The sequence below is a fragment of the Microbulbifer sp. SE14 genome (genome assembly GCF_059834885.1).
Genome location: NZ_JCBAJA010000003.1, coordinates 1 through 57407 on the forward strand (window position 1 = coordinate 1; position 57407 = coordinate 57407).

Annotated in this window: 47 protein-coding genes (1 of these 47 running past the window's edge); 13 read left to right on the forward strand and 34 right to left on the reverse strand. The window is 65.2% G+C overall.

Going from position 1 to position 57407, the window contains the following annotated elements; genetic code table 11:
- Window positions 1–463 precede the first annotated feature (463 nt).
- Window positions 464–730, reverse strand: coding sequence for a hypothetical protein (locus tag AC6R19_RS03085; RefSeq protein WP_500578031.1), 267 nt, complete (start codon window positions 728–730; stop codon window positions 464–466).
- Window positions 731–1079: 349 nt separating this feature from the next.
- Window positions 1080–2480 (reverse strand): rhomboid family intramembrane serine protease, encoded by a 1401-nt coding sequence (locus tag AC6R19_RS03090; RefSeq protein WP_500578032.1) that lies wholly within the window; start codon window positions 2478–2480, stop codon window positions 1080–1082.
- Window positions 2481–2753: 273 nt separating this feature from the next.
- Between AC6R19_RS03090 and AC6R19_RS03095 the strand changes: the two genes are divergently transcribed.
- Window positions 2754–4172, forward strand: coding sequence for a S8 family peptidase (locus AC6R19_RS03095; RefSeq protein ID WP_500578034.1), 1419 nt, complete (start codon window positions 2754–2756; stop codon window positions 4170–4172).
- Window positions 4173–4226: 54 nt separating this feature from the next.
- Here the strand turns inward: AC6R19_RS03095 and AC6R19_RS03100 are convergent, their stop codons facing one another.
- From AC6R19_RS03100 to AC6R19_RS03135, 8 genes are all read right to left on the reverse strand, one after another.
- On the reverse strand, window positions 4227–6428 hold the full coding sequence (locus AC6R19_RS03100) for a mechanosensitive ion channel family protein (protein ID WP_500578036.1): 2202 nt from the start codon (window positions 6426–6428) through the stop codon (window positions 4227–4229).
- Window positions 6429–6492: 64 nt separating this feature from the next.
- Window positions 6493–8382, reverse strand: coding sequence for a hypothetical protein (locus tag AC6R19_RS03105; protein ID WP_500578037.1), 1890 nt, complete (start codon window positions 8380–8382; stop codon window positions 6493–6495).
- Window positions 8383–8567: 185 nt separating this feature from the next.
- A complete protein-coding gene (locus AC6R19_RS03110; protein ID WP_500578038.1) occupies window positions 8568–9248 on the reverse strand; it encodes a DUF6515 family protein in 681 nt (226 codons plus the stop codon).
- A 74-nt stretch (window positions 9249–9322) separates the two neighbouring features.
- Complete coding sequence (locus tag AC6R19_RS03115) at window positions 9323–10519, reverse strand: efflux RND transporter periplasmic adaptor subunit (RefSeq protein ID WP_500578039.1); 1197 nt, start codon at window positions 10517–10519, stop codon at window positions 9323–9325.
- On the reverse strand, window positions 10516–13611 hold the full coding sequence (locus AC6R19_RS03120) for an efflux RND transporter permease subunit (protein ID WP_500578040.1): 3096 nt from the start codon (window positions 13609–13611) through the stop codon (window positions 10516–10518). The genes AC6R19_RS03115 and AC6R19_RS03120 overlap by 4 nt, the downstream gene beginning before the upstream one ends.
- A 192-nt stretch (window positions 13612–13803) precedes the next feature.
- Entirely contained in the window at window positions 13804–14187 is a 384-nt protein-coding gene (locus AC6R19_RS03125) for a hypothetical protein (protein ID WP_500578042.1), read from the reverse strand.
- A gap of 92 nt (window positions 14188–14279) precedes the next feature.
- Window positions 14280–15110, reverse strand: coding sequence for a LytR/AlgR family response regulator transcription factor (locus AC6R19_RS03130; protein WP_500578044.1), 831 nt, complete (start codon window positions 15108–15110; stop codon window positions 14280–14282).
- 4 nt (window positions 15111–15114) lie between these two features.
- Window positions 15115–16215 (reverse strand): sensor histidine kinase, encoded by a 1101-nt coding sequence (locus tag AC6R19_RS03135; protein WP_500578046.1) that lies wholly within the window; start codon window positions 16213–16215, stop codon window positions 15115–15117.
- 144 nt (window positions 16216–16359) lie between these two features.
- Between AC6R19_RS03135 and AC6R19_RS03140 the strand changes: the two genes are divergently transcribed.
- Window positions 16360–16821 (forward strand): EVE domain-containing protein, encoded by a 462-nt coding sequence (locus tag AC6R19_RS03140; protein WP_500578048.1) that lies wholly within the window; start codon window positions 16360–16362, stop codon window positions 16819–16821.
- Window positions 16822–16850: 29 nt separating this feature from the next.
- Here the strand turns inward: AC6R19_RS03140 and AC6R19_RS03145 are convergent, their stop codons facing one another.
- The 4 genes from AC6R19_RS03145 to bioD form a co-directional block, all read right to left on the reverse strand.
- The gene (locus tag AC6R19_RS03145; RefSeq protein ID WP_500578050.1) at window positions 16851–17513 is read right to left on the reverse strand and encodes a nitroreductase family protein; all 663 of its coding nucleotides are present in this window, start codon (window positions 17511–17513) and stop codon (window positions 16851–16853) included.
- A gap of 15 nt (window positions 17514–17528) precedes the next feature.
- Window positions 17529–17732 (reverse strand): DUF3094 family protein, encoded by a 204-nt coding sequence (locus AC6R19_RS03150; protein WP_500578051.1) that lies wholly within the window; start codon window positions 17730–17732, stop codon window positions 17529–17531.
- Window positions 17733–17865: 133 nt separating this feature from the next.
- Window positions 17866–19647, reverse strand: a complete 1782-nt coding sequence (locus AC6R19_RS03155) for an acyl-CoA dehydrogenase C-terminal domain-containing protein (protein ID WP_500578053.1) — start codon at window positions 19645–19647, stop codon at window positions 17866–17868.
- 173 nt (window positions 19648–19820) lie between these two features.
- Window positions 19821–20507 carry a dethiobiotin synthase gene (bioD, locus tag AC6R19_RS03160; RefSeq protein ID WP_500578054.1) on the reverse strand — a complete coding sequence of 229 codons (687 nt, stop codon included), beginning with the start codon at window positions 20505–20507 and terminating at the stop codon, window positions 19821–19823.
- A 277-nt stretch (window positions 20508–20784) separates the two neighbouring features.
- Here bioD and AC6R19_RS03165 point away from each other — a divergent pair, with 277 nt between their 5' ends.
- Window positions 20785–21270 carry a L,D-transpeptidase family protein gene (locus tag AC6R19_RS03165; RefSeq protein WP_500578055.1) on the forward strand — a complete coding sequence of 162 codons (486 nt, stop codon included), beginning with the start codon at window positions 20785–20787 and terminating at the stop codon, window positions 21268–21270.
- Window positions 21271–21359: 89 nt separating this feature from the next.
- On the opposite strand, the gene bioC is transcribed toward AC6R19_RS03165, so the two are convergent.
- From bioC to bioB, 3 genes are read right to left on the reverse strand one after another with little or no spacing between them, the layout of a single operon-like run.
- Window positions 21360–22988, reverse strand: a complete 1629-nt coding sequence (gene bioC / locus AC6R19_RS03170; protein ID WP_500578056.1) for a malonyl-ACP O-methyltransferase BioC — start codon at window positions 22986–22988, stop codon at window positions 21360–21362.
- Window positions 22985–24199, reverse strand: a complete 1215-nt coding sequence (bioF, locus tag AC6R19_RS03175) for an 8-amino-7-oxononanoate synthase (protein ID WP_500578058.1) — start codon at window positions 24197–24199, stop codon at window positions 22985–22987. Before bioF ends, bioC begins: the two co-directional genes overlap by 4 nt.
- Window positions 24196–25245, reverse strand: a complete 1050-nt coding sequence (gene bioB, locus AC6R19_RS03180) for a biotin synthase BioB (RefSeq protein WP_500578339.1) — start codon at window positions 25243–25245, stop codon at window positions 24196–24198. The genes bioF and bioB overlap by 4 nt, the downstream gene beginning before the upstream one ends.
- 122 nt (window positions 25246–25367) lie before the next feature.
- Between bioB and AC6R19_RS03185 the strand changes: the two genes are divergently transcribed.
- Both AC6R19_RS03185 and AC6R19_RS03190 read left to right on the forward strand, forming a co-directional pair.
- Window positions 25368–26066: a ComFC family protein gene (locus AC6R19_RS03185; protein ID WP_500578060.1), complete on the forward strand. Its 699-nt coding sequence runs from the start codon at window positions 25368–25370 to the stop codon at window positions 26064–26066.
- 214 nt (window positions 26067–26280) lie between these two features.
- Complete coding sequence (locus AC6R19_RS03190; RefSeq protein WP_500578061.1) at window positions 26281–27426, forward strand: beta-ketoacyl-ACP synthase III; 1146 nt, start codon at window positions 26281–26283, stop codon at window positions 27424–27426.
- A gap of 63 nt (window positions 27427–27489) precedes the next feature.
- Here AC6R19_RS03190 and AC6R19_RS03195 read toward each other — a convergent pair whose 3' ends face one another.
- Both AC6R19_RS03195 and AC6R19_RS03200 read right to left on the reverse strand, forming a co-directional pair.
- Window positions 27490–27948, reverse strand: coding sequence for a DUF1203 domain-containing protein (locus AC6R19_RS03195; protein WP_500578062.1), 459 nt, complete (start codon window positions 27946–27948; stop codon window positions 27490–27492).
- Window positions 27949–28093: 145 nt separating this feature from the next.
- Window positions 28094–28639 carry a PadR family transcriptional regulator gene (locus AC6R19_RS03200; protein WP_500578064.1) on the reverse strand — a complete coding sequence of 182 codons (546 nt, stop codon included), beginning with the start codon at window positions 28637–28639 and terminating at the stop codon, window positions 28094–28096.
- A gap of 247 nt (window positions 28640–28886) precedes the next feature.
- Between AC6R19_RS03200 and alaE the strand changes: the two genes are divergently transcribed.
- From alaE to AC6R19_RS03220, 4 genes are all read left to right on the forward strand, one after another.
- On the forward strand, window positions 28887–29393 hold the full coding sequence (gene alaE / locus AC6R19_RS03205; RefSeq protein ID WP_500578065.1) for an L-alanine exporter AlaE: 507 nt from the start codon (window positions 28887–28889) through the stop codon (window positions 29391–29393).
- Window positions 29394–29419: 26 nt separating this feature from the next.
- Window positions 29420–30112, forward strand: a complete 693-nt coding sequence (locus AC6R19_RS03210) for an aspartate/glutamate racemase family protein (RefSeq protein WP_500578066.1) — start codon at window positions 29420–29422, stop codon at window positions 30110–30112.
- Window positions 30113–30293: 181 nt separating this feature from the next.
- Complete coding sequence (locus tag AC6R19_RS03215; protein ID WP_500578067.1) at window positions 30294–31676, forward strand: response regulator; 1383 nt, start codon at window positions 30294–30296, stop codon at window positions 31674–31676.
- A gap of 84 nt (window positions 31677–31760) precedes the next feature.
- Window positions 31761–32114: a DUF4870 family protein gene (locus AC6R19_RS03220; protein ID WP_500578068.1), complete on the forward strand. Its 354-nt coding sequence runs from the start codon at window positions 31761–31763 to the stop codon at window positions 32112–32114.
- Between the two features lie 72 nt (window positions 32115–32186).
- Here the strand turns inward: AC6R19_RS03220 and AC6R19_RS03225 are convergent, their stop codons facing one another.
- From AC6R19_RS03225 to AC6R19_RS03260, 8 genes are all read right to left on the reverse strand, one after another.
- Window positions 32187–33431: a DUF945 family protein gene (locus AC6R19_RS03225; RefSeq protein ID WP_500578069.1), complete on the reverse strand. Its 1245-nt coding sequence runs from the start codon at window positions 33429–33431 to the stop codon at window positions 32187–32189.
- Between the two features lie 160 nt (window positions 33432–33591).
- A complete protein-coding gene (locus tag AC6R19_RS03230; RefSeq protein ID WP_500578070.1) occupies window positions 33592–34488 on the reverse strand; it encodes a hydroxymethylglutaryl-CoA lyase in 897 nt (298 codons plus the stop codon).
- A 115-nt stretch (window positions 34489–34603) separates the two neighbouring features.
- Window positions 34604–36601 carry an acetyl/propionyl/methylcrotonyl-CoA carboxylase subunit alpha gene (locus AC6R19_RS03235; RefSeq protein WP_500578071.1) on the reverse strand — a complete coding sequence of 666 codons (1998 nt, stop codon included), beginning with the start codon at window positions 36599–36601 and terminating at the stop codon, window positions 34604–34606.
- 32 nt (window positions 36602–36633) lie between these two features.
- Window positions 36634–37431 (reverse strand): enoyl-CoA hydratase/isomerase family protein, encoded by a 798-nt coding sequence (locus AC6R19_RS03240; RefSeq protein ID WP_500578072.1) that lies wholly within the window; start codon window positions 37429–37431, stop codon window positions 36634–36636.
- Between the two features lie 176 nt (window positions 37432–37607).
- Window positions 37608–39215: a carboxyl transferase domain-containing protein gene (locus tag AC6R19_RS03245; protein WP_500578074.1), complete on the reverse strand. Its 1608-nt coding sequence runs from the start codon at window positions 39213–39215 to the stop codon at window positions 37608–37610.
- Between the two features lie 152 nt (window positions 39216–39367).
- Entirely contained in the window at window positions 39368–40537 is a 1170-nt protein-coding gene (locus AC6R19_RS03250) for an isovaleryl-CoA dehydrogenase (protein WP_500578075.1), read from the reverse strand.
- Between the two features lie 42 nt (window positions 40538–40579).
- Complete coding sequence (locus AC6R19_RS03255) at window positions 40580–40984, reverse strand: MerR family transcriptional regulator (protein ID WP_500578077.1); 405 nt, start codon at window positions 40982–40984, stop codon at window positions 40580–40582.
- A 128-nt stretch (window positions 40985–41112) separates the two neighbouring features.
- Window positions 41113–42225, reverse strand: a complete 1113-nt coding sequence (locus AC6R19_RS03260; protein ID WP_500578078.1) for a hypothetical protein — start codon at window positions 42223–42225, stop codon at window positions 41113–41115.
- 111 nt (window positions 42226–42336) lie between these two features.
- Between AC6R19_RS03260 and serB the strand changes: the two genes are divergently transcribed.
- Window positions 42337–43458 (forward strand): phosphoserine phosphatase SerB, encoded by a 1122-nt coding sequence (gene serB, locus AC6R19_RS03265; RefSeq protein WP_500578079.1) that lies wholly within the window; start codon window positions 42337–42339, stop codon window positions 43456–43458.
- Between the two features lie 401 nt (window positions 43459–43859).
- Complete coding sequence (locus AC6R19_RS03270; RefSeq protein WP_500578080.1) at window positions 43860–45158, forward strand: erythromycin esterase family protein; 1299 nt, start codon at window positions 43860–43862, stop codon at window positions 45156–45158.
- 266 nt (window positions 45159–45424) lie between these two features.
- Here the strand turns inward: AC6R19_RS03270 and AC6R19_RS03275 are convergent, their stop codons facing one another.
- The 5 genes from AC6R19_RS03275 to epmB form a co-directional block, all read right to left on the reverse strand.
- Window positions 45425–47371 (reverse strand): M1 family metallopeptidase, encoded by a 1947-nt coding sequence (locus tag AC6R19_RS03275; protein WP_500578081.1) that lies wholly within the window; start codon window positions 47369–47371, stop codon window positions 45425–45427.
- Window positions 47372–47534: 163 nt separating this feature from the next.
- Complete coding sequence (locus AC6R19_RS03280; RefSeq protein ID WP_500578082.1) at window positions 47535–50315, reverse strand: thrombospondin type 3 repeat-containing protein; 2781 nt, start codon at window positions 50313–50315, stop codon at window positions 47535–47537.
- A gap of 261 nt (window positions 50316–50576) precedes the next feature.
- Window positions 50577–52664: an EAL domain-containing protein gene (locus AC6R19_RS03285; protein WP_500578083.1), complete on the reverse strand. Its 2088-nt coding sequence runs from the start codon at window positions 52662–52664 to the stop codon at window positions 50577–50579.
- A 111-nt stretch (window positions 52665–52775) separates the two neighbouring features.
- A complete protein-coding gene (locus AC6R19_RS03290) occupies window positions 52776–52940 on the reverse strand; it encodes a hypothetical protein (RefSeq protein WP_500578084.1) in 165 nt (54 codons plus the stop codon).
- Between the two features lie 108 nt (window positions 52941–53048).
- The gene (gene epmB, locus AC6R19_RS03295; protein WP_500578085.1) at window positions 53049–54092 is read right to left on the reverse strand and encodes an EF-P beta-lysylation protein EpmB; all 1044 of its coding nucleotides are present in this window, start codon (window positions 54090–54092) and stop codon (window positions 53049–53051) included.
- Window positions 54093–54231: 139 nt separating this feature from the next.
- On the opposite strand from epmB, the gene efp reads away from it, so the two are divergent.
- Window positions 54232–54804: an elongation factor P gene (efp, locus tag AC6R19_RS03300; RefSeq protein ID WP_500578086.1), complete on the forward strand. Its 573-nt coding sequence runs from the start codon at window positions 54232–54234 to the stop codon at window positions 54802–54804.
- A gap of 96 nt (window positions 54805–54900) precedes the next feature.
- Window positions 54901–55854, forward strand: a complete 954-nt coding sequence (gene epmA, locus AC6R19_RS03305; protein ID WP_500578087.1) for an EF-P lysine aminoacylase EpmA — start codon at window positions 54901–54903, stop codon at window positions 55852–55854.
- Between the two features lie 113 nt (window positions 55855–55967).
- On the opposite strand, the gene AC6R19_RS03310 is transcribed toward epmA, so the two are convergent.
- Together AC6R19_RS03310 and cysE are read right to left on the reverse strand one after the other, a co-directional pair.
- On the reverse strand, window positions 55968–56768 hold the full coding sequence (locus tag AC6R19_RS03310; protein ID WP_500578088.1) for a GNAT family N-acetyltransferase: 801 nt from the start codon (window positions 56766–56768) through the stop codon (window positions 55968–55970).
- Between the two features lie 84 nt (window positions 56769–56852).
- Window positions 56853–57407, reverse strand: the 3' portion of a protein-coding gene (gene cysE / locus AC6R19_RS03315; protein ID WP_500578089.1) for a serine O-acetyltransferase. The gene runs 267 nt beyond the window's last position; 555 of the gene's 822 nt are visible here — the last part of the coding sequence; its start codon lies off the right edge, out of view; its stop codon occupies window positions 56853–56855.

Genomic DNA, 57407 nt, shown 5'->3' on the forward strand with positions numbered 1-57407 from the left:
GCCTGGAGTTGCTGTTCGAGATCTTTGTTGTCCATTGTTCTGCTCATGGTATCCTCCGGTGCAGAGTACGGGGGCATGAGCAGTTACACAATTTAATTTACAGTCTCGGCAGAGACCCTGTAGCGGGCCGTGACTTTGAGCGAGTGCTTTTACCAACCTTTGGACAATTGCTGACAGCAGGCCAAGTACCGTCAACCTGCTCACACCACTGGTAGCCGGTGAACTTTGAAGAGGATGTACTTGATGGCCCCCACTCGACAATAAATTGGCCATCGGTATCTGTGCTTCCGCTCTCCACAGTGCCGGCTTTATAGGTTACGTCGCCGCTCGCATTCGGTTTGAAAGCGACGTTAACTGTATGCTCACCTATTTTATCTTTATTGAATTGAGCTGCCGGACAGGAGTCTATTTTTTCTGGCGGGGGAAATGTATAGGTTTGGCACCACTCTCGCCAATGTTCATATCAATATTGTGCCGTTGAGGAAACGGTTATTGTTTTGTTTCCGCTTCCCGATCCCCAAGCTGCGTCGACCTCGATATAGCGCGTAAACTGTCCGTTTTTAAACTCCTTAAGGTAGATCCCCATATTGCCGAAAGGAGGGACAGGGTCGTATGACAGGGAGAAGCTTCCGGTGTTGTTGCTATCGGGCCCCGTCAAAGCTTGAGCGATAGCGCTGAAACCGATCAAGCAGACCACAGTCGCATTTTTGAAAAAAGTCTCGAAGTCCATTTCTCCCCCTGGCATGTATTTATTCTTACCGGCGATTTATCACACGATCAGATTACAGGTCAATTACACGTCATTACAGAGGATTACACGCCTCGAAAATCACCAAGCAGATGCTTTCCGAAAATTGGTATCGATCGATGATTGGGGCACAGCTCTACCCCAAGGAAAATTGAGGTAACGGCCGAGGCACGCTTATGATCGACAGATCAAGGCAAGGCGGTAAGAAATGTCGAGATATCTCGGATAACTAGGCATTCTTGGGAAAGCATTCACCGTTTCTACTCGGCTGCGGAAGCGTCTAGCACACAAATAATCACAACAGCATGAGGGTTCACAAACAGGCCCAAATCTACGCAGTTTTCTCAGGAAGAAACAACTGCAACGCCTCCAGCGCCCGCTTCTCCTCCCCCAGCCGCCGGTAGTGATTGACCAGCGCCATTCCCAGCTTCGGCAACAGCGGGTGCTCCACCCGCTGCTGTTGCAGCCGTCGCAGCAGCTCCTCCAGCCACCCCCAGTCCTTCTCCTGCGCCGCGCGTCGCGCCAGCAGCAGGCAGACCTTGGCGGTCAGCGCGCGGGGCTTTTCGGTGGCCTGCAGGTAGCGTCGGTATCCCGCTGCCAGTGCGCGCACATCGGTGTCGACGCTGCCCGCCAGGGCGAACAGGGCCAGGTTGGCGCGGTGGTGGGCTTCGCTCTCCGGGGCGGCGGCGGTCAGTTCTATGGCGCGCTCGATCAGTGGCAGCGACTGCGGGTACTGGCGGATTGCCGCGCTGGCGGCGTCGGCGGCTTCGAGCAGTTTGCCCTCTTCCTGGAAGCGGTCGATGCGGGCCAGGGCGCGACTCTGGGGCGTGGGCACCGCGTCCTCCACCGGCATCTGCGCCACTGCCGGGCGGCGGCTGAGCAGCAGCAGTGTCGCGGCGAAGCCGGCGATCAGGCCGCCGGTGTGGGCCCAGTAGGCGATGCCGGCGTCGCCGTAGAAGTAGCCGAAGATTTCCTTGGCCAGCCACAGGGGCAGCACCAGCAGGGCCGGCGCAGTGAACTCGCCGAACATGAAGCCGACGGTGTAGAAGAAGCGCAGGCGGCGCACGCCGTAGATGGCGACGAACATGCCCATGATCGCGGACACGGCACCGGAGGCGCCCACCATGGGCACCGGGCTGCCCGCTTCCACCGCCATGTGCAGGCCGGCGGCGGCGAGGCCGCCGACAGCATATAGGCCGGCGAACCAGAGGCCGCCCAGGGCCAGCTCCACCGACAGGCCGAACAGCAGCAGGAAGACCATATTGCCGATCAGGTGATCCCAGCTGCCGTGCAGGAACATATGCCCGAACAGGCCAGCGACGCTCGGCTCCGCCGGCACCAGGCCCAGGGCGATGCTGCTGAGGCGGTCGCGCAGTTCGGCGAACTGCTCCCGCTGCGCCAGCCACTCGGTCTCGCCCTCTTCCCGCAGTTGCGGCAGCAGCCAGTTGTGGAATTCCGGGTTCCACAGCAGCTCGCGGTAGACGAATTCCTCCCCCTGGGCGTCCACCTGGGTGCGCCACTCCGGGCGCACGTCGTTCACGTAGACCAGGAAGCGCTGCTCCTCGAGTTCGGGCAGTTGGCTTCCGAAGTAGTATTCCTCCGCCTGCTGCCAGCGCGCCTCGTCACGGCCCTGGTAGAGGACGAACACCAGCAGGTTGATGGCAATCAGGGCGAAGCACATCAATGGCGGCCGACGCCAGTCGGGTTTGTTCTGGATGGGGATGATCAGCACTGGCGCTTCCTTCTCAGGGTTCGGCGGCCGCGCGATGGCGACTGGGATTTATGCCAACAGAGGGCTTGATAAAGGTGCAAACAGCCACTTTCGGAAAAAGTGGTTCACAAACTTGCCACGAAATACGGGTTTGCACGCCAACTTTCACCAAGGGCGGTCCGGGCTACTGGTGCCCTGCCGCGCCCCCGCGCTATGTTGCTGTCCGTAGGTACACGGAGCCCGCTGGGCGCTACCGGACGGTGGGCGCAACAAGAAAAACAAGTTGGAGCACCTATGTTCAAGCACATTACCAAACCCAAGCGTAAAACTTTACTCTTTTCCGGCCTCTGTGCCGCCCTCAGTACCGCCACCGCCCTGGCGGGCGGGCCGGATCCCCTGGCGCACAAGATGAACCTGCCGGCGCTACAGGCGGAGGCGCAGTATCGGGGATTTATCGTCAAGTACCGGGAGGGCGCCGCGGCCAGGCGCAGTGCCGCCGCGGTAAGCCGGTCGCTGAACGCGGCGGCCGCGGAAACGGGCACCGGGCTGGACGCCGTGCGCAAGTTGGCCACCGGCGCGCAGCTGGTGCGGGCGCAACGCGGGCTGGACAGGACCGGCGCCGAGGCGCTGATGCGCCGCCTGGCCCGGGATCCCGACGTGGCCTATGTGGAGCCGGACGTGCGCCTGACCATCCAGTTCACCCCGGACGACACTCGCTACAGCGAGCAATGGCACTACTATGAGGCCACCGCCGGCCTGAACCTGCCCGGCGCCTGGGACAATGCCGACGGCGCCGGCGCCGTGGTGGCGGTGCTGGACACCGGCTATACGGACCACAGCGACCTGCTCGGCAATATCATCGGCGGCTACGACTTCATCAGTGACAGTTCCGCCGCCCGCGACGGCGACGGCCGCGACAGCGATGCCCACGACGAGGGGGACTGGTACGGCTGGTTCGAGTGCGGCATCTTCCCCGCCAGCAGCAGCTGGCACGGCACCCATGTGGCCGGCACCGTGGCGGCGGAGACCCACAACAGCCAGGGCGTGGCCGGCGTGGCCTTCAATGCCAAGGTGGTGCCGGTGCGGGTGCTGGGCAAGTGCGGCGGCAGCCTGTCGGATATCGCCGACGCCATGGTGTGGGCCTCCGGCGGCAGTGTGTCCGGTGTGCCGGCCAACCCCTACCCGGCCGACGTGATCAATATGAGCCTGGGCGGCTCCGGCGCCTGCGGCGCCACCTTCCAGGACGCAATCGACACGGCGGTGGCCAACGGCACCAGCGTGGTGGTGGCGGCGGGCAACAGCAATGATGACGCCTCCGGCTACCAGCCGGCCAGCTGCAACAATGTGATCAGCGTGGCCGCCACCGACCGCCAGGGCAACCGCGCCAGCTATTCCAACTACGGCAGCGTGGTGGATGTGGCCGCGCCGGGCGGCGAGACGGGCACCACCGCCAACGGTGTGCTGTCCACGCTCAACAGCGGCTCGCAGACGCCTTCCTCGGAGAGCTACGCCTTCTACCAGGGCACCAGCATGGCCACCCCCCACGTGGCGGGCCTGGCGGCGCTGGTGAAGAGCGTGGATCCGGACATGACGCCGGCACAGGTGGAGGCGGCGATCGTCGACAATGCGCGCGCCTTCGCCGGTTCCTGCTCCCAGTGCGGCAGCGGCCTGGCGGATGCGGATGCGACGGTCACCGCGGTGATGAACCCGTAGTTTTCCCAACCTACAGGGTTCACGGAATCAGCCGGCCACTTGGTGGCCGGCTCTTTATTTGTTCTCTTTTCGCCGCGCTATCGGCAGCGGCGGCTCCCAGCTGCGCAGGTGTAGATCCCGCTGCGGGAAGGGCACTTCTATGCCCTTTTCGCGGAACTCGCGCAGCAGTTCGAGGTTGTAGAGCGCGTAGGGATCGCCCAGCGGCGACACCATGTTGCTGTTCACCCAGACCACCAGCTTGAAATTCAGTGCATTGTCACCGAACTCCATCAGCCACACCTCGGTCTTGCGCTTCCAGTCGGTGTGGGTGATGTTGACCCGCTCCGCGGCCTCCATGGCCGCCTCCTTCACCAGGTCCGGGTCCGAGTCGTAGGCCACGCCGAAGGGCACGTGGATACGACGCACCGGGTCGTCCAGGGTGTGATTGATCACACGGCCGGCGACGAATTCCGAGTTGGGCACCAGGATATCCACATTGTCGCGGGTGGTGATGCGGGTGGAACGCACGTTGATGTCGCGGATGCGGCCGAAGACGCCGGATTCCAGCTCCACCAGGTCGCCGACCCGTAGCGGCTGCTCGAACAGCAGTATCAGCCCGGAGATAAAGTTGGAGAAGATCGCCTGCAGGCCGAAGCCGATACCCACCGACAGGGCGCCGGCCACTATGGCCAGCTTGGAGGTGTCGAGGCCCAGCATGGCCAGCGCGATCAGCAGCGCCACGCCGATGATGCTGTAGTGCAGCACCCGGCCGAGGTTGTACATCGAATGTTCGCTGGCGTGCTTCTTGCGCACCAGCCGGTTCAGGAAGCGACGGGTGAAACCGGAGATCAGCCAGGCGCACACCAGGACGAAGATGATCTTGGCGATCTGGCGCAGGGTGATCGGCGTCTGTGCAATGCTGAACAGCTGGTAGTCCGCCAGTTCGCGCCAGCGCCGGTAGAAGAGATCGGTGAAGTAGCCGGTGCGCTCGCGCACCGTCGCCCACCAGCCCTGCCGCTCCTGGTAGACCTGCAGCTGCGCCGCCTCGTAGCGGGATATGTCCTCGATCAGGTCGTTGGCGCGCCCCAGGCCGCTGTCGATGCGCTCGAAGTAGCGCCACCAGCGGCTCATGTCCTGGCCCTCCTCGCCGCGCCAGGCGACCACCTGGCGCTGGCGGATATTCAGCTCCCGCGAGGTGCCGTCGATCACGGCGCGCGCCGTTTCCACCAGGTCGCGGCTGACTACCAGGGGGAGCTCCTCTTCCGCATCGCTGAGGACATTGTTGATCGACTGCAGCAGTTCGGCCTTGCGCCTCTTCAGGTGGCTCTCGAGCAGGTTGACCTCAAGGAGCATCAGCGTGAGGTCTTTTTGCATGTTGGTGTCGGGATCGGTGGACTGCACCGTGGCGCTCTGCACCCGGGTACGCTCCTCGGCCATTTTCTCGATTTTGCCCGCCTGCTCCTCGATATCCTCTTCCAGTTGCTTGGCCGCATCGGCGCTGTATTGCAGCTCCTCCAGCATGCGCTTCAGACGGTCCTCCGCCAGGTCCAGCTGCTCCTGCCAGGCACCCATCTGCTGCTCCAGGAAATCGCGCTGCTCGATGATGTTCAGGTGATTGATCTGCGCCAGCAACAGCGCCAGGGCGGCGGCTTCTTTCTCCGCCTCGTCTTCCACGTCGCGCAGGCGGACTACCTGCTTGCGCAGCTGGCTGAGGGACTGCTCCAGGGTTTCTTCCAGTTGGCGCGCCTCCAACTGCACCCCCAGCAGCCGCTGGCGGCCGCGACTGATGGCGGCGTCCGCCGCGGCCCAGGCCAGCACATCCGGGTTTTCCGGAAATTTCACCTCCGGCAACACCGCCATCTTCTGCAGTTCGGCCTGCTGCTGCCAGGTGATCTCCACGCCCTTGAGGGCCTTGTCGATCGCGTCCGCCTCCTTCTGCAGTGCCTTCTCCTCGGGCAGTTTCTCCCGCCATTTGCCCCAGGCTTCGTTCAGTGCCTGCAACCACTGCTCCCGCTGTTCCCGCGAGGCGTCGATCCAGCCGGTCCACCAGTCGGCGGAGGGGGCGGAAAAGTCGGGGATGACCGGTTCGAATTCCTTCGGTTTCTTGTCGGGGAGCTGGGCGCTGGCGAGCAGTGTACTGCCGGCGAGCAGCAGGCCGAGAAGGAGGCTCAGCAGCGCGCGGACAGCGCTGCGGCCGCTAACACTAAAGCCGCGGCCGCGATCACTGCGCGCAATGCGAAGGGGGGAAAAACTGCAGTCGCCCGCCATAGTGCGCATCTGTCCGTGAAAAAAATCCGACGCAAAAAAACGACGCGGATTGGTGGAGATCCGTCCTTTCAGTCTAGTCGCTGAGCACCACCTCCAGACGCTGCACCGACATGGTGGTGGCGCCGCTGCGGTAGCCGCCCTCGGCGTGCAGTATTTTTATTGCAGCGCCGCCGACCAGGCGCCGATCCAGGTCGGTGGCGAAGTCGCCGAAGTCCGAGTAGAGGGTGATCAAGTCGCCGTCTACCAGGGCAAAGAGGCCCCCTTCCAGTATCGGCTGCAGCAGTGGCGCCTGGCTGAGGTCCAGCAGGTTGGTGAACATGGCGCCGCGGCGGATGAAGAATTCGCTGCCCAGCAGCCCTGGGGCCAGGTTCGGCCGCAGCCCGGTGGCGTCCAGCGCCAGCAGGGCGTCGGGGCTGCCGTCGCCGGCCCAGCTCACCAGCAGCTGCGCCCCACCGGCGACAAAATCCTCGATGGCCCCGGCGTCGAAATCCGGCGGGGCGTCGCCGAAGGGCGCCACGTAACCGCTGATCCGCAGGGGCGCGTTCACCACCAGTGAATCCAGCGGCAGCGACTGGGCATTCACCTGGTAGTCAAACGGATCCGCGTCCAGGGTCTCGTCGCCGCCGGTACCGGTAAAGTCGAACAGCAGTGAATCGCGGTTGCCGAACGCCAGGGTGGTGACATTCAGTTCGTCGCCGGCGCGGCTGTTCAGGGTCGCGTCCAGCGCGCTGGGCAGCAGGCGCACCTCGGCGGCATCCAGCAGCCGTTGTTCCTCATCCCAGAGACCCAGGGCGGTGATGCGCTGGCCGACAGAGACGGCGGCGGCGGTCAGCTGCTCAAGCGGGAAACCGGGCTTCACCACCCGCGCGTCGGTGGGCAGCAGCAGCCGCCTCTCGTCGTCGAAGACGACGCTGCCGTCGGTGCGGATCAGGCGCGTGCTTATCAGGGTCAGCAGATTGCCGTCGCGCGCCAGCACCTGGCCCTGCAGCGCGTCCAGGGAGACGCCGGGCACGCTGCCGCCGACGTAGACCTGGTGCACGATAAACCGGCCCGTCGCGCCGTCGAAACGGCCGAAGGCCAGGGTGGCGGTATCCGGGGGCAGTTCCGCCAGCGCGCTCAGGCCGGTGGAGCTGAAAAAAGCTTCGCCGTCTATCGCCCACTCGGTATCGCCGTCGATGAAGATATCCACCCCGCCCTGGCGCCCCTCGTTGCCCTCGAAGGGGCGCAGGGCGATGCGGTAGGAGAGCTCGCCCTCGTCGACGCCGATCAGCTGGCCGCGCAGGCGAAATTCCCTCGGCTGCAGCGGATCCACCTCCGCGGTGGCCACCGGGTAGAGTTGCACCTCCGGCGGCGTCGGCGCTGTGTCGACAATATGGGAGGCGGTCAGGCTGAGATCCAGCTGCAGCAGCGGCGGCAGGTCGGGCACCGCCAGCGGCCGGTTAAGGGGATCCAGGTCCAGCGACAGGGTCACCGCGCGGACCTTGCGCCCGTCGGGGTGCAGGATGCGCGCCCGCTCCGCGGCGCCGTCCACATCCACGCGGATATCCGCATCCGTGTAGTCGAGGGTAAGTTCGACGCCCACATAGAGACCCACCGGGATTGTCGCCGCGGTGACCAGTTCCGCCAGGTCCCGGTACTGCACCAGGTCGACGGTGTTTGCCTTCTCCAGCAGCTCGACCGGGGTGCCGTCCTCGCGCAGCAGGCGCAGGGAGGTGATGGCCACCCGGTAGCGGACGAAATCCCCCTCGAGATCGCTGAAGCCGACCAGCAGGCGACCGCAGCCGTCCGGGAGGGAAACCGCATCGCCGGTTGCGCAGACGACGGCCTCGTTACCCGGGTCCTGCGCACTGTCCCCGCCACTTCCACCATCACCACCGCTGCCGCCACAGGTGGACAGCGACAGCGCGAACAGCAGGGCGCAACACGCCCGCCAGGGTGCGGAAAAATCCCTATTCCTCGACATGGCCTTCCCTCGGCGCAACTACTGGAGAGACTTCTTAAAGCCTAGAAACTCTGGGCGGGGGGCGGGAAGAAAAAATTACAGGCTGCACGGGCTGCGGCCGGAGCCCTCTCCCCCCAGCCCCTCTCCCGCAAGCGGGAGAGGGGCGCTTTCTTTTCAGACTCCCGGTAATCGCTTGGGACAGACTGCTAGCGCATGCAGCGCTCGAACTCGTCCCAGTAGCTGCCCGGCTCGCGGCGGTAGGGGCCGACGCCGGCGCGGCGCGATTGATCGTCGGCTATGCGGCGGCAGGTGGATCTGCGCTCGCGGTAGTTTTCGCCGGAAAGATCGTCGCGATAGCCGTAGCGGCCGATGTAGTTCCAGTTGCCGCGGTAGTAGTAGTCAGCGCGGTAGCGGCCGTAGTAGCCGTCGGCGCGGTAGCGGGGATCGGGCCGCGGGTAGGCCCGGGGTACTGTTTCCTGGGGTTGGGCAGGCTGTGCGGGCTGCGGCGCCGGAGCGGGCAGCGCGTAAAGTTCCGGGCGCCCCTTCCTGTAGTAGTCGCGCCAGCCGTGGGGCGCAGTCACGACCGAGTAGTCGCCGCCACCGGGATCGTACAGGAAGAAGGTGCCGTCAGAAGTAACGAAATAGCGGTTGCCGCCCATGGTAAAGCTGCCGCTGTCGCCGGGAACCTCGGGCACCCGCGCGCCCAGCGGTGGGTCCACTCGCAGATAACCCCCTTTACCCAGCCGGTAAAAGGAGCCATCCGAGTAGTAATAGGTTTCGCCGCGCACCAGGATTTGCGAGGCGCCGGAAGGCAGCTGACCGAGCCGGTCCTGTGCCCAGGCGAACGCGACGGCGAGGCTGAACAGGAGTGCAATGGCGTAGCGCATGGCGGCCTCCCTCCAAAGTAAACTACCGGAAGTTTACTCAGCGGCGGACGCTATCCCCACTCGCGCTTTTTCTGTCAGAGGATGGAAGCCTGCTCCCCCTCCCCTTCCCGCGCCACTTCCGACAGCACCTTGACCGCCTGCCCCGGCTGCAGCCGCTCGGCACCGCGCACTATGACCCGGTCGCCGTCGGCCAGGCCGCCGCGCACCGAAATCCACTCGCCGTCGCCGCTGCCGGTGGTGACCGGCAGCCGCTCCGCCTTGTTGTCGGTGCCGACGCGGTACACGAAGGCGTCGCCGTTGCGCAGTACCAGCGCATCCCGCGGCACCGCCACCATCTCCCGCGCGGCCGCCACCGGTACCGCCACCTGTACCGGCATGCCGACGATCCAGTTCGACGGCTGCGGCAAGTGCACCATCAGCTTGACCCGGCGCGAATTGTCGCCGACTACCGGCACGAACTGGCGCACCCGGCCCTCGAGCAGCTCTCCACCCATTTCGCGCTTTTCCTCGGTCTGCGACACCGCGTCGCTGCGCAGCGCAATGGCATCGCCGGCATTCAGTAGCGGCAGCGCCTCCAGCGGTATATCCGCCTCCACTTCCAGCTGCGACATATCCAGCGCACGCAGCAGTTGGGTGCCGGTGCGCACATACTCGCCGGCCTGGTGTTCGCGGCTGACCACCAGGGTATCGAAGGGGGCGTTGATCCGTGTCTTGGACAGTTCATAGGCGCGGCGGTCGCGTTCTATCTGCGCCGCCACCAGGTCCTGGGCCATGGCCTCGCGCTCGGCCTGCTGTTCCTCCAGGGCCGCGCGGGAGGTGCCGTTGGTTTCGGCGAGCTTGGACAGGCGCTGCAGCTGCGCCTCCAGGTAGGTCAGGCGCGCACGCAATTGCGCGATGCGGCTGTCACTGTTGCGTAGCTGCAGTTTCCAGTGGGTCGCGTCCAGCTGTGCCAGCCGCTCGCCCTTTTTCACCAGGCTGCCGGGCTCGGCGACGAATTCCAGTGCGCCATCCAGCTCCGACGAGATGCGGATATCGCGGCGGCTCACTACCCTGCCGGCGGACCACTGGCTGGGGGCCATCTGGCGCAGCTGGGCGCGGTCGACGGTGACGGCGGCCTCGTCCTGTTGTGCCAGTGCCCCCGGAGACAAGAGTGCCAGTGAAAGCAACGCCGGGAACAGACACAGCGCATTGCGCCAGCGCGGCCCCGCCGCTCCTACAGGGTGGTTTTCCCCCGGTTCAGTGCCATTCGGCAATTCGTGCATTTTATTCATAGGGAATTCCTCGCAACCAGCCGCTCGCGCAGGCGGGCAAATTGCGGCAGGGGCAGCCGGCCGGTCTGCAGCAGCGCCGGCAGCAGTACCAGGGTGAACAATGTGCTGACCGCCATGCCGCCGACGATCACCGCGGCCAGTCCGCGGTAGATGACGCTGCCCTCCCCCGGCGCTACCAGCAGGGGCAGCATGCCGAAGACGCTGGTCAGTGTGCTCATGAAGATAGGCCTCAGTCGCAGGCGCAGCGCCTGCTCCACCGCCTCGACGCGGCTGGCGCCCTCGTCCTCGGCGGCGCGGGTCTGGTGCACCAGCAGTATCGCGTTGTTGACCACCAGGCCGAGCAGTATCACGAAGCCGATCATCGTCAGCAGGTCGAGGGGCTGGAAGCCGATCAGGTTCAGCAGCTGCAGCGCCAGCACGCCGCCGACGGTGGCCAGCGGCACCGTCAGCAGCACCAGTCCGGCGTCCTTGAGGGAGCGGAAGAGTGCACTCATCAGCAGGAACAGGATCAGCAGCGCCAGGACGAAGTTCTGCGACAGGGACACCAGCGCCTTGTCCAGGTCGCTGGCGTTGCCGCCCACCAGGATGCTGCCGTCGGCGGGCATGGCCGCCTGTATCTGCGGCAGTATCTCCGCCTCTATCTGCGCGCGCACCTCCTCCAGGGAGACGTCGTCCGGCGGCACTATGTTGAGGGTGATGGTGCGGCGGCCGTCCACCCGGCGCAGGCTGCCGGGGCCGACGGTGCGCTCGACGCTGGCGAGCTGGTTCAGCGGCACTATCTCGCCGCGGGGTGTGACCAGCGGCGTGTTCTGCAGTTGCTCCGGGGTGCGCCACTCCCGCGCCTTGAAGATCACGTCCAGGCGCTTCTCGCCGTTGAAGTATTCGCCCACGTAGAGGCCGTCGCCCAGGGCTCGCACCAGGCTGCCCATAGCCTGGCGGTTCCAGCCCTGCTCGTGCATGGCGCGGTCGTTGGGGTAGACGGTCAGCTCCGGCTCGGACAGGGACAGGCCGGGGTTCGGCTGCACCGGCACACCGGGCATCACCTCGCCCACCACCTCCACGCCGCGGGCGGCGGCCTTCATCAGGCCCTCGGCGTCGCGGGACTGCAGGTGCAGGGCTATCTGGCGGTCGCCGCCGAACTGGCCGAAGAGGTTGCCGCGGGCGGCGAAGCCGCGGAAATCGGGGATATCCATGAGGATTTCCTCGCGCAGAATGCGCTCCATCTCCGCGGCCTTGTCCATATCCTTGACGCGCACGCCCATGGTGCCGCCGTTGGGCCAGGTGATGATGTAGTAGTTCTTCAGCGCCGGTTCGCGCTCGCCGCGCATATAGGGCGCCATGCGCCTGTCTATCTCGGCGACGATTTCGTTTTTGATGGTGTCGACGTTGGTGGCGGCGGGGAAGTTCATCCACACATCCACCGCGTCCCTCTTCACCGGCGGCAGGTAGTCGAGCTTCGGCAGCAGCAGCCAGGTGGCCAGCAGCGGCAGCAACAGCAGGCCGCCGATCACCTGCCAGCGCCGCGCCGGCGTACCGGTCAAACCCATGACTCTGGCGGTGATCCGCTCCCACAGGCCGGCGAGGCGGTCCTCACTGGATATATCCGGCAACCACTGCCGGGCCGCCAGAGGCACCACGGCCACCGCCACCAGCAGCGAGAAGACGACGGCGACGGCGATGGTCAGCGCCAGGTCGCCGAACACCTGCCCCTCGACACTGTTGAGGAAAAACACCGGCAGGAATATGGCCACGGTGGTGGCGGTGCTGGCGAGCAGCGCGCCCCACACCTGGCCGGCGCCCTTTTCCGATGCCTCGTGGGCACCCAGACCTTTTTCCCGCAGACGCACTATGTTCTCGAGCACGACGATGGCCGCATCCAGCACCATGCCGGTGGCGAAGGCCAGGCCGGCCAGGGAGATCACATTGACGCTGCGCCCGGCGGCGGACAGCACCACGAAGGTGGCGAGCAGGGAGATGGGTATCGCCGCGGCGACGATCAGGGTCGCGCGCATGCGGCGCATAAACCACCAGAGTACCCCCACCGCCAGCAGCATCCCCAGCAGCAGGTTGCCGCCGAGCAGGTTCAGCGCGCGGTAGACGAACACCGAGGCGTCGAAGGACTGCACCAGCACCAGCTTCTCGTCCTTCAGGGTCGTCTCGTTCAGCTCCGCGACCCTGGCCTTCACCCGCTCCAGGGTGGCGAGCATATTGGCGTCGTTGGTGCGGTTGATGCGCAGGGACACCGCCGGGTTGCCGTTCTGGGTGGTGACGCCGCCCGGTTCGGAGGGCGCCACCTTCACCTCGGCGATATCGCCCAGGCGCACCGGCTGGCCGTCGCGCCACTCCAACACCAGTTCGGACAGTCTCGTCGGATCGTACTCGCCGACGAAGCGCAGTGTATAACGGCGCCGGCCCACGTCGGTGAAGCCGCCGGACACGTCCCGCGCCGAGGCCAGCTGGCCGCTCACCGCCGGCAGCTGAATGCCCAGTTCGGCAGCCCTCCAGGGATCGAAGACCACCTGCAGCTCCTCGCGCCCGGCACGGCCGGCCTGGGCCTCGACACTGGCCACGCCCTGCACCGACTCCAGCGCCGGGCGCAGCACGTCCTCGATCAGGCCGGTGTAGTCCTCGAGGCTGTGGGGGTTGTCCGGCAGCAGCTGCAGGAAGAAATAGGTCAGCGCGGTGGCGTCGCCGCCAAAGCCGCCCAGCATCACCCTTGGCGGCTCGGCGTCGCGGGGCAGCGGCGGCAGGCTGCTCATGCGGCTGATGACGTCGATCAGCACCTTGTCCATATCGGTACCCATGGTGAATTCCAGCCTCACCCGGGCAAAGCCGCGACCGGCGTTGACCTGCATCATCTCCAGGCCGGTGAGGCCCGCTAGCACCGACTCGATGGGCTCGACGATCTCCGCCTCCACCTCCTGTGGTGAGGCGGCGCGCCAACCGGCGGCGATGGTGATCTGCGGATTCTCGATATCGGGAAAGAGTTGCACCGGCAGGCGACTGGCGAGAAAGGCGCCGAGCAGCACAGCCAGGACCACGGCCACCGCGGTGGCGGCGGGATTTTTCAGTGCGGCTCCGGTGAGCGCCATGCCTTGGACCTTTTGTTTTTTTAATAGCGGGGCAAGGCTAATCGGTTGCCATTCTGGTGCAAGGGGATTGCGACCAGCGGATCTATTTAACGGATATGGGAACGCCTGACTTCAGGCCACGGCCCCCCACCTCCGACGAAAAATACGCTCCCGCGCCGGCGACCCGGCGCGGGAACGAATCCTTTTGGCCGCCTATTGCTGGCCGGTCAGGTTCATGCAGCGGTTGAACTCCCTGATATAGATCTTACCGCCCATGGACGGATTGCGATTGGCGCGCTCCGCGGCCCAGTTGCGGCAACCCTCTTCACTGTCTATGCGGACGCGCTGTTCCGGCTCCGGCAGGGTGCGGCGGTAGAAGTGCGGCTGCTCGTAGCGGATCAGGCCACGGGGCGGGCTCACCTCATAGTAGTAACCGCCCTGCGGATGGAAGCGATAGAAGGTATTGCCGTGTTGGTAGTAGGTCTGCCCCATTACCTGCACCTCGGAGGACCCGGAGGGCAGCTGGCGCAGTTGTTCCTGGGCCTGGCTGTAGCCAGCGAGAGAACACATCAGTATCAAGGGAATCAGAAAACGCATGGGACTTCCTCCTCTTTCGATGTGTGTGGAAGTCTATTTACTGGGTCGGCCGATCCCCAATTTAATTCGCGCCGTGACAGGGTCCTCCCTTATCACAAAAAATGCTGAACCTTGTTCTTGTAACTGCGGCTCATCTTCAAGCGTTCGCCGTTGTTCAGCACCAGGTGATACTCGCCATTGATATGGGCGCAGATCTCGCGCACCCGGCTCAGGTTGACGATGGTGGAGCGGTGAATACGCTGGAACACCTTCGGGTCCAGCTGCTGCTCCAGCTCCTTCATGGTGATGCGCATCACATGGGTCTCGCCCCCGGCGTGCACGCACATATAGTCGCCGGCGGCGTCTATCCAGTCGATTTCCCGCGCCGGCACCAGGGTGATCTTGCCGGAGTCCTTGATGGCGATTTTCTCCGGATAGGCACTGCCGCCCCATTCACCCTGAAGAGTACCGGCGGCCAGCTTCTGCTCCAGCGCCTCGGGGGATTCCCTGGTCAGGTCCGCCACCGCCTCCAGCAGCTGCTCCCGCTGGCTGGCGATATCGGCGCTGGCGAGTTTTTCCCGCACACGCGAGAGAGCCACCGCCAGGCGCTGTTCCTCGATGGGTTTCAGCACATAGTCCACTGCGTTGACCTCGAAGGCCTCCACCGCGTACTGGTCGTAGGCGGTGACGAACACCACCTGGGGCAACTGCTCCAGTGGTATCTGCTGTACCAGCTGCAGGCCGTTGACGCCGGGCATCTGGATATCCACGAAGGCCACATCCGGCTGCAGTTCGAGAATGCGCTCGCGCGCCTCGCGGCCGTTGCCGCACTCGGCGATCACTTCCACGCCGTCCATCTGTTCCAGGCGCAGGCGCAGGCCGCGCCGTGCCAGCGGCTCGTCGTCGACGACTATGGCCTTTAATGTGTCCGTTTTGCCGTTCATAGAATTATTCCTGTTCGAAGGGAATGCGGATGTGTACCGCCAGGCCGCCCTCGGGGCGGTTGCGGAAGCGCACCTTCTGCTCGTCGCCGTAGAGGGCGCGCAACCGCTCGCAGGTGTTGCGGATACCGACGCCGTAACCGGAGCTCGACCTGGATGCCAGGGTCGCCAGTTCACTCTCCGGTATGCCCGGGCCGTTGTCACTCACTTCCAGCAGCAGTTCGCCGGCGAAGACCCGCGCCTTGATCGCAACCTCGCCGCCCCACTCCCGCTGGGAGATGCCGTACTTGATCGCGTTCTCCACCAGCGGCTGCAGCAGCAGGCTGGGCACCAGCGCCCGCGGCGAGTCCCCCTCCAGGTCCAGGCTCACCCCCAGGCGGTCGGCGAAGCGCACCTTCTCGATATCCAGGTAGAGCATCAGCGCCTCCACCTCCTTGGACAGGGTCACCTTCTGCATCGGGTCGTTGTCGAGGGAGTGGCGCAGGAACTGCGACAGCCGCGACACCATATCGTTGGCGGTGCGGCCCTGGTTGTCGAGAATCAGCGTGGATATCGCGTTCAATGTGTTGAACAGGAAGTGCGGGTTCAACTGGTAGCGCAGCATCTTCAGCTGCGCCTGGTGCGCCATGGACTCGGCACGCAGCGCCTTCGCCTGCTGGGTCAGGGAGGCCTGGTAGTACTTGATGCCGTAGTAGAGTGCGGCCCAGGTCATCAGGATCAGGAAGGAGTAGGAGAACCAGTAGGTCGCCAGCACCGCCGGGTGCTCGTCGCTCTCCTTGCCATAGAGCCACAGGGAGCCGCCAAACTTGATCGCCGCCCACACGAAGGCCGCCACTATCACCACCACCAGGGAGCCGAACAGGCGCGTGGCCGGCGGCTTGTCCCAGAGCTTGCGGAAGCCGCGGCGCATCACCTCCGACAACAGCACGCCGGAGGCGGTGGCCACGGTGATATAGCCGGTGTGCAGCCAGTGGTCCTTGACCCAGAAAAAGCTGCCCACAAAGGTCAGCAGCGTATAGCCGCCCCAGCCGGACAGCTGCAGCGCCCAGTACTGCCAGCGCTGCATGGCCAGTCGCTCGGACAGCCATTGAAATGCGGTATTGCCCATAGAATCCCGTGATCGCGGCGCCGCCCAAAGCAGGGATTCGCGGCGCCTATTTGACACAAATAGATGGCTTCATACTAAATGGCGCATACCGCCGGCGAAATACCGCCGGGCGCAACATAGGGACAGACTGCCGCAGGAGCCACCGTGAACTACTGGCTTTTCAAGTCCGAACCGGACGAATACAGCATTTGGGACCTGGCCGGCGAAAGGGGCCAGACCGGCCGCTGGGACGGCATCCGCAACTTCCAGGCCCGCAACTTCCTCCGCGATCGGGTACAGGAGGGCGACGGGGTCCTCTTCTACCACAGCGCCTGCAAGGTGCCCGCGGTGGTGGGCACTGCCGAAGTGGTGCGCACCGCCTACCCGGACCCGGCCCAGTTCGATCCCGAGAGCAAGTATTTCGATCCCAAGGCCAGCGGGGACAAGCCGCGCTGGTACTGCGTGGATATCCGCTGGCAGGGCGAGTTCGCGCGGCCGGTGCCGCTGGCGGAGATCAAGCAGAACCCGGACCTCTCCGGGATGGTACTGGTGAGGCAGGGGCGGTTGTCGATTCAGCCGGTGACCGAAACGGAGTGGAAGACCATCCTGAAGCTGGGCAATTCGTAGCTTCCCCGCTACAAGTCAGACCATTTCCATTAAACGAAATCCGCGATTTCCTCCAGCGGCTTCTTCTCTATCGCCGGTACCTGCGCGCCCTCCGCCGGCAGGCCCGCCACCAGGATCATATAGGGCTTTTCCGTCGCCGGGCGTCCGAGGATTTCGCCCAGGAACTTCATCGGGCTGGGCGTGTGGGTCAGGGTGGCGACGCCGGCGTTGTGCAGGGCGGCGATCAGCATACCGGTGGCTATGCCGACACTCTCCGCGGTGTAGTAGTTCTTCAGCTTCACGCCGCCGTCTCCCTTGGAAAACTTCTTCAGGAATATCACGATCAGGTAGGGCGCGGTTTCCAGGAACGGCTTGTGCGCGTCCGTACCCAGCGGCTCCAGGGCGTTCAGCCATTCGGCGGAGGCCCGGCGCTGGTAGAACTCGCGCTCTTCCTCTTCCGCCGCCTCGCGTATCTGCCGCTTGATCTCAGCACTCCCCACCACGACAAAGTGCCAGGGCTGCATATTGGCACCGCTGGGGGCACTGCCGGCGGTGCGGATGGCCTGCTCTATCACTTCCCGCGGCACCGGCGCGGCGGAAAAGTCGCGCACCGTGCGGCGCCGGCGCATCAGGTCACTGAAGCCGCCGGCACGGCGGCACATCTCTGCCTCACTGAGGCGCTCGAACTGCAGGGGAAGAAACTGTTCCATCATCTACACGACTCCCTCTTATACAACACCTTTGGTGCGGGCGATAAAGATACTGAGCAGGGACAGCAGGGTCAGCACGCCGACGATCACCAGCAACAGCAGCAGCGGGCGGAAGGGCTTGCGCTCCACCCTGTTGACGCCGCGCTGCAGGTATTCGTCGACCCTGGCCTGGTCTTCGGCGGAGAGTTTCTTTCTGGGGTACTGGTCGGGATCTTCGGACATGACGGTGGCGCTCGTTATTGTTGTAGTCGTAGGGTGCGCCGCGCGCACCGTTTGCCCGAGTCTAGAAGATAGCGCCCATACAAAAAAGCCCCGCATTGCGGGGCCTGATCGGCAGATCGTAAGAGTGAACCAGTTAGAAGAGCTCTTCCTCGAGATCCATCAGGGTGGCGCTGCCGGCGTTGACGCTGGCGGCCAGGGCCTGTGCCTGGGGCAACAAACGGGCGAAATAGAAGCGCGCCGTCTTGACCTGGCCCCTGTAGAAGTCGTCTTCGCCGGTTTTCGGCAGTGCCACCGAGGCCGCCCTGGCCCACATATAGGCGTAGGCCACATAACCGAACAGGTGCAGGTATTCCACCGAGGCGGCGCCGGGCGCGTGGGGGTCATCCTTGCTCGCGGCGATCATCTTCGCGGTGGTGTCTTTCAGGCGCCGCAGTTCGGTCGCCAGCGGCCGCACGAACTCGGCCATCTCCTCGCGATCGATTTCCGCATCGATAAACTTCTGCACGTCCGCGGCGAACAGATCGAAGAAGGCGCCGCCGTTGGCGACCGTCTTGCGACCCGCCAGGTCCAGGGCCTGGATGCCGTTGGTGCCCTCGTAGATCTGGGTGATGCGCACGTCGCGCACCAGCTGCTCCTGGCCCCACTCACGGATATAGCCGTGGCCGCCGAAGACCTGCTGGCCGAGCACGGTGCACTCCAGGCCCTTGTCGGTGAAGAAGGCCTTGGCCACCGGCGTCAGCAGCGCCACCATCGCCTCCGCGTGTTTCCTCTCCTCGCCCTCGCCGAACTTGGCGATATCCAGCCACCGGGCCACATAGGTGGAAAGCGCGCGGCCGCCGCCGATCAGCGCCTTCTGGGTCAGCAGCATGCGGCGCACGTCCGGGTGCACGATGATCGGGTCCGCGGCCTTGTCCGGCTGCCGCGCACCGGCCGGGGAGCGGCTCTGGATGCGGTCGCGGGCGTATTCCAGTGCGTTTTGATAGGAGCGCTCGGAGGCGCCCAGGCCCTGGATGCCGACACCCAGGCGCTCGTAGTTCATCATCGTGAACATGGCGGCCAGGCCCTTGTTCACCTCGCCCACCAGCCAGCCCTGGGCGCCGTCGAAATTCATCGCGCAGGTGGCGGAGGCCTTGATGCCCATCTTGTGCTCGATGGAGCCACAGTTGACCGCATTGCGCTCGCCGAGACTGCCGTCTTCATTGACCAGGTATTTCGGTACCAGGAACAGGGAGATGCCCTTCGGACCCGCCGGTGCGTCCGGCAGCTTGGCCAGCACCAGGTGAATGATGTTTTCGGACAGGTCCTGGTCGCCGCCGGTGATAAAGATCTTGCTGCCGGTAATGCGGTAGCTGCCGTCTGCCTGCGGCTCCGCCCTGGTGCGGATTAGCCCTAAGTCGGTGCCGGCGTGGGGCTCGGTCAGGTCCATGGCGCCGGCCCAGCTGCCCTCGTACATCTTCGGCAGATATTTCTGTTTCAGCGCCTCGCTGGCGTGGGCGTCGATGGCCAGGCAGGCACCGGCGGTCAGCACCGGGTAGAGGGCGAAGGAGATATTGGCGGAGTTGATCATCTCCTCCACCTGGGCGCCGAGCATCTTCGGCATGCCCATGCCGCCGTACTCGGGGTTGCCCAGCAGCGAACCCCAGCCGCCCTCGCAGAAGGTGGCGTAGGCCTCCGGGAAGCCCTTGGGCGTGGTGACGACGCCGTCGTTCCAGTGGCAGCCCTCTTCGTCGCCGCTGCGGTTGATCGGGTCCAGGGTGTTGGCCGCCAGCTTGGCCATCTCCTCCAGGATCGCGTCGGCGGTCTCGCGATCCACCGCGCCTGCCAGCCCGGGCAGGCGCGCCCAGAGTTGATCCGCGGCAAATACCTCGTGCAGCAGGAAGTGCATCTCCCGCAGTGGCGCCTTGTAGTCGGCCATGCTCCCGGTCCTCATTCAAGTGTTTCAAACGGTTGTTTGAATCTAGGCGCGAAGCGGGGGATTGTCAACTGTGCAGGCGGACTGAAGGCGGGAATTGATCCGCCCTTCCATGTCTTCGGCGGGCACCGCGGGCGAGCACAAGGTTCGCCCCTACAGATCGAGAATCCCGGCGCCTAGCCGGCCAGGAGCGGGGTCGGGTCCAGGTGTTCGGCGGCACTGCGGTGGTCGGCATTCTCGTCGAACGGCAATGTGCCCAGCAGCGGTGCCGGCAGCAGGGCCTTCAGGGTGGCCAGGTTCTCGTCCGGCCGCGCCATGCCCTCGCGAACAAAGTTCGCGACCCAGCCCGCCAGCTGCAGGCCGTCGCGGCGGATTGCCTCGGCGGTCAGCAGCGCGTGGTTGATACAGCCGAGCCGCATGCCCACCACCAGGATGACCGGAATATTCAACTCCTGTGGCAGCTGCGACAGGAAGGCTCGAGGACCGAGGGGGGTGCGCCAGCCACCGGCGCCCTCGATCAGCACCAGGTCTGCCCCGGCGCTCATGACGCCGCGGCAGACGCCGGCCATGCGCCCCAGGTCCAGCCGCTTGCCCGCCTCCATCGCGGCAATGTGCGGGGCTATGGCCGGTTCCAGCGCGAAGGGATTCACCTGCTGGTAGGGCAGATCCAGGGTCATAGCCTCCTGCAATAGCAGGGCATCGGCGTTGCGCAGGCCGTCGAGGGTGCGTTCGCAGCCGGACGCGACGGGTTTCACCGCCGCAGTTTCCAGTCCCCGCGCCGCGGCACTTCTGAGCAGCGCTGCGGTCACATAGGTCTTGCCGACTTCGGTGTCGGTGCCGGCGACGAAATAACAGTGGGACACGGTGAATCTCCAAATCTTGCCAGTTTTTTATTGACGCCTCTTTAAACGTCGTCTACTTGATGATAAGTTACCCATATAGAGCGATTTTTAACCATTTTCGAGAGTTCTTTCGATCCCGCGTTAGGATAATTGCCTAGAAAATTCCCCCGGTGCGCGCCGGGCGCGCGGCGAAAGACAACGCTGTCAAAACAAATTTCCCCCAGCGGGATGAACGGCAGGGAAGCTACCGGAACTACGGAAAAACCGACAACTATCAAACAAACTGCTTGCTGAGACCATGCGATACCTGACTTTTGCCCTGCTGATGTTGGCGCCGCTGTTCGCCTCCGCCACGATCAAACCCGTCGACCAGGTGGTCGTCTACAAATCCAAGGGACTGATGCAACTGAAACGCGATGGCCGTGTGGTCAAGAGCTACAAGGTGGTGTTCGGCGAAAACCCCAAGGGCCACAAGGTCCAGCAGGGCGATGAGCGCACCCCCGAGGGTCGCTACACCCTCGACTGGAAGAACCCCAACAGCCGCTTCTACCGCTCTATCCATATCTCCTACCCGAACAAACGCGACCGCGCCCGCGCGGCCAGGCTGGGGGTGAATCCGGGCGGCGACATCATGATCCACGGCATGAAGCCGCAGTGGCAGGGGATGGAGAAATATCTGCAAAAGATGAACTGGACCGACGGCTGCATCGCGGTGACCAACCGGGAGATGGACGAGATCTGGGCGATGGTGAAGACGCCGACGCCGATTGATATCTATCCCTGATCTCGGGACTCGGGACTCGGGACTCGGGACTCGGGACTCGGGACTCGGGACTCGGGACTCGGGACTCGGGACTCGCAGCATTAAACACCTTATCGGAGCGGCGGGGCGGCCATCCGCCCCGCCGCTCCTAAATTGAGTCCCCCAACCGCCCCGGCACTTTTCGCCAGTTTCAGATAGATCACCTCGTAACTGGCCGGCAGGCCGGCTTCGGTGCGCAGCACTTCATAGGCCTCCGCCAGGCCGCGCAGCTTCTCCCGGGTCGCCAGACCGCGTCCGGCGTCGCGATTCACATTGTGCGCGCCGATACTCTTCAGCTCCCGCATCAGCTCGCGCACGCTGTCAAAGTGCAGCACCCGCTCCTCGGCTCGCAGCTCGCCCGGCAGTCCGTTCCCGGCGGCGGCTCCCATCCACTCCCCCTGCGGCAGGAAGCGGTTGACGTGCACGCCGCCGTCCACCTTGGCCCAGCTGTCTTTCAGTTCGCGCAATGTGCCCGGCCCCAGTGTCGCCACCAGGCAGCGGCCGCCATCCGCCAGGACCCGTTTCAATTCCCCGAACAGCTGCGGCAATCCGTAGCACCACTGCAGCGCCATGCTGGAGAAGACCAGGTCCACACTGCCGTCCGCCAGGGGCAATTGCTCGGCGTCGGCGGCGATATGGAAGTCCGCCAGCGGGCGCTGCGCGCGCGCGTACTGCAGCATGCCCTCGGCCAGGTCCAGGGCGATGATCCGCGCCTGCGGAAAGCGCCGGCGCAGCAGTTCACTGCCGTAGCCGGTGCCACTGCCGAGGTCGAGGATGGTCTTCGGCGCCCAGGTGCCATCCGCCTCGCCGAGCAGCTGGCGGCAGACGGCGCGCTGCAGGTGCGCGGCGGCGTCGTAGCTCTGCGCGGCGCGACCGAAGGATCTGGCCACGGCGCTCTTGTCGAACGGGGATTCGTCGGGCTGAGGCGGGCGAACACAAGGTTCGCCTCTACGGAGCTGGCTCAGAAAGTCACTTAACTTCTGCGCGATCGATTCGGGCTGGGAAATCTGCGGCGCGTGGCCGCAGCCGGGCAATACTTCGACGGTTGCACCCAGGTCGCGGATTTTCTTCGCGGCCGTGGCGGGCACCAGCGCATCCCGCTCGCCGAACAGGTACAGCGCCGGCACCGGAATATCCTTCAGGGTTTCGCGGTTGTCCAGGCGCCCGAGACAGTCCAGCGCCTCCAGCCAGGCGCCGTCTATCGACGGCGGCCGCCACTGCTTCAGTTGTTTCAGAACCGCGCGCACGGCGACGTCGCCGCGGGCCTGCAGGCCGCAGAATTTTCCCCAGGTCGATTCGGGCTCATCGCCCATCGAATCGCGGAATGCGGCGAAGGTTTCTCGATCCATACCGGGCCAGTCGCCGCGCTGTACGAAGCTGGCATTGGCGGCGATGGTGATCAGTCCGGAAATTTTTTCCTGCCCGGGCACTGCCGCCAAGCGCGCGGCGAGCATGCCGCCGAGGGAGTGACCGACCAGCAGGCAGTCTTGCGGCAGCCTGTCGTAGAGCTGCCGGAGAAGCGCTTCACCTTCGGGCCAGGGCTGGCCGGAACTGCCACCGAAGCCGGGCAATTCAAGCACTGCAACCGACCCGCAGGGGCGAGCCTTGTGTTCGCCCACAGAGCCGGCCGACAGCACATCGAGCAGCGGCTGCCAGATACGCCCGTCACAGCCCCAGCCGTGCACGAATACCAGGTTCACGATGCCACCGCTGCTTTTGTGGGAATGACCCGCAGGGATTCGGCCAGCGCCAAAAGCAGTTGATCTATCTGCTCCTCGCTGTGACTGGCACTCAGCGTAATGCGCAGCCGCGCAGTACCGGCCGGCACCGTCGGCGGCCTGATTGCACCGACCAGGAAACCGCGCCGTTGCAGCTCTGCGGCGACGGTCATTACCGTTTTCTCGCAGCCGAGCAGCAGCGGCTGTATCGCGCTGGCGGATTGCGCCAGCGGCAGGTCGAGCGCCGCCGCGCGCGCGCGGAAGAATTCGATATTGCGGCCGAGGCGCTCGCGCAACTCCGGCTCCCGCTGCATCACCTCGATCGCCGCCAGGCAGCCGGCGGCCACCGCCGGCGGCATGCCGGTGGTGTAGATATAGGGGCGCGCGAACTGCACCAGGTAGTCGATCAGTTCCCGCGAGCCGGCGACAAAGGCGCCGGCGTTGCCGGCGGCCTTGCCCAGCGTACCCATCATCACCGGCGCATCGCCCTGGCCCAACCCCGCCGCAGCGATGCTGCCGGCCAGCGGCAGCTCCGCGCTGCCCACTCTTCCCCCCATGGTGCCGAAGCCGTGGGCCTCGTCCACCATCAGCCAGGCATTGTGCTTGCGGCACAGGGCCGACATCTCCGCCAGCGGCGCCAGATCGCCGTCCATGCTGTAGACGCCGTCCACCGCCACCAGGGTGTTGCCGCCGCTCTGCGCCGCGCGCTCGAGCTGCCGCTCCAGGCTCTCCGGGTCGCTGTGGGCAAAACGCAGGCTGGCGGCGCCGCAGAGGCGCGCGCCGTCGATCAGCGAGGCATGATTGAGTCTGTCGGAGATGATGTTGTCACCGCGGCCCACCAGTGCGCAGATGGTGCCGATATTGGCCATATAGCCGCTGGAGAACACCAGCGCCGCCTCGCGGCCGGTAACTTCGGCAATGGTGTCCTGCAGCCGCCGGTGAATCTGCAGGTGGCCGTTGACCAGGTGCGAGGCGGTGGCGCCGGCGCCCAGTCCGGCGCCCGCCTGTTGCGCGGCGATCACGTCCGGGTGGGTGGCCAGGCCCAGGTAGTCGTTGCTGCTGAAGGTCAGCAGTTCGCGCCCGTCCACGAGCGCCCGCGGCCCCGGCGCGGCGTCCAGGGTCTTCAGCTCGCGGTAGAGATTGCGGCTCCGCCGTTCATCGAGGCGCCGGCGCAGCGTCTCGGTCAGTGTCATTTTGACGCGTCGTAAAAGTAAGGATCGTTCTGCTGTTCGGCAATCTGCGCAGTCAGTTCGGCTTCCATCTCGGCCTCATCGGCGTACTGCTGGTACTCCTCCGGCTTGATACCGAGGCGCGCGAACAGCTGCATATCCTTGTTGGTTTCCGGGTTGCCGGTGGTCAGCAGTTTCTCGCCGTAGAAAATGGAGTTGGCGCCGGCGAGGAAGGCCAGGGCCTGCATCTCGTCGTTCATGGACTCGCGGCCGGCGGAAAGCCGTACGTGGGATTTCGGCATCATGATGCGGGCCACGGCGATGCAGCGGATAAACTCGAACGGGTCCAGGTCGTCGTTTTCCGCCAGCGGTGTGCCGGCCACTTTCACCAGCATATTGATGGGCACCGATTCCGGATGATCCGGCAGGTTGGCCAGCTGCATCAGCAGGCCGGCGCGGTCCTTCTCCCCTTCACCCAGACCGATGATGCCGCCGGCGCAGACCTTCATGCCCGCCGCGCGCACATTCGCGAGGGTATCCAGACGGTTCTGGTAGGTGCGGGTGGTGATGATCTCACCGTAGTATTCGGGAGAGGTGTCCAGGTTGTGGTTATAGTAGTCGAGGCCGGCGTCCGCCAGTTCCTGCGCCTGGTCGTCGCTCAGCATGCCCAGGGTCATGCAGGTCTCCAGGCCCAGGGCCTTCACTTCGCGTACCATCTGGGTCACATAGGGCATGTCCTTCTTCTTCGGCGAACGCCAGGCGGCGCCCATGCAGAAGCGGGTGGCGCCGCTAGCCTTGGCCGCGCGGGCCTCCTCCAGCACCTTCTCCACCTTCATCAACTGCTCCCGCTCCAGGCCGGTGTCATAGCGGGCGCTCTGGGGGCAGTAGGCGCAGTCCTCGGGGCAGGCGCCGGTCTTGATGGAGCACAGGGTGCTGACCTGCACCCGGTTCGCATCAAAGTGCTGGCGGTGCACCTGCTGGGCGGTGAACAGCAGGTCGTTGAACGGCAGCGCGAACAGGTCCAGTACCTGCTGGCGGGTCCAGTCGTGACGGATGGCGGCTAGGGGCATTTGCTGGGCGGCGGTCACTGGGCTTAATCTCTCTTGTTGCTTTTGGGGCGGCGCCGGGCGCCGGCAAAACAGACTGGCCAGTTTAGCGGTGGCCGGATTGCTGTCAACCGAATGGCCAGGGAATGGTTTACAGGACGATTTCGCACTTTCTGTCACAGGCCTCGGCGCCCCGGCTGGCGCTCTGCCTGCTGTGCGGCGACGGCGCCCGTCACGGCGGCCTCTGCGCACCCTGCACCGCCGAACTCCCCTGGCTGCACCTGGCCTGCCGCCGCTGCGCCCTGCCCCTGCCGGTAGTGGGCGATTGCCCCCGCTGCCTGCAGCAGCCGCCCGGTTTCCACAGCGCCCGCGCCGCCTGGCACTACGCCTTCCCGATCGGCCAGTTGGTGCAGCGCTTCAAGTACCGCGGCGACCTGGCCGCCGGCCACAGCCTGGCGCAGCTGGCCGCAGTCCATATCCAGCCGCCGGGGGAGGTGCCGGACCTGCTGGTACCGGTGCCGCTGCACTGGCGCCGCTACTGGAGCCGCGGTTTCAACCAGGCGCAGCTGATCGCCGAGGAGTGGAGCCGCCACTGGCGGATTCCGGTGGACGCGCGCCTGCTGCGCAAGCTGGCCGCCGGCGATACCCAGCAGCAGCTGAAGCGGGCCCAGCGGCTGCGCAACCTGGGCCGCAGTTTTGCGGTGCGCAAACCGGTGGACGGCCTGCATATCGGCCTGGTGGACGATGTGATTACCACCGGTGCCACCCTGGAGGCGGCCACCCGCGCCCTGCTCGAGGCGGGCGCGGCGCGGGTCAGCGCCTTTGCGCTGGCCAGAACCCCCTGACTGCTCGGCCCGACAGGAGATGGACCGAAGTAGACAATCCCGTCACAATAGCGGCCTTTTGCCAGGCTGGTACCGGCGTCTCAATCGGGACCGGCGCTGCTAGCAGCCTGTCGGGCTTTCCCTCGCGACGAGCGCCTAAGTCCGACAGGCTGCTAGGGTTTTAATTAGTGACTAGTCGCTCGCGCTCCGTTGCCGCGAGCCGGGGAATTCAGCGATGAGTGAATACAAGCTGCCGCGGGGCATAGTGATCAGCGGCACCGGGCTGTGGACGCCGCCGGAGTCCATCAGCAACGAGGAGCTGGTGGATGCCTACAATGCCCACGCAGAACTCTACAACCGCAAACATGCGGCGGAGATAGAGGCCGGCGAACTGGCCGCAAAACCCGAGTCCTCGGCGGAATTTATCGAGAAGGCTTCGGGCATCAAGAGCCGCTACGTGGTCAGCCGCGAGGGGATTCTGGACCCGGAGCGCATGCGCCCCTACCTGCCGGAGCGCGCCGACGACGAGCTGTGCCTGCAGGCGGAGATGGGCCTGAAGGCGGCCAGGCTGGCGCTGGAGAAGGCCGGCAAGAAGCCGGAAGACATCGACATGGTCATCGTCGGCGCCTCCTATCTGCAGCGCGCCTACCCGGCCATCGCCATCGAGATACAGGGCGCCCTGGGCATCGACGGCTTCGCCTTCGATATGGAAGTGGCCTGTTCCTCGGCCACTTTTTCCCTGCAGCGTGCGGTGGATGCGATCAGTGCGGGCAGCGCGCGCGCAGTGCTGGTGATCAACCCGGAGCTGACCTCGCCGCAGGTGGATTTCACCGATCGCGACAGCCACTTTATCTTCGGCGACGTGGCCGTGGCCAGCGTGGTGGAGCGGCGCGAGACCTGCGCGGCGGATACCGCCTGGGAGGTGCTCGGCACCAAAGCGAAGACGGTGTACTCCAACAATATCCGCTCCAACTTCGGCTACACCGCCCGCGCCGCCGACGTGGATCCCTTCGGCCCCGGCAAGCTGTTCCGCCAGAACGGCCGCAAGGTGTTCAAGGAGGTCTGCCCGATGGCGGCCGCGCATATCGAGGACCACGTGCGCGAGGCCGGCAGCGAGCCGGCCGAAGTGCGCCGCTACTGGCTGCACCAGGCCAATATCAACATGAACAACCTGATCGCGAAGAAGCTGATGGGCGACGGCGCCAGTGAGGAACGCGCACCGATCGTGCTGGACCGCTATGCCAACACCGGCTGCGCCGGTTCGGTGATCGCATTCAACCTGCACAGCGACGACCTGCAGCCGGGCGACCGCGGGGTTATCTGCTCCTTCGGCGCGGGCTACTCGATCGGCAGCCTGGTGGTGGAAAAGATCGCGCTCTGATCCTCCGCCGCAAGCAAAAAAGGCCGGGATATTCCCGGCCCTTTCATTTCCCTGCAACAGTCTTTATCGATTGCCGTCCGCGCGATCCAGCCGCAGCGCATAGCAGCCATAGGCGGCAAAGCGCAGCAGCGCGAAGTCGATATCGTCCCGCGCAAAATACCCTGCCACTTCCCTCTCTATCTGCTCCGCTCTCACCAACTTCGCAGCCACTATGTCCTCTTCCGCACTGTAGGCGCGCAGCACCAGTTGCGCCCCGGCTTTCCAGTAGTCCTCGGCACTGTTGTTCGGTACAGGCAATTCAATTGATGTCTCCGGCCTTTCGTCAGGTCTCGCCAGCACGAAAACCGGCCCGTACTCTTTGTAGGGTCCCGGGCGGCTGAAGGGACAGTAGCTCGCCAGGAGAATCCTCTCACCCGGCCGCGCCCGCCGCAGGGCATCGCGACAGGGCTCGCCGCCCTCGGCGACCAGCTGGCGCACCGGCTGGCCCAGGTCGTCCAGTCCAGTCTCCCTGACTCTGCGCAAGAAATTTTCACGGATTGGGGTTAAGGTGTAGGTCATGGCTGCGCGCTTCCCGATTGCTGTGGAAGAGGCAGGTTAGCGAATGGCGGCCGCCTGGACCGGCCGGATCCGGAAGCCGCACTGGAAAAATCGAGTGGCGAATGGGCCGCTATTTCTCCCCCTGCGCGTCCAGTTCCCGTAGCAGCTTCTCCCCCCAGGCCAGCCAGGTCTTCTCCGCCTCAATACCCAGCAGCAGTGTCTGGTGTGCGAGCCAGAAGCGCTGCTGCAGCTCGGGATCGCTGTTCAGCACCTTCTCGTTCTGCTCCATGTAGCTGTCCAGCAGCGCGCGGTGCTGGTCCAGCTGCCGCTGCACCGCCTCGCGCGCCTGCTCGCGGCTCAAATGGTGGCCGGCGAACAGCCGGATCAGGAAGGGCTCACGGATCTTCTGTGCCGGCGCCGGCTGCTGCACCCAGTCCCGCAGCGCCTGGCGGCCGCTCCCGGTCAGGCTGTAGATCTTCTTGTCCGGCTTGCCGGCCTGGGGCTGCTCGGTGCAGTCCAGCAGGCCCTCCTCGTGCAGCCTGTGCAGCTCGCGGTACATCTGCTGGTGGCTGGCACTCCAGAAGTGGGACACGCTGCGCTCGAAGCGGCGCTTCAGGTCGTAGCCGCTGCCGGGCTCTATATCCAGCAGGGTCAGGACGGCGTAGCGCAGGGACATGGGAACTCCAGCCAGGTTATGCAAAGAGTTGCATATTAATCCCTGGAGATAGCGCTGGCCATGCGGCTATCAGGGCAAAATTAAAATATCCAGATTACGAACAACTGTAACAATAGGATGGTTATATCGACATTGCGATTATATTGATATGAAAGACTAGCTTTTGCACAACTTGTGGATATAATCGCCTGCCGTAATTGGCCGCGGCTCCCGGAGCCGCGGTTTGTTGTTTTTGAGAGTTGTACCCATGTCCGCCCCAGCCTCCGCCACCCCGACAGTTCCGGAAACCGCCGCCGAAAGCGCCGTGAGCACGCCCTCGCGCCGCCGCGAGCTGATGCTGGATATCTTTGCAATGAACAGCTTTTCCTGGGCCATCGCCGTGCCCATCGAACTGGTGCTGGCGGGCATGAGCTGGCAGGAGCACCTGAAGGTGCGGCTGCTGGCGGTAGTCTTCAACACGGTAATCGCGCGGCCCTTCAGCCTTTACCGCAACTGGGTGGTCGGCCGCATCAAAGGCCGCGGTGCGCTGAACGCCTACCTGGTGGACACCTTCGTGTTCCTGAGCTTCCAACTGCCGCTGTACCTGAGCAACATGTATCTCGGCGGCGCCAACTGGGCGGAGATGGCCACCGCCAGCATCACCTTTATGCTGATCGCCGGCGCCCTGGGCCGCCCCTACGGAATTTATCTCGACTGGCTGCGCCGGATATGGATTAATAGGCGGCCGCTTATAGAGCCCCGCGCGCTCGCCTGAGAGAGATAGAGATAGAGGATAGGACTGTGTTGACCAACGCCATCGAAAACAGCGCAATGACCCTGGGCGTGGTCGCCGGCACTGCCACCGACACCCGTTTTGGGCTGGAATTCCTCGCCGCGCGGCAACTGCGCGGCATCGGCGTCTCCCTGTCCGCCTCCCCCCAGGCGCAGACCCAGCTGCAGGCACTGAGCCGCGACGCCCTGACCCGGCAGCTGATCGGCGCCATCGAGGACCTGCACCGGGCCGGCGCCGAGGCGGCGATGATCTACTGCAACTCATTGTCCGGCGCCGTGGATATGGCCGCGGTGAAGGCGGCCGCGCCGATCGAGGTGGTGTCCCCGCTGGAGGTCTACGCGGAACTGACCCAGCGCTACCGCAACTTCGGCCTGCTGGCGGCCAACTGCCAGAGCTGCGCCAATATCGAGCGCGAGATACTCGCCCGCAACGAGACCGCCAAGGTAATCGGCATCGGCAACCTGCAGATCGTCGAGGATATCGAGGACGGCGTGGCGCCGGAGAAGATAGTGCAGCAGCACGCCCTGGACGACCTGGTCGCGGCCCTGGTGAAGAGCGGCGTGCAGATACTGATTCTCGGCTGCACCCACTTCGACTACTTCTACCGCGAGCTGCTCGCCCACTGCGACGGCATCCGCCTCTTCCTGCCCTCCGAGCGGATGCTGCAGCTGTTGCAGGAGCGGTTGCCGCAGGCGGCCTAGCCCAGGCACCGAGCCAGTTAGTACCTGCGTACCCGGCACCTGGCATACCGAAACAAATTTCACTTGTGTGCGCCACCGGATTGCAGTATCAATTCTCCCTGAAACCGACGGAGGCAATTCCCTAAAAACATAAAATGCGGGCTGCTGGATTTAGCCCGCACCAACACAAGTGGTAACAAGGATGAACAAGACCATTTTCCACCGGGGGGAGATTTCACCCTGTCCCGGCCTGCGCGCCGTCCGTTCCGCGCGCCTGCTCCTCACCTGCACCCTGCTGCCGGCGGCGGCCTCCGCGGCTCCCCTCTCACTGACCGAAACCCGGATCGCACTGCTTTGGCCGGCAACACTCGGCGCCGCGCTGCTGGTCGTGTCCGCCGTCGCCCTGGCGCTGTGGCTGCGCCTGCGCCGGAGGACCGCCGAGGGTGAACGGCGGGCCTTCGTATTGAAAGAGGACAACAGCAGGATTCACCGCCAACTGCAGTCCTACGGCAGTGAGCTGTCCAATCGCGAGCGCCAGTTGGCCGAGGCGCGCGAAAATCTCGAGCAGCAGCGCCAGGAGAAATCCGATCTGCTGGCAATCATCGGTCACCACCTGCGCCAGCCCCTGGACGCCCTGCACAGCACCCTCAATCTGTTGGCGCGCAGCGGCACCGCCGAGTCCATCCGACTGGTGGAAATGGCGCAGCGCCAGCTGCAGACGGCGATAAGGTCACTGGAGGAGATCCAGCGCTGCGACCGGCTGGAAACCGTGGAGCTGAAATTGCCCGCCGAGCAGCCCGCCCGGAAAGCCGCCAGCCTGTCGATACTGCTGGTGGAGAGCGACAGCAGCGAGTCGCTGCGCAGCACCCTGGAGGCCCGCGGCCACAGGGTGCAGCGGGAGAACAACGGTGTCGACGGCGCCGATGCGGCTCTGCAGAAACGTTTCGACCTGGTACTGATCGACAGCCACCTGCCGCTGATGGACGGCGTCGAGGCGACCCAGAAGATCCGTCGCGGCGGCGGGCGCGAGCTGCCGGTCTTCGCCCTGCTCAGCGAGCCCAAGCCGGGAGACAGGGAGCGCTACCAAGCCCGTGGCCTCACCGGCGTGCTGGCGCGACCGGTGTCCGACTACCAGCTGCAGCAGCTGCTCAACTGGACGGCGCGCCGCGGGGGCGGCGAGGTCGAGGAGAAGAAGGAGAGACAGGCGCGCCCCACCCGCCTGCTGAACACCGATACCCTGTGCCGGCAGCGGGAAACCCTGGGCCACCTGCCGTTTGCGCAACTGCTCAGCGATCGCGCCGCCACTCTGCCGAAGAGAACCACGGCCCTGACCAGCGCCCTGACCGGACGCCATTGGCCGGACGCCAAACAGCAGGCCCAGGCGATCGCCGCCAGCGCCGAGGAAATCGGCCTGGAGGCGGCAGCTGCGCGCCTGCGCGCCCTGGCCGCGCGACTGTCCATCGACAGCGAGCGGGAATACTGCCGCCACCAGCGCACCGAGCTGCTGAACCTGATGCGCGCGTCAGTGCAACAGTTGAAGGTCTGGCGGGAACAGAATGTGCAGACCGAGTGGGCGTTGAAGTGAGTGCGCCGGCGGCTGAAGTGAACCTTGAATATCCGCCGGCCGCCCGCACACTATTGGACTGATATCCTGCGAGAAGAAAAAACCATGTCCGAGCAGTTTCCCACCAGGACCCAGGAAGCCCGCGAGCAGAGCGGGCGCGACCTGGCCACCCTGGTCTACCTGATCCAGGCCATCAGCCTGTTTACCGCCGTGCCCTTTTTTGTCGCTGTGCTGATCAACTACGTCAAGCGCGGCGACGTGCGCGGCACCCTGGCGGAATCCCACTTCCGCTGGCAGATACGCACCTTCTGGTTCTGGCTGTTGTGGACGGTGATCGGTTCGTTGACCTGGTGGGTGCTGGGCCTGGGCTTCCTGATCCTGGGCATCGCCTGGGTGTGGGCCGTCTACCGGGTGATCCGCGGCTGGTTGACACTGGCGGATAACCGCCCCGCCTATTGATTTCAGTTTTGCCCATCACCTTGTAGGAGCGGCGGACGGCCGCCCCGCCGCTCCTACATAAAATGACTCTGTTTAGAAATTGCCGCTCAGCGCCAGCATAAACAGGTCCGGCGGCAGCAGCTGGCCGTTGACCTGCAACTGGCCCCGCTCCACCTGCAGGTGCATCTGCAGTTCGCCGTTGTTCTCCATCAGCAACCCGTACTGGCGCAGCATCATCGCCTGCCCCACCAGCGGCGACTGCATCAGCGCCTGCTCCGCAGCGCTGAAGGTCAGAGTACCGGTCAGGGGCGCCAGCCACTGGTCCGCGGCGCTGTCCGTCCGCCGCGCCCGCGCCGGCATGCCACGCCAGTCGATATCCGCATCCACCAGCACGGGCCCGTTGTGGGACTGCACCGCCAGTTGCTGCTGCAGCAGCAGGGGCCGCCCCATCGTCTGTTGCCAGTTGCGATCGACCGCGGGCGCCAGTGCACGCAGGTAGTGCACCAGATCCGCCGCGGCCACCTGCGGCAGGGTCATCTGTTGCTGCAGCGAGGTCACCGGGGTGGCCGACTGCACCTGGGGCAGTTGCAGGTCGCTGACCAGCTTCAGCGCGCCCGAGGCCAGCTGCTCCAGGGTCAGCTGCAGGCTGATATCGCGCAGCTCCAGCGGGCCCGACTCGGACTCGGCGCGCAACAGCGACAGCCGGAGCCTGGCTTCGCCTCCCTCGCCGGGAACATATTCGAATTCGCCGCTGGCCGGCTCGGTGTAGAGTTTTTCCAGACCGCCGCGGGTGTGGCGGACCGAGCCCAGTTCCAGGGTGCCGGTCAGCAGGGCGCCGCTGTAGTCGGTCTCGATCAGCACCTCGCCGCCGTCGAACGCCAGTTCGCCGTTGCTGTCGCTGCGGGTAAAGGGCTCCAGGCGCAGGGTATTGACGACGCTGTTGTCCGCGCCTACCAGGGATTCCAGTACCAGCGGGCTGCGCTCCAGGCGGCCGTAGAGCTGCCCCAGCTGCGCGCGCAGCTGCGGCGCCATAGCCTCCGGGGACAGGCGGGTCTCGCTGTAGACGACGCCGAGCCGCGGGCCGCGGGCGGTGAACAGCAGCGGGCCGTGCTGGATTTCGCTGTGCAATTCTGTCGGCCCCTCCGGGCTGTCCACCCGGGTGCTGGTCTCGGCGCCGAACCAGCCGCGCCGGTATTGTGCGGTGTCGCCGCCCTGCAGCCTGCCCAGCTGCTGTTTCCAGATCTCCTCCACCTTGGGACCAATAAAGCCCGGTGCGGCCAGGGCGGTGGCGACGGCGAGGCCGAGGAGGGAGAAGAGGGACAGGCGCAGTAGTTTCATGGCGAAAATTCGTTGCGAAATCAGTGCGCCGATCTTAGCAGATTCTCTGCGGCAGGGTCGCGACGGGACAGGATCTCGTAGGAGCGGCCCATGGCCGCGATCGATGTCCGGGGAAAATGCAGCGTCCGATCGCGGCCATGGGCTCCTACAGAGAAGGGACTCAGCCGGCCAGTGCCCTGGCCACGCGGGAATTGCTCTCGCGCCCCAGTTCGGCGGAGATAAAGTTGCCGGCTTCCGCCAGCAGTTTCAGGTCCACGCCGGTGTCTATGCCGAGGCCGTTCAGCAGGTAGAGCACATCCTCGCTGGCCACGTTGCCCGACGCCCCTTTCGCGTAGGGGCAGCCGCCGAGGCCGGCCACGGCCGAGTCCACCACCGCGATCCCCATCTGCAGCGCCGCGTAGATATTCGCCAGCGCCTGGCCGTAGGTATCGTGGAAGTGCACCGCCAGCTTTTCCACTGGCACCCTCGAAGTAACCTGCCCGATCATGCGCTTGGCCGCCTCCGGAGTGCCCACGCCGATGGTGTCGCCGAGGGAGACCTCATAGCAGCCCATATCCAGCAGGGCGCCACTCACTTCGGCGACCTTGAGCGGATCTATGTCGCCCTCGTAGGGACAGCCGAGCACGCAGGACACATAGCCGCGCACCGGTATGCCGTCTTTCTGCGCCTGTGCCAGCAGCGGGCGGAAGCGCTCCAGGCTTTCGGCGATGGAGCAATTGATGTTTTTCTGCGTGAAGGTTTCGGAGGCGGCGCCGAACACCGCCACCTCGTCCGCCTTCGCCGCCAGCGCGCGCTCGTAGCCTTTCATATTCGGCGTCAGCGCACTGTAGACGGTGCCGGATCTTCTCTCGATGCCGGCCAGCACCTCCTCGCTCGCCGCCATCTGCGGCACCCATTTCGGGCTGACGAAGCTGCCGGCCTCGATCACCGGCAGGCCGCTGGCACTGAGGCGGTCGATCAGCGCTATGCGGGTGTCGACGGAGATGGGCTGCTTCTCGTTCTGCAGGCCATCGCGGGGGCCTACTTCGACCATTTTTACCTGTTTCGGAAGGTGCATTCTCACTCCCCCGTCGTGTTGTTTATGTAGGATGGGCAAAGGATCGCAGCGACGTGCCCATCTTCAGCGGTCCGATGGGCACACTGCGCTTTGCCCATCCTGCAAAAATTCATAGCTATTCTTCCGCGGCGAAGTCGACCAGCAGGCTGCCGCCGTCCACCAGCTCGCCCTCGGCGCAGAGAAACTGCTGCACGGTACCGGCGGCGGGCGCGCGCAGTGTGTGCTCCATCTTCATCGCCTCCATCACCAGCAACGACTGGTCCTTTTCCACCTGGGCACCCGGCTCCACCAGCAGTGCGATGATGGTGCCGTTCATCGGCGCCTCCAGGCCCTGGGCCCGCTCGCCGCTCTCGCCGATATCCGGTGGCAGCAGCTTGAATTCCACCTGGGTGCCGTCGATAAAGATGGCCCCGCCGTCCTCAGTATCCACGCTGGAGAAATTCACCCGGCGGCCGTCCACCAGCGCCAGCTCGCGCCCCTCCAGCGCGCGGAACTCCCCACTTTTGACATCACCCTCAAGGGCGTTGCACTGCCACCGGACGCCGTCGCCAGCGGCGACAAAAGTGATCTCGGCGTGCTGGCCGCGGTAGTCGATATTGTGCGCGCGCCGGGCGGCGAGGCCGGAGCGCCAGTTGTCGCCGCTGTGCCAGGGGGAGTGCGGATCCGCCGCGGGCGCCGATGCGCGCATATCCCGCCTCTCGCGCCGGTTCAGGTAGCCGGCGATGGCGGCGCATTTCAGCGGTGTCAGCTGCTGTTCCTGCTGCAGGATCTCCGCCTCGTAGTCCTCGATAAAGTGCGTGGACACGCGGCCGCTGGCGAAGGCGCCGTGGTTGATGACCCGGCGCAGGAACTCGATATTGTGGCGCACGCCGGCGATCTGGTATTGCTGCAGGGCGCGGTCCAGTTTCGCCAGGGCCTCCTTGCGGCTGCGGCCGTGGCAGATCAGCTTGGCGATCATCGGGTCGTAGTGCACGCTGATCTCGTCGCCGCTCTGTACGCCGGTATCCACGCGCACGCTCTCGCTCTCTTTCGGCGGGCGGTGGCGGACCAGCTTGCCTGTGGCCGGCAGGAAGTCGTTGTCCGGGTCCTCGGCGTAGATGCGCACCTCGAAGGCGTGGCCGAGAATGGAGAGGTCGTCCTGCTGCAGCGGCAGCGGCTCGCCGGCGGCGACCGCCAGCTGCCAGGCCACCAGGTCCTGGCCGGTGATCATCTCGGTGACCGGGTGCTCCACCTGCAGGCGGGTATTCATCTCCATGAAATAGAAGGCACCGCTGGCGTCCAGCAGGAACTCCACCGTGCCGGCACCCACGTAGCCGATTGCGTGGGCGGCGCGCAGGGCGGCCTCGCCCATGCGCGCGCGCAGGTCTTCGCTGAGCCCCGGCGCCGGCGCCTCCTCGACCACCTTCTGGTGGCGGCGTTGCACCGAGCAGTCGCGCTCGAACAGGTAGACGCCATTGCCCTTCTGGTCGCAGAACACCTGGATTTCCACATGGCGCGGACTGAGTACATAGCGCTCCAGCAGCATCAGGTCGTCGCCGAAGGCATTCATCGCCTCGCGCTTGGCGGCCTCCAGGGCGCTGTGGAATTCCGCCGCACTGTCGACCCGGCGCATGCCCTTGCCGCCGCCGCCGGCGGCGGCCTTCAGCAGAACCGGGTAGCCAATGCGGTTGGCGTGGCCCTCGAGAATATCCGCATTCTGGTTGGTGCCGTGATAGCCGGGCACCAGCGGCACTTTGGCTTCCTCCATGATGCGCTTGGCAGCGGACTTGGAACCCATGGCGTCGATGGCTCCGGCGGGCGGGCCGACAAAGATGATGCCGGCGCTGTCGCAGGCGCGACAGAACTGGGCGTTTTCCGACAGGAAACCGTAGCCGGGGTGTATCGCGTCTGCGCCGGTTTGCTTTGCCGAGGCCAGCACCTTGTCGATATCCAGGTAGGAATCCCTCGCTGGCGCCGGACCCAGGCGCACCGCTTCATCGGCCAGCTGTACATGCAGTGCATCCGCGTCCGCATCGGAGTAGACGGCCACAGTGGCCACGCCGAGGCGGCGGGCGGTCTTGATGATGCGGCAGGCGATTTCGCCGCGGTTGGCAATTAACAGTTTGCGAATCATAAAAAGCTCGGGAGCGGAGTATTCAAAAAAAATCAGTCGTTGCTGCTCTTCATCCAGTTGGGCGCGCGCTTTTCGAGAAATGCGCCCAGCCCTTCCTGTCCCTCCGGGGATACGCGCACCGCGGCGATCAGCGCGCTGGTCTGTCCCTGCAGTTCCTCGTTGACCACACGGTTGGACATGGACATGGCCAGCTGCTTGGACATGGCCACCGCGCGCGGGCCGTTGTCGGTAATCGCATTCACCAGATTCTGCACCGTCAGGTCCAGTTCGCCCTCGGCGCAGACCTCCGATACCAGGCCGATCTCCCGCGCGCGCTCGGCTTCGATGCGCTCGGCGGTGACGAAATAGCGCCGCGCCTGGCGCGCGCCGATCGCGTTGATCACATAGGGGCTGATGGTGGCCGGCAGCAGGCCGATCTTCACTTCCGACAGGCAGAAGCTGGCGCGCTCGCTCGCCACCGCCATATCGCAGCAGCTCACCAGGCCCACACCGCCGCCGAAGGCGGCGCCCTGCACCCGCGCGATGGTCGGTGCCGGGAAGGTGTCCAGCTTGTGCAGCATGGCGGCCAGGGCGGCGGCGTCGCGGCGGTTTTCCTCCTCGGAATAATCCACCATGCGCTTCATCCAATTGAGGTCGCCGCCGGCGGAGAAGCTCTTGCCGTTCGCCGCCAGCACCAGCGCGCGAATTGCCGGGTTCTGCGACAGGCCCTCGAAGGTCTCGCCCAGTTCGCGGATCAGCTCGTCGTCGAAGGCGTTGTGGATTTCCGGCCGGTTCAGGGTGACCGTGGCCACGCCTTCGCTGTCGATTTCGGTCTGCAGTTTGATGGTCATAGTGAATTCCTTGATTTTTTTCGGGCGCCTTCTGTCCCTTTGTAGGAGCGGCGGGGCGGCCATCCGCCCATGGCCGCGATCAACCTATCCGGACTCCCTGGAATCCGATCGCGGCCATGGGCCGCTCCTACAGCGCAAATTTATCCCGAGTCCCGAGTCCCGAGTCCCGCAAAAGATTACATACGGAAGACGCCAAACCTGGTCTCTTCCGGCTCCCTGTGGCTCGCGGCGGCCAGGCAGAGGCCGAGCACGCGGCGGGTGTCCGCGGGATCTATCACGCCGTCGTCCCACAGGCGCGCGGAGGCGTAGTAGGGGTGGCCCTGGTGCTCGTAGGTCTCGACGATCGGCTGTTTGAATTCCCGCTCCTCCTCCTGACTCCAGGACTCGCCGCGAGACTCCATCTGGTCGCGCTTGACCTGGGCCAGCACGCCGGCGGCCTGTTCGCCGCCCATCACCGAGATGCGCGCGTTGGGCCACATGAACAGGAAGTTGGGGTCGTAGGCACGGCCGCACATGCCGTAGTTGCCGGCGCCGAAGGAGCCGCCGATCAGTATCGTGATCTTCGGCACCTTGGCGGTGGCCACCGCGGTCACCATCTTGGCACCGTGCTTGGCGATACCGCCGGCCTCGTACTGCTTGCCCACCATAAAGCCGGTAATGTTCTGCAGGAATACCAGCGGAATATGGCGCTGCGCACACAGCTCGATAAAGTGCGCGCCCTTCTGCGCGCTCTCGGCAAACAGGATACCGTTATTGGCGACGATGCCCACCGGGTAGCCGTGAATGCGCGCAAAGCCGGTCACCAGGGTGGTGCCGTAGAGGGCCTTGAACTCGTCGAACTCGGAGCCGTCGACGACGCGGGCGATAATCTCGCGCACGTCGTAGGGCTGGCGGGCGTCCTTCGGCACCACGCCGTAGATCTCCTCCGGCGGATAGATGGGCTCAATCGGTTTGCGGATATCCAGGCCGGGATTCACAACCCGGTTCAGGCGCGCCACCGAGCGGCGCGCCAGCTGCAGTGCGTGCACATCGTTGTTGGCATAGTGGTCGGACACGCCGGACGTGCGGCAGTGCACCTCGGCACCGCCCAGCTCCTCCGCCGACACCTCTTCACCGGTGGCGGCCTTCACCAGCGGCGGGCCGGCCAGGAATATCGTGGCCTGCTCCTTCACCATAATGGACTCATCGGCCATGGCCGGCACATAGGCGCCGCCGGCGGTGCAGCTGCCCATGACCACGGCGATCTGCGGAATATTTTTTGCCGACAGGTTGGCCTGGTTGAAGAAGATGCGCCCGAAGTGCTCGCGGTCCGGGAAGACGTCGTCCTGGCGCGGCAGGTTGGCGCCGCCGGAGTCCACCAGGTAGATACACGGCAGGTTGTTCTGCCCGGCGATGGCCTGGGCGCGCAGGTGTTTTTTCACCGTCAGCGGATAGTAGGTGCCCCCCTTTACCGTCGCGTCGTTGGCGACGATGACGCAGGGTTGGCCGGAGACTGTGCCGATACCGGTGATGATGCCGGCGGCGGGCACCTCCTCGCCGTAGACGTCGTGGGCGGCCAACTGGGAGAACTCCAGGAAGGGGCTGCCCGGATCCAGCAGCGCGTCGATGCGATCCCGCGGCAACAGTTTGCCCCTTGAGAGGTGTTTTTCCCGCGCCCGCTCGCCGCCGCCCTGGGCGATTTTCTCGATTTTCTCCCGCAGGTCCGCGACCAGTTTCTGCATCTGTTCGCGGTTCTCGGCGAAGGCGGGGTCGCGCGTATTAATTTTGCTCTGTAGCTGGTTCATAAAATGCATTTATGCAGTTGGCTTCGTAGGGTGCGCCGTGCGCACCGCAAATTCCGATCGGTGCGCGCGGCGCACCCTACCGAGTCCCGAGTCCCGAGTCCCGAGTCCCGAGTTTCCGAGTCCCGAGTCCCGAGTCCCGGGTCCCGACAAATTTACCGTGTTTCGTTAAACAACTCGCGGCCGATCAGCATGCGGCGGATCTCCGAGGTGCCAGCGCCGATCTCGTACAGCTTGGCATCGCGCAGCAGGCGGCCGGTGGGGTACTCGTTGATATAGCCGTTGCCGCCCAGGGCCTGGATCGCCTGCAGGGCCATCTGGGTTGCGCGCTCGGCGGTGAACAGTATCACCGCGGCGGAATCCTTGCGCGAGTCCTCGCCGCGGTCGCAGGCCCTGGCCACCGCGTAGAGGTAGGCGCGGCTGGCGTTCAGGTCCGCGTACATGTCGGCGACCTTGCCCTGCATCAGCTGGAACTCGCCGATGGCCCTGCCGAACTGCTTGCGCTCGTGCACATAGGGAATCACCACGTCCAGGCAGGCCTGCATGATGCCCACCGGGCCACCCGAGAGGATGGTGCGCTCGTAGTCGAGGCCGCTCATCAGCACGCGCACGCCGCCGTTCAGTTCGCCGAGGATATTCTCCTCCGGCACCTCGCAGTCCTCGAACACCAGCTCGCAGGTATTGGAGCCGCGCATGCCCAGCTTGTCGAGTTTCTGCGCCTGGGAGAAACCGGGGAAATCCCGCTCGACGATAAAGGCGGTGATGCCGCCGGAGCTGATACCCGGCTCGGTGCGCGCGTAGATCACATAGGTGTTGGCGTCGGGACCGTTGGTGATCCACATCTTGTTGCCGTTCAGGATAAAGCGGTCGCCCTTCTTCTCGGCGCGCAGCTGCAGGCTGACCACGTCGGAACCGGAATTCGGTTCGCTCATCGCCAGGGCGCCCACATGTTCGCCGGAGCACAGCTTGGGCAGGTATTTGGCCTTCTGCTCCGGGGTGCCGTTCTTGCGGATCTGGTTGACGCACAGATTCGAGTGGGCGCCGTAGGAGAGGCCGACGGAGGCAGAGGCACGGGAGATCTCCTCCATCGCCACCGCGTGGGCCAGGTAGCCCATATTGGAACCGCCGTACTCCTCCTCGACGGTCATGCCCAGCAGGCCCAGCTCGCCGAATTTCTTCCACATATCCGCCGGGAAGAGGTTGTCCTCGTCGATCTGCGCCGCGCGCGGGGCCAGCTCCGCCTGGCAGAACCTGTAGACCATGTCGCGCAGCATATCGATCTCCTCGCCGAGACCGAAATTCAGGGTGGGATAGGAGGTGTTCATAGCGACTCCGTTAATGGGTTCTCGTCAGTTGTCGATGTTCTGTTACTTATCCGTTGAAAGTGCCGCGCGGGCGCGGGCCTCCGCCTCGTCCAGCTCGCCCATCAGGCTCTGGATATCGCGCAGCTGCTGCTGGAGCTGAGCGCGCTTCTGTTCGATGGTGGCGAGCAGCCGTTGCAGCTGCTCCACATTGCCGTGGGCCGGGTCGTACATGTCGATGATTTCCCGGCTCTCGTCCAGGGAGAAACCCAGCCGCTTGCCGCGCAGTATCAGCTTCAGGCGCACCCGGTCCTCGGGGCTGTAGACGCGGGTCTGGCCGCGGCGCGCCGGTTTTAGCAGGCCCTTGTCCTCGTAGAAACGGATGGCGCGGGTAGTGATGTCGAACTCCCGCGCCAGGTCGGAAATACTGTAGCTGGCGGGCTCTGTGGCAGTGGCGGCTTTGGCTTTCATGGGACTTCCTCTGGACGCGCTGAAGCCTAGCAGGAGTTTACGTTAACGTAAACGTCAACCTCGTGACAAAAATAGACCCTCGGCCGGCGACCGGTCACTGATCGAGGATAGGAGCTACAGGTAGGTGTTTAGGCGTTCAGCAACTGACGCAGCTGGTTGTCCAGCAGCTTCTGGTAAGTCGGCACCAGGCCGGTCACCTCGGCGCCCCAACTGGCGCCGTGCTGCTCTATGCGCCCGCCCAGGGAATGGTCATCGAGCAAATCCGGGTGCAATGACAGGCCCCGGGACTGGGCCAGCAGCTGTTCGCCGGAGAAGTCGAAGGACGCCGGCTGCGCCGGCACCACCGCCAGGCCCAGCTGCAGGCCGGTGGCGCGGCTGGCGCTCTGCAGCTCGCGCAGCAGCAGGCCGCAGCAGACGGCGCGGAAGGCCGCGTCGTCGCCGCAGAAACCCAGCCCCTGCTGCGGGCCGGCGTGCTTCAGCGGTCGCGCGTCGTAGATGCGCCTGAGCAGCTGCAGCCGCTCCTCCAGTTCCAGCTGCAGCCTGTCCAGGGCGCTGCGGCTCAGTTGGTTGCCCAGCTGCGCCCAGTTCAGCGGGCGGATATAGAGGCCCACGGCGATTTCCGGCTCCGGCTTCGGCCGGGGCGCCGGCGCTGCCTGCACCACCGGCAGGTTGCGGCGCGCGCCCGCGGCCAGAAAAGAGAAAAGGCTGCCCGCCACCAGCGCCGCCACGGCGGAAAACGGCAACGCGAACACCAGGCAGAGCAGCAGGCTGGCCCAGGGGAAGCCGACACCACTGCCCGGCAGGAAATTGACGGTGACGCTGCCGGCGAGGCTGTCGTGCAGCACCACCGGCGCACTGACGGTCTCGCCGCGCTCTGTATCCCCCACCTGGGCCAGCGCATTGGACTCCACATCCTGTACCGAAATGCCGCTGATCGCCGGCAGCTGTAACAGCTGCTGGCCCAGCAGCTGCATGCTGATGCGGTCGCCGGCGACGATGCGCTCCAGGCTCTGGGCGGCCAGGAACTTTGCCGTTGCCTCGGCCGAGCCCCTGTCCCGCGCTATGGCCGCGGACTTCTGCTGGCCGTAGTAGTGCCCCAGGGCCGCGCTGCAGAAAATCGCCAGCACCAGCCAGATGACCGCGGCCAGCAGCTGCTGCCGGGTGCGCTGGGGCAATGCGGCGATCAATCCGGGCAGCTTCTTGGGAGAAAGGGCGGCAAACAAAGACGGGAAGGCAGACATAGGAGTGCGCGTTTTTTGTCGTTATGCAGTTGCGATGATTTTAGCGAATAATGCGACCGGGGCTATAATGCTGCGCCTCCGACTTTCGCAACAACACAGGGAAGAAGCGCCATGGGCAAGATCTCGACTCAAGAATTCCACCTGCCCCTGGCGCAAATCACTCAGAGCCCGATCGACTGCCCCCTGCGCTACCTCGAGTACCGGCAGCAGGAGCATCGCGGCGACTACGCCCACCTGGGCCTCGAGTACAGCGGCGGCGCGCCGTTTGAAGATACCACCAGTTGCGAACTATCAGCGCCGCCGCGGGAACCTGCCCCGGTAAGCGCCCCCTGGTGCGTCACCCTGCTCTCCCCCGCCGCCAGCCTGGCGCAGCTGCAACGACTGCTGGCCTTCTTCGCCGGGCGCGAATGGACGGTAACCGCGGTGGACACCCTGGCCCGGCGCCGGGAGCGCACGGTGCTGCGTTTCCAGATAGACGCGGAGCTGGAATTCTCTGCGGCCAAACACGCCTGCCTGCGGCAGGCGGAGAAACTCGGCGCCGACCTGGTGCTGCAGCCGGGGCAAAGCCAGCGGGTACCGGCCCTGGCAGGCTTCGATATGGATTCCACCCTGATCGACGCCGAGGTGATCGACGAGCTGGCGAAGATCACCGGTATCGGCGATCAGGTCGCCGCCATCACCGAGGCGGCCATGCGCGGCGAGCTGGATTTCCGCCAGAGCTTCAGGAAGCGCATGGCGCTGCTGAAGGATTTCCCCGAAGCCCGCCTGGCGGAGATAGCGACCCAGCTGCCGCTGAAGGAAGGCGCCGCGGAGCTGCTGCACGCCCTGCGCGCGTTGGGCTGCAAGACAGCGATACTGTCCGGCGGCTTCACCTACTTCGCCAACTATCTGCAGCGGGAGCGGCTGCCGGTGGATTTCGTGCACGCCAACCAGCTGGAGTTCGAGAGCGGCGCCCTGACCGGCGGCGTGATAGAGCCGATCGTCGACGGCATGCGCAAGCGGGAGCTGCTGCAGCAGCTGGCGAAGGAGCTGGGGCTGGGCCTGGAGCGGGTCATCGCCGTCGGCGATGGCGCCAATGATATCCCGATGCTGAACCTGGGCGCGCTGGGCATCGCCATCCACCCCAAGCCCAAGGTCAGACTGGAGGCGCCCCAGTCCATCGACAGCTTCGGGCTGGATGCGGCGCTGTACCTGTTCGGGTTGAACGATTCGCAGATAGAAGGGCTCGTTTAGGAGCTGCGATGGGCGGGCCTGTGGCCCGCATGCCGAGCTGGAGCTCGGCGTTCCCAGGGGCCGTTCCCGCAGAGAGAAGTGTGATAGGTCACGCCATCGCGTGGGGGAAAGGCAACGGGCGGGATTTGTGGCGATCGGTGCAGACGTGGTTGCTGCAGCTGCCGACCAGCAGCGCCAGCAACAGCAGTAAAGCCATTCTTTTGCCCATGGACGCCTCCATTCACTCGCCTGTCGCGCGGGTACCTTTCCGACTGCAGATTACGCAAAGCGTTCCGCGCAGGATAGCGCACGGTTGAATTTCCCGCCGAAAAATTGGCTGCGTGCGACAGCGGTAACAAGTGCGCAGGCGCTATTCTCTCAGAAGGCACCGCAAGTTTTGTCCTCCACCTGTGCCCGGGCTTATGACTGACAGCGAACCACTTCTCGACAGCCTGCGAAACCTGGCGCACCCGCTGCGCGGCCGGGACGATCTGGGTCCACTGATCGAAAAGCTGGCGGGCGCGCGCATCGTGATGCTGGGCGAGGCCTCCCACGGCACTTCCGAATTCTACATCTGGCGCGCCGCCATCAGCCGGCGCTTGATCGAGGAGCAGGGCTTCGACTTTGTCGCGGTGGAGGGGGACTGGCCGGACTGTTACCGGGTCAACCGCCATGTGAAATCCTACCCACAGTCCGGGGAGCGCGCCGAGTCTGTACTGCGCGGTTTCGACCGCTGGCCCACCTGGATGTGGGCCAACTGGGAAGTGGTGGCCTTCACCGAGTGGCTGCGCCGGCACAATGCCGAACGCAAGCGCGGGGTCGGCTTCTACGGCCTGGACATGTACAGCCTGTGGGAATCCCTGGAGGCGATCATCGGCCACGTGCGCCGCAACGACCCCCAGTCGCTGGCGCTGGCGGAGCGGGTCTTCAGCTGCTTCCAACCCTACGGCCGCGACGAGCAGCGCTATGCGCGGCACACGGCCAGTACACACCAGGACTGCGCGGACGAGGTGGTGGGCCTGCTGCTGCGCTTGGCGCACCGGCGCCCGCGCTTCGATGCGGACCCCGAGGGCGATTTCGACACCGAACAGAATGCCCACGTGATGGTGAATGCGGAGCGCTACTACCGCACCATGGTGGCGGCCGGCCCCGGCTCCTGGAACCTGCGCGACACCCACATGATGGAGACCCTGAACCGCCTGCTGCAACACCACGGCCCGGACAGCAAGGGCATCGTCTGGGCGCACAATACCCACGTCGGCGACGCCCGCGCCACCGACATGCAGCACGAGGGGATGCACAATATCGGCCAGCTGGCGCGGGAGGAATGGGGACCGGAGCGGGTGCGGCTGGTGGGCTTCGGCTGCCACAGAGGCAGCGTCATCGCCGGCGGGCACTGGGGCGGCGAGCGACAGAAGATGCCGCTGCCGGAAGCGCCACATCACTCCTGGGAGGGCGCCATGCACGAGGCGCTGGGAGACGACGGGCTATTGTTGTTCGACGAGGCGGACGGGCGCGGGGAGTTTCTGCAGAGCCGCGGACACAGGGCCGTCGGTGTCGTCTACAACCCGGCCTACGAGCGCTTCCAGTATGTACCCACCGAGCTGGCGCGCCGCTACGATGCGTTTATCCACCTTGAGGAAACCCGGGCGCTGCACCCGCTGCATATTGAGGCGTCCAGTGAGGCGGGGCCGCCGGATACATTTCCGTGGGGTTTTTAGCCGCAGGCGCTTCGTGGAGTTTCTGACTGGTCCGGGGCTTGTGATGGGCACGTCGCTGCGCTCCTTTGCCCATCCTACAGTCGAACCTGCTCGCCCATCTGGACTCGGAAAAGAATGCCAGCGCTGATGCGAAGGCCCTGATGCCGGGGGCCGTCCGGGAAAAGCGCCTGCGGCTGATACAAGACCGATGAGGCTTTTTCCCGGACGGCCACCGGCAGCAGGGCCGCCACCGTTCTTACTGGCGAGAGAAGGTGCGAGAAGTTACGTCAGCTTTCGCTATCGCCGTAGATAACCCAGCTGTTCACCTTCACCGACAGCGGGTGGTAACCCGGCTTGGCCTGTTCGAAGATGCGCACGGCCAGGTCCTTCTGCCCGGTTTCGACCAGGTTGCGGTACAGCGGGCGCAGGAACTTGTTGCGGCCGATGCTGGTGAGGAAGTCCTCCAGGCGCTGGTAGGCGGGCTGGTACTGGTTGCGCACCGCGATCATCAGCCAGCTGAAGGCGATCTCGTTGTTCTTCGACTCGGTCAGGCCGAAGGCCGCATCCAGCTCTTGCAGCTGTTCTTCGCTCAGTTTTTCCGGCATGCCGTCGAGGAAGTACTTCCACTGGTGGTAGGTCCAGTCGCTGGTGTCGATATCCTTCGCTTTGATTTCACCGTCCAGCCACTGGCTCCGCACCGGGTCCAGCCTGGTGAAGGCATCGGATTGCGGATGCGGCGCGCCCTCCGGGATGCCCGGTTCGAAGATCCATTCATTGATACGCTCAGCACTCAGCTTGTCAGGGTATTGCTTCAGCAGGGTCTCATTCAGGTATTTGACGAAATCTTCCGTGGTGATGCTCTGGAACGAGAACTTGTTGAAGTAGTCCAACAGGAACTGGTCGAAGTTTTCACGGCCGATCTTCTGCTCCAGCTCGTACAGAAAGAGCGAACCCTTCTCGTAGGGGATATCCGAGAAAACCTCGTCCGGGTCGCGGCCGCGCATGTTGATCGCCAGTATCTCGTCGCTGTCCGGCTTGTCCTCCAGCGTCTCCTGCAGATCGTCGTAGCCCAGCGCCATCTCCATTTTGTAGCGCTGGTCGCCGTAGATATTCTGCATGATGCGGTTGGTCAGGTAGGTGGTGAAGCCCTCGTTCAGCCACAGGTCGCGCCAGGTCGCATTGGTCACCAGGTTGCCGGACCAGGAGTGTGCCAGCTCGTGGGCGATCAGCGCCACCAGGCTTTTGTCGCCGGCGATCACCGTCGGGGTGATAAAGCTGAGGCGCGGGTTTTCCATGCCGCCGAAGGGGAAGCTGGGGGGCAGTATCAGCAGGTCGTAGCGGTCCCAGCGGTAGGGCCCGTAGACCTTCTCGGTGGCCTCGAGCATGGACTCGGTATCCTCGAACTCGGCCGCGGCGGCGTCCAGCAGTTCCGGCTCGGCGTAGACGCCGGTGCGCTCGCCCATGGGCTTGAACTCCAGGTCGCCCACCGCCAGCGCGAGCAGGTAGGAGGGGATGGGCTGCGGCATCTCGAATTCGTAGACGCCGTCCTTTTCCGCCTTGGGATCATTGTCTGCGCTCATCACCGCGCGCAGTTCTTTCGGCGTGCGCACGGTGGCCTTGTAGGTGATGCGCACCTTGGGCGAGTCCTGTAGCGGCACGAAGCTGCGTGCGTGTATCGCCTGGGCCTGGGTGAACAGGAAGGGGTGCTCGCCGCCGGCGGTCTGCTGCGGCTCCAGCCACTGCACGCCGGAGGCGTCCGGCGAGGTGCTGTACTGGATGGCGACGCTGGTGGCGTCCTTCGGCAGCTCGATCTTGAGCGGCGTGCCCAGGTGGCCGTCCTTCTCGCCCAGGGAGAATTTCACCGGCTGCATCTGCCCGCCGTGGCCGGCTTTTACCGACTCTATCTCCAGGTCGCGGGTGTCCAGCACCAGCGGCGGATTCTTTTTGCTCAGTCGCTTGAGCTGCAGCACCGCCTCGCCCTCGAGCACCTTGCGCTCGAAGTCCACGGTCAGATCCAGGTCCAGGTGCTCCACCCGGTAGTCGTCCGTATTGGCGAAGGAGTGGTAGTCCACGCCGGACTGCGGCGCCTTGTCCGCGGCCTTTTTCGTTTCGGCTTTTGCCGGCTGCGTTTCGGAGTTTTCCGCCGGGGGCTTGGGCGGTTCTGATTTTGTGCAGCCGCCCGCCAGTGCGAGGGCGCCGACGAACAGACTGGTACAGAGTAAGCGGGGCAACATGGGATGGCTCCAATGATGTTGTACTTGTTAGATCGCGGCACAGGATACAGGAGCCGTGCGGAATGTTGGAGGGATCGCTTGTAGGAGTGGCCGTTGGCCGCGATCGATGCGGAATATTTCTCAGTCCGATCGCGGCCAACGGCCGCTCCTACAGGGATGAGTATCAGTTCGGGGCCGCACAGGCCGAGTGCACGTTAAACTGTACCAGTACCGCGAGCACCGAGTCATAGCGAATCCGTAGTGCGTCGAAGGTCTGCTCAGTTTCAAATACCACCAGCTGCCGGTCGGACTGGCCTTCGAGTAACAGCACGCCGAGTACTCTGCTGCCGCTTGCGCTGTCGACGATGCTGCCGTCGCGCAGCACGGAAAGGGTCAGGCTGTCCAGCAGCGACAACTCCAGCAGACCGCCGGGTTGGGACATCACGAATCCCACTCTCTGGGATCCGCTGTAGACGTTATCTGTATCGCGCACTGTGATCTGGGCATATCCCAGCCCCAGCAGGCTAGAGATCTCAGCGGCGTTGTTCAAATCGGCGTCAATCACATATCCCTCATTTTTCACCGACATGCTCGAGGTTTTCTTGGAGACGTCGGCAGCCGGCGCGAGGATCGGCTGGAAGAGTGCACCCGGCGCGCAGCTGTATTCCTCCGGAGCGTCATCACAGGCGTCCCCGAGACCGTCGCCGTCGGTATCCTGCTGATCGGCATTCGCTACCCGCGGGCAGTTGTCGACGCCGTCGTCCACCCCATCGCCGTCGTCGTCAGAATCGCAGGTGTCACCCTCGCCGTCGCCATCCAGATCGGCCTGGCCGGCATTGGGCACCGTCGGACAGTTGTCCGAGTCGTTGCCGACGCCGTCGCCATCCAGGTCGTTGTCGCAGGCGTCGCCGATGCCGTCGCCGTCCGCATCCGCCTGGTCGCCGTTGGCGGTCAGCGGGCAGTTGTCAACGCCGTTGGCGACACCGTCGTTGTCGGCGTCGGAATCGCAGTCGTCGCCGAGGCCGTCGCCGTCGGCATCGGCCTGGTCCGGATTGGGTACCAGCGGGCAGTTGTCACCGCCATCGGCGACACCATCGCCGTCGTCGTCGCTGTCGCAGGCGTCGCCGAGGCCATCGCCATCCAGGTCGGCTTGGTCACTGTTGGAAAGCAGCGGGCAGTTGTCGGCGCCGTCATCGACCCCATCACCGTCGTCATCTGCGTCGCAGGCATCGCCCTGGCCGTCGCCGTCCAGATCCTCCTGACTTGCGTTGCCCTCGAGCGGGCAGTTGTCATCACCGTCTTCGATACCGTCGTTGTCGTCGTCGCCGTCGCAGTCGTCGCCGTCACCATCGCCGTCGGTATCCGTCTGCTCCGGGTTCGCGAGCAGTGGGCAGTTGTCGGCGGAGTTTTCGATGGCGTCGCCGTCGGCGTCACTGTCGCAGGCATCGCCTATGCCGTCGCCGTCCAGATCCTCCTGACCGGCATTGGCCTCAAGCGGGCAATTATCGGTGCCGTCATCCACCCCGTCGCCATCGTCATCCGTGTCGCAGGCGTCGCCCACGCCATCGCCGTCGCCGTCCAACTGGCCGGCATTGGGCACCGCGGGACAGTTGTCATCGTCGTCGTCGATACCGTCGCCGTCCCCGTCCTCGCAGGCGTCGCCCACGCCGTCGCCGTCGCTATCCTGCTGGCCCGGATTGGCGACCTGCGGACAGTTGTCCAGCGGGTCCAGTACGCCGTCACCATCGCCGTCGGTTTCACAGGCGTCGCCGACACCATCCCCGTCCAGGTCACCCTGGCCGGGATTGGCCACCAGCGGGCAGTTATCGGCCCCATCCCCCACCCCATCGCCGTCGTCGTCGTCGTCGCAGGCGTCGCCCAGGCCATCGCTGTCGGTGTCCGACTGCGCAGCATTGGCGGTCAGCGGGCAGTTGTCCACGCCATCGTCGATGCCGTCCCCATCATCGTCCAGGTCGCAGGCATCGCCCGCACCGTCGCCATCGGTGTCCACCTGCGTCGGGTTGGCGGCGATGGGGCAGTTGTCGGAGTCGTCCCCGATGCCGTCACCGTCGTCGTCGCTATCACAGATGTCGCCGATGCCGTCGCCGTCCAGGTCTTCCTGGCCGGGATTAGCCGACTGCGGGCAGTTGTCGATTTCATCGTCGAAACCGTCGCCATCGCTATCCTCGCAGGCATCACCGGCGCCGTTACCATTCCAGTCCTGCTGGCCCGGGTTGGCTACCAGCGCGCAGTTGTCGCCGCCGTTGTCGACGCCGTCGCCATCGATATCGCCATCGCAGCTGTCGCCTATCTGGTCGCCATCCAGGTCCGACTGCGCCGGGTTGGCGGCGGCGGGGCAGTTGTCGCTGGCATCGACGACGCCGTCACCATCGCGATCGGCGTCGCAGATGTCACCGAGACCATCGCTGTCGAGATCGGCCTGGGAGGGATTGGGTTCGGCGGGGCAATTATCGGCGCTGTCCGGCACACCATCGCCGTCGCTGTCGGTATCGTCGCTGTCGTCGCAGGCGTCGCCGACGCCGTCGCCATCTGTGTCGCCCTGGTCGGGGTTGGCCGTGCCGGGGCAGTTGTCTGCCGCGTCGGCGACGCCGTCGCCGTCCCGGTCGCCCAGGCTGTCGCAGGCGTCGCCGAGGCCGTCGCCGTCGCCGTCAGCCTGGTCGCCATTGGCCACGGCCGGGCAGTTGTCATTTGCATCGGCAACGCCGTCGCCGTCCCGGTCGTCGTCACAGGCATCGCCGAGGCCGTCACCGTCCGCATCGGCCTGGTCGCCGTTGGCCAGGTTCGGGCAGTTGTCGTCGCTGTCGGCAACGCCGTCGCTGTCGCTGTCCACTGCCGCGGGCGGCTCGTCCGAGGGGGGGCCGGAGCGGTCCGCGTCCCTGCCGGTGGAGCAGCCGGCCAATAGCAGTGCCAGCAAACAGGCTGTCAGCAGGTGGGGAGCTTTCATGAGCGCACTCTATTGTTATTGCTGGGCGCGGGTGGGTGTCGTTGGCGCGGCCGGGACACGCGTCACAAACTAGTTAGACCAAAAGTCCTGGCTTCGCCATCCGGACAGCGCAGCGGCTGGCGGTCTATTTCACGCGGGCAGCGTGGTTTGTGCTTCTGTACCAACCGGGCATTGCCGGTGACAGGAAAGGGAGGTCGGCGGGGAAATGGCGGGTGAAGAAAGCGAAGGGAATCGGGGGCGGACATCCCTGTCCGGCGGTGGCTAGTCGAGGCTGAAGTCGAAGTTCATCTCCTCCGCCGGGGCCTGTACGTAGTAGCCCTGGATATAGTCGGTGCCCGTCTGCCACAGGGTCGGCAGCATGCTGGCCTGTTCGATATGGGGCACTATCACCCGGGTGTTGGCCTCGCCCAGCTGTCTGACCAGGTTGGCCAGTGTCTCGCTGCTCTCGCCCTCGTCCTGCACCTCGCGCACGAATGAGGGGTCCACCTTGGCGATATCCACCTTGACGTGCTCCAGGGCCTTGAAGGGATTCAGGCCGGTGCCGAAGTGGCAGATGGCCACGCGGCAGCCGAGTTCCTGCACCTGTTTGGTGAAGTCGCGGGCCGCGTGCAGGTTGCTGGTGATATCCTCCTGGCGCAGTTGGAAGACCACTGCCTTGGGCGGCACCTTGGCGGCCTTGAAGGCCACCCCCAGCCAGGCAGGCAGGCCGCTGTCGGTCAGGGAGGCGGCGGTGATGTGCAGCAGCAGGGACACGTCCTTGCGGTTGGCGCGCTGGGCGGCGGCGGCCTTGATCGCGGTGAGCGTCACCCAGCGGTCCATCTTGCTGGAGAGGCCGGCGTCGCCGAGAGCCTCGAGAAAGGCCTGCGGCGCCAACTCCTCCTTGCCGTCCACCAGGCGCACCAGCACCTCGTACATCTGCTCACCGGTGCCCTGCAGGCTGAGGATCGGCTGGTAGAGCAGCTTCAGCTTGCCGGCCTCCAGTGCCTGCACCACCCGCGCGCGGTGGTAGGTGTCGGCGTCACCCTGTGCGCTGGTGTCCGGTTCGTAGAGGGCCACGGCGCCGCCCTGCTCGCTCTTCGCGAGCGCCTGGTCGTGGGCCGCCAGCGCCTGATCCAGCACCTTCTGCGCGTTGCCGGAAGCCTCGCTGAGCAGCGAGATCCCCACCGAAGCAGTGACCTGCAGTGTCTTGCCGGCGGCGTCGAAGATGGTGTCGGTAATTTTCTGCACTATCTCTTTGGCGCGCTGCTCGGCGCTATCCGGGGTGGTGTCCGGCATCAGCAGGCAGAAACTCTCCTCGCCGTAGCGCGCCACCATGTCGCCGCGACGAAGGCTGGATTGCAGCAGCTGCGCAATCGCCTTCTGCAAGGCGTCGGCGCCGGCGACACCGACGACCTTCTGCACCGTCTCCTCGAAGCGGTCCACTTCGATGAACATCAGGCCGCCGGTGCGCTGGGAGCCGGCGGCGGACTTGATCGCCGAACCCAGCAGTTGCAGGAAGTGCTGGCGGTTGTAGAGGCCGGTGAGGGGGTCGCGGTTCTTGATATCGCTGAGCTGTGCTTCCAGCTGCTCGGTATCGCCGCCGCGGGCGGCGATGCGCACCTGCAGGCAGCGCTCATCGTCGTAGATGGTGGAGAGCACCTCGGCGCGGGTGGGCAGCGGTGTACCTGACGCGGTCTTGGCAGTGAACTTCCATTCCCTCGCCTCCACCTCGTTGTTGTCGATGGCGCACTGCTTCAGGAAGTCGCGCGCCTCTTCCTGCTCGCCCCCGGCGAGCATGTCGATCAGCGGCTGGTATTCGACATCCTCATTGCTCTTGTAGCCGAAGCGCTCGGCGAAGGAGTCGTTGGCGTAGACGATCAGGCCGTCGGAGATATAGGCGATGGCGTCCTTGGAGCTGTCCAGCAGCTCCTTGGCGCGCTGCAGCGTGGCGTGGTAGCGGCGGTCGTGCAGGCGCGCCTGGCGGCGGTTGGCCAGCGCGGTCAGCTCGCGCTGTATCACCAGCAGCAAATGCTGGTCTTCGTCCACGGTCACCACGTCCCGCGCGCCCAGCTTCAGGCCCTCGACCGCGGGCTGGGCGCCGCTGCGCTCGGTGAGCAGTATCACCGGCACGTCTTTCTGCAGCTTGCTGATGGTACGCAGGGCCACCGGAGGGGGGACCTGTTTGCTGCTCTCGGCGGCGATCAGCAGGTCCCAGGTCTTGTCCTGCAGCAGCTTGGTCAGCGCCGCTTCGCTGGCGACATGCTGGGCCCGGTTGGGGCGCCCGGCGTTGTGCAGCATGCTAACCAGGCGCTGGGCCTCGGAGGGGGTGTCGTGGATCAGGAGGAGTCGGATGGTGTCGTTGCTGCTCATTATTCGCTCTTATTACCTACAGTGCGGCAATACCTACGCCGCGAACCCGCTAGTTTAGGGGGCGGCGACGGTGGCATACAAGGGCGGGGAATTGGGCAAAAGCGATCCAGGTCACACAAATTCGAAGCGGGCGAAGCTGCCGGCGGTGAGGGTCTGCTTCTGCCTGAGGGCCGACAGGGACCGGGCCGGCATCTGGAGTCGGGTGAGGGGTTGTCGTGTCTCGGCCACCTTTGCGGCGGCCGCTTCTAGGACGGCTTCCGGTATGGCAATACACATCTTTTGGTTTGCCGGCAGTATATGAAGCGGTCTTTTGCCGCAAGTTGGTATTGGCGACAACAAATTGGGACATATGCCCAAATAAGGATTGGGCGGAAATCGTCGCTGTTAGCTACCCAGCGGCGACTTTGATGCCTCGCCGGGAATTTCCCGCACCAGCTTCGGCACCAGGTAGCCGGGCAGGCGCCGGCGCAGCTGCTCGACGAGATACAGCGCGCGCTCATCCTCCACCTCGAAATGGGCCGCGCCCTGGACCCTGTCCAGCTGGTGCAGGTAGTAGGGCAGCACTCCGGCCGCGAACAGCGCCTCGCTGAGACTCTCCAGCGCCCCGACGCTATCGTTGACGCCCTTCAGCAACACCGCCTGGTTGAGCAGGGTCACGCCGGCGGCGCGCAGCCTCGCCAGCGCCGCACGCACCTCCCCGTCGATTTCATTGGCGTGGTTGCAGTGCAGCACCAGCACCGGCTTCAGGCGCGAGCCGCTAAACCAGGCGATCAGCTCGTCGGTGATGCGGCTGGGCGCGACTATCGGCAGGCGGCTGTGCAGGCGCAGCTTGTCCAACTGGGGGATCTGCGCCAGTTCGGTCGCCAGCCGTCCCAGTTGGCGGTCGCCCAGCACCAGCGGATCGCCGCCGCTCAGGATCACTTCGCGCAGCTCGCCACGGGCGCGGATATAGTCCAGTGCGGCCCGCCACTGGCTGCGGTTCAGGTGGTTGTCGCCGTAGGGGAACTGGCGGCGGAAGCAGTAGCGGCAGTTGACCGCACACTGCCCGGCGGCGATCAGCAGCAGGCGGCCGCGGTACTTGTGCACCACCCCCGGCACCGGGTTGGCCCGCGCTTCCTCGAGGGGATCGGCAGTGAAACCGGGGCTCGGCTGCAGTTCCGGAGCACCTGGCAACACCTGCAACAGCAGGGGGTCGCGCGGGTCGCCGGGACGTATACGCTTCAGGAAGGGGCGCGGTACCCGCAGGGCGAATTCGCCGCTGGCCTGCAAGGCGGCCGGCAGCTGTTCCGGGTCCAGGCCCAGTAGTTCGAGCAGCTCGGCGGGCTCGGTGACCAGGTCCGCCAGTTCGTCCTGCCAGCGGCGCGAGCCGTCTTCCGCGGCTGTCTCGCGGGCGACTATTTCACTGGTGGCGGGGGCGTGCTGTATCATGGGCGGCCGTTTCAAGGTGTTAGGGTTGCGCAGAGCGCGCAAATTTTAAGCACCCTGGCAGAAATTGAAAGGGTTGAAATTGATAGGGTGGCCGGGAGTTTCTTCAGGTACCCGGGCATTTGAATATTCAGAGGATTTCATGGCTAGTTACTCCACCAACGAATTCAAGGGCGGCCTCAAGGTAATGCTCGACGGCGACCCCTGCTCCATCGTGGAAAATGAATTCGTCAAACCCGGCAAGGGCCAGGCGTTCAACCGCGTCAAGCTGCGCAACCTGAAGACCGGTCGCGTCTGGGAACGCACCTTCCGCTCCGGCGAGTCCCTGGAGGCCGCCGACGTGATGGACCGCGAGATGGAGTACCTGTACAACGACGGCGAGTTCTACCACTTCATGGAGCCGGACACCTTCGAGCAGCACCAGGCCAGCGCCGAGGCGGTCGGCGACGCTGCCAAGTGGCTGAAGGAGCAGGACGTCTGCACCGTGACCCTGTACAACGGCGCGCCGCTGGCGGTGACGCCGCCGAACCACGTGGTCCTGGAGATCACCGACACGGATCCGGGCCTGCGCGGCGACACCGCCCAGGGCGGCACCAAGCCGGCCACCCTGGCCACCGGCGCCGTGGTCAAGGTGCCGCTGTTCCTGGAGATCGGCGACTCCATCAAGGTGGACACCCGCACCGGCGAATACCTGGGTCGGGCCAAGGAAGACTGAGAATTCGGGACTCGGGACTCGGGACTCGGGACTCGGGACTCGGGACTCGGGTAGGGTGCGCCCTGTGCACCGGCCGGTCAATGGTGCCCTGCATAAATGACAGAGAATTCCTGGCAACCCACCGCCTCGCTAGAGGCCCTGCGCCGCCGCGCCGCGCTTCTGGCGGATATCCGCCGCTTCTTCGCCGAGCGCGGTGTGCTCGAGGTGGAGGTACCCACCCTGTCCCGCCGCGCCACCAGTGATCCCCATATCGATTCGATCACCGCACTGTGCAACGGCGAGCCCGCCTTTCTCGCCACCAGCCCGGAGTTCGGCCTCAAGCGGCTGTTGGCCGCTGGGCTCGGCGACTGCTACTACCTGGGCAAGGCGTTTCGCGAGGGCGAGGCCGGCGGCCGGCACAACCCGGAATTCACCATGCTGGAGTGGTATCGCCGGGGCTGGGACGACCGCCGCCTGATGGGCGAGGTGGGCGAGTTGCTGAGCCTGGCGCTGGGCATCGAGCAGGTGCGGTCGCTGAGTTACCGGGAGCTGTTCCTGCGCGAACTGCAGCTGGATCCGCACACCGCCCCGGAGGACGCGCTGTGCCAGTGCGCGGCACGGGAGGTGGAACTCTCCTTTGCCCCCGAGAGCCGCGACGAATGCCTGGACCTGCTGATGAGCCACCGCCTGGAGCCGGCCATGGGCGACGGCATCACGCTGCTGTACGACTTCCCGGCAAGCCAGGCGGCGCTGGCCAAGGTGACCGAAGATGACCAGGGCACGCCGGTGGCGCGGCGCTTCGAGGCCTATGTGGGCGGGCTGGAGCTCGCCAATGGCTACTGGGAACTGACCGACGCCGAAGAGCAGTTGCGCCGCTTCCGGGCCGATCACCGCTACCGCGGCGTGCACAAGCTGCACGTCTATCCGTTCGAGGAGCGGCTGGTGGCGGCGCTTCAGGCGGGCATGCCGGAGTGCGCCGGGGTGGCGCTGGGGATAGACCGGCTGCTGATGCTGGCCGGCGGTTATTCATCCATCGACCAGGTGATCGCCTTTCCGATAGAGCGCGCCTGATCGGCGATGCTAGTGGTGGATGCGCTTGGCGCTTATCCACCCTACGTCCACGGCACAGATTTTCTGTAGGGTGGATAAGCGCCAAGCGAGTCCACGCCGGGCGCATCCACCAGCTACGGCTCGAAGCGGTACTGGGCCACTTCGCCGACCGCGAAGAAACCCGCCTCCAGCAGCAGCTGCTGCCGGTTCGCCGGCGCCAGGGCCACCGCGTGCTTGTGATGGCTGGTCAGAGCCTGCGCCACCAGGTGGTGGAAGAGTGCCCGCCCAATGCCGCGGCCGCGGTAGTCTTCCAGGGTGACCAGGTCGCAGAAGCCGAGCGCGTCGGCGGAGGCGAACAGGCAGCCGCCGGCCACTGCCTTGCCTTCCAGTTTGCCGAGGAAGAATTTCAGCCGGCTGCGCTTCTGCTCCGGCATCTCCTCTAGCAGGTGGTAGAACTTCTTGATCTGCGGCCCCTCGCGGTTGCCGTTGTACACCGCGGCCTGGATGTCGCCGTAGCTGCCCAACTCCTCGCTCGCGACCGGCACGATTTCCAGCTTGCCCTGCAGCTCCGGCGGCAGCTCGTCGTCTGCCGCCAGCCGCTGCACTTCCACCGCCATGGCCACCAGCGATTCCTTGCGCTTCAGTCCCAGTTCGGAGAGCTCCGCGTCGTCGAGGGGTTTGCTCGCGCAGTGCCAGAGAGTGAAGGGGCTGTGGCGTTCGGCGAAATAGTCGACGACGAAGCGCTGCAGTATGCGCGTCGGCATTACCGTGTTGGTCACCGCCTGGTTGAAGGTGTGCGACAGCAGGCCGCTGTCGCTGCGCAGCACGCCGGTGATTTCTTTTGTATGGTCCGGGTTCAGGAGGCCGGCGCAGTAAGCGGCGCGGTCCTCCAGGTTGCGGCACACGAGGTTTTTGGCGCTGAGACTGTATTTCATTGGTACAAGAATAGCGGCTGGGAAGACAAGTGTAGGTTGGGGTGAGCTTTGCGAACCCCAACCTGCGAGGGTGGCAGATCGGAATCAGGGCAGCTGTTTGTCGACCTGGGTCAGGGCGCAGTGGTCCATCGACAGTGCCGGTTGGTCGCAGCTGGCCCGGCAGATGACCCGCGCCGGTACGCCGGCAACCAGCTTGTGCGCCGGCACCGATTTGAGCACGACGCTGCCGGAGGCGACCTGGGCGCACTCGCCGATTTCGATGTTGCCGAGCACTTTGCTGCCGGCGCCGATCAGCACACCGCGGCGCACCTTGGGGTGGCGGTCGCCGCTCTCCTTGCCGGTGCCGCCGAGGGTCACCGACTGCATGATCGACACATTGTCCTCGACCACGGCGGTCTCGCCGATCACTATGCCGGTGGCGTGGTCCAGCAGTATGCCTTCACCGAGTCTCGCCGCCGGGTGGATGTCGACGCTGAACACGACGGAGATGCGGTGCTGCAGGAAGAGCGCCAGGGAGCGGCGCTGCTGCTGCCACAGCCAGTGGGCCACGCGGTAGGCCTGCAGGGCGTGGAAGCCCTTGAAGTAGAGGAAGGGTTCGTAGAGGGAGTTGCAGGCGGAGTCGCGCTGGTAGACGGCACT

What these genes read in the sequence shown, in the direction of transcription:
- AC6R19_RS03115 (WP_500578039.1), bottom strand. Translation starts at nt 10,519, where the DNA reads ATGAATAAAATGCACGAATTGCCGAATGGCACTGAACCGGGGGAAAAC.
- AC6R19_RS03270 (WP_500578080.1), top strand. Translation starts at nt 43,860, where the DNA reads ATGACTGACAGCGAACCACTTCTCGACAGCCTGCGAAACCTGGCGCAC.
- AC6R19_RS03120 (WP_500578040.1), bottom strand. Translation starts at nt 13,611, where the DNA reads ATGGCGCTCACCGGAGCCGCACTGAAAAATCCCGCCGCCACCGCGGTG.
- AC6R19_RS03145 (WP_500578050.1), bottom strand. Translation starts at nt 17,513, where the DNA reads ATGATGGAACAGTTTCTTCCCCTGCAGTTCGAGCGCCTCAGTGAGGCA.
- AC6R19_RS03105 (WP_500578037.1), bottom strand. Translation starts at nt 8,382, where the DNA reads ATGTCGAGGAATAGGGATTTTTCCGCACCCTGGCGGGCGTGTTGCGCC.
- epmB (WP_500578085.1), bottom strand. Translation starts at nt 54,092, where the DNA reads ATGATACAGCACGCCCCCGCCACCAGTGAAATAGTCGCCCGCGAGACA.
- AC6R19_RS03100 (WP_500578036.1), bottom strand. Translation starts at nt 6,428, where the DNA reads ATGCGCACTATGGCGGGCGACTGCAGTTTTTCCCCCCTTCGCATTGCG.
- AC6R19_RS03245 (WP_500578074.1), bottom strand. Translation starts at nt 39,215, where the DNA reads ATGAACCAGCTACAGAGCAAAATTAATACGCGCGACCCCGCCTTCGCC.
- AC6R19_RS03130 (WP_500578044.1), bottom strand. Translation starts at nt 15,110, where the DNA reads ATGAACGGCAAAACGGACACATTAAAGGCCATAGTCGTCGACGACGAG.
- AC6R19_RS03275 (WP_500578081.1), bottom strand. Translation starts at nt 47,371, where the DNA reads ATGTTGCCCCGCTTACTCTGTACCAGTCTGTTCGTCGGCGCCCTCGCA.
- AC6R19_RS03095 (WP_500578034.1), top strand. Translation starts at nt 2,754, where the DNA reads ATGTTCAAGCACATTACCAAACCCAAGCGTAAAACTTTACTCTTTTCC.
- AC6R19_RS03220 (WP_500578068.1), top strand. Translation starts at nt 31,761, where the DNA reads ATGTCCGAGCAGTTTCCCACCAGGACCCAGGAAGCCCGCGAGCAGAGC.
- AC6R19_RS03255 (WP_500578077.1), bottom strand. Translation starts at nt 40,984, where the DNA reads ATGAAAGCCAAAGCCGCCACTGCCACAGAGCCCGCCAGCTACAGTATT.
- AC6R19_RS03165 (WP_500578055.1), top strand. Translation starts at nt 20,785, where the DNA reads ATGCGATACCTGACTTTTGCCCTGCTGATGTTGGCGCCGCTGTTCGCC.
- serB (WP_500578079.1), top strand. Translation starts at nt 42,337, where the DNA reads ATGGGCAAGATCTCGACTCAAGAATTCCACCTGCCCCTGGCGCAAATC.
- AC6R19_RS03230 (WP_500578070.1), bottom strand. Translation starts at nt 34,488, where the DNA reads ATGCACCTTCCGAAACAGGTAAAAATGGTCGAAGTAGGCCCCCGCGAT.
- AC6R19_RS03185 (WP_500578060.1), top strand. Translation starts at nt 25,368, where the DNA reads ATGGTTTACAGGACGATTTCGCACTTTCTGTCACAGGCCTCGGCGCCC.
- AC6R19_RS03235 (WP_500578071.1), bottom strand. Translation starts at nt 36,601, where the DNA reads ATGATTCGCAAACTGTTAATTGCCAACCGCGGCGAAATCGCCTGCCGC.
- bioB (WP_500578339.1), bottom strand. Translation starts at nt 25,245, where the DNA reads ATGCCCCTAGCCGCCATCCGTCACGACTGGACCCGCCAGCAGGTACTG.
- AC6R19_RS03150 (WP_500578051.1), bottom strand. Translation starts at nt 17,732, where the DNA reads ATGTCCGAAGATCCCGACCAGTACCCCAGAAAGAAACTCTCCGCCGAA.
- AC6R19_RS03190 (WP_500578061.1), top strand. Translation starts at nt 26,281, where the DNA reads ATGAGTGAATACAAGCTGCCGCGGGGCATAGTGATCAGCGGCACCGGG.
- AC6R19_RS03110 (WP_500578038.1), bottom strand. Translation starts at nt 9,248, where the DNA reads ATGCGCTACGCCATTGCACTCCTGTTCAGCCTCGCCGTCGCGTTCGCC.
- AC6R19_RS03260 (WP_500578078.1), bottom strand. Translation starts at nt 42,225, where the DNA reads ATGTCTGCCTTCCCGTCTTTGTTTGCCGCCCTTTCTCCCAAGAAGCTG.
- AC6R19_RS03085 (WP_500578031.1), bottom strand. Translation starts at nt 730, where the DNA reads ATGGACTTCGAGACTTTTTTCAAAAATGCGACTGTGGTCTGCTTGATC.
- AC6R19_RS03225 (WP_500578069.1), bottom strand. Translation starts at nt 33,431, where the DNA reads ATGAAACTACTGCGCCTGTCCCTCTTCTCCCTCCTCGGCCTCGCCGTC.
- AC6R19_RS03125 (WP_500578042.1), bottom strand. Translation starts at nt 14,187, where the DNA reads ATGCGTTTTCTGATTCCCTTGATACTGATGTGTTCTCTCGCTGGCTAC.
- AC6R19_RS03215 (WP_500578067.1), top strand. Translation starts at nt 30,294, where the DNA reads ATGAACAAGACCATTTTCCACCGGGGGGAGATTTCACCCTGTCCCGGC.
- AC6R19_RS03285 (WP_500578083.1), bottom strand. Translation starts at nt 52,664, where the DNA reads ATGAGCAGCAACGACACCATCCGACTCCTCCTGATCCACGACACCCCC.
- AC6R19_RS03280 (WP_500578082.1), bottom strand. Translation starts at nt 50,315, where the DNA reads ATGAAAGCTCCCCACCTGCTGACAGCCTGTTTGCTGGCACTGCTATTG.
- AC6R19_RS03135 (WP_500578046.1), bottom strand. Translation starts at nt 16,215, where the DNA reads ATGGGCAATACCGCATTTCAATGGCTGTCCGAGCGACTGGCCATGCAG.
- AC6R19_RS03290 (WP_500578084.1), bottom strand. Translation starts at nt 52,940, where the DNA reads ATGTGTATTGCCATACCGGAAGCCGTCCTAGAAGCGGCCGCCGCAAAG.
- AC6R19_RS03250 (WP_500578075.1), bottom strand. Translation starts at nt 40,537, where the DNA reads ATGAACACCTCCTATCCCACCCTGAATTTCGGTCTCGGCGAGGAGATC.
- efp (WP_500578086.1), top strand. Translation starts at nt 54,232, where the DNA reads ATGGCTAGTTACTCCACCAACGAATTCAAGGGCGGCCTCAAGGTAATG.
- alaE (WP_500578065.1), top strand. Translation starts at nt 28,887, where the DNA reads ATGTCCGCCCCAGCCTCCGCCACCCCGACAGTTCCGGAAACCGCCGCC.
- AC6R19_RS03310 (WP_500578088.1), bottom strand. Translation starts at nt 56,768, where the DNA reads ATGAAATACAGTCTCAGCGCCAAAAACCTCGTGTGCCGCAACCTGGAG.
- AC6R19_RS03240 (WP_500578072.1), bottom strand. Translation starts at nt 37,431, where the DNA reads ATGACCATCAAACTGCAGACCGAAATCGACAGCGAAGGCGTGGCCACG.
- epmA (WP_500578087.1), top strand. Translation starts at nt 54,901, where the DNA reads ATGACAGAGAATTCCTGGCAACCCACCGCCTCGCTAGAGGCCCTGCGC.
- bioF (WP_500578058.1), bottom strand. Translation starts at nt 24,199, where the DNA reads ATGACACTGACCGAGACGCTGCGCCGGCGCCTCGATGAACGGCGGAGC.
- AC6R19_RS03200 (WP_500578064.1), bottom strand. Translation starts at nt 28,639, where the DNA reads ATGTCCCTGCGCTACGCCGTCCTGACCCTGCTGGATATAGAGCCCGGC.
- AC6R19_RS03155 (WP_500578053.1), bottom strand. Translation starts at nt 19,647, where the DNA reads ATGGCCGACTACAAGGCGCCACTGCGGGAGATGCACTTCCTGCTGCAC.